Source organism: Pseudoalteromonas sp. C2R02 (assembly GCF_018860845.1).
Classification (GTDB): Bacteria; Pseudomonadota; Gammaproteobacteria; order Enterobacterales; family Alteromonadaceae; genus Pseudoalteromonas.
In genome coordinates this window covers 101,406-159,076 of sequence record NZ_JAHKQC010000037.1, presented here as the reverse complement: position 1 = coordinate 159,076, position 57,671 = coordinate 101,406, and the positions used below count along the sequence as shown (strand labels likewise).

General features: G+C 35.7%; 42 protein-coding genes and 9 tRNA genes (1 of these 51 only partly in view). 25 read left to right on the top strand and 26 right to left on the bottom strand.

Annotated features, from left to right (window positions below):
- The 15 genes from KO527_RS17145 to lolB form a co-directional block, all read right to left on the bottom strand.
- Positions 1-11, bottom strand: a tRNA-Leu gene (locus KO527_RS17145) (it extends 74 nt beyond the left edge of the window).
- A 38-nt stretch (positions 12-49) separates the two neighbouring features.
- Positions 50-124: transfer RNA gene (locus tag KO527_RS17140), tRNA-Gln, on the bottom strand.
- A gap of 43 nt (positions 125-167) precedes the next feature.
- Positions 168-252 (bottom strand) — tRNA-Leu (locus KO527_RS17135).
- A gap of 38 nt (positions 253-290) precedes the next feature.
- Positions 291-365: transfer RNA gene (locus KO527_RS17130), tRNA-Gln, on the bottom strand.
- A 43-nt stretch (positions 366-408) separates the two neighbouring features.
- Positions 409-493 (bottom strand) — tRNA-Leu (locus tag KO527_RS17125).
- Positions 494-550: 57 nt separating this feature from the next.
- Positions 551-627 (bottom strand) — tRNA-Met (locus KO527_RS17120).
- 40 nt (positions 628-667) lie between these two features.
- Positions 668-742: transfer RNA gene (locus KO527_RS17115), tRNA-Gln, on the bottom strand.
- 22 nt (positions 743-764) lie between these two features.
- Positions 765-849 (bottom strand) — tRNA-Leu (locus KO527_RS17110).
- A gap of 52 nt (positions 850-901) precedes the next feature.
- Positions 902-978: transfer RNA gene (locus tag KO527_RS17105), tRNA-Met, on the bottom strand.
- Positions 979-1,620: 642 nt separating this feature from the next.
- A complete protein-coding gene (gene ychF, locus KO527_RS17100; RefSeq protein ID WP_216041499.1) occupies positions 1,621-2,712 on the bottom strand; it encodes a redox-regulated ATPase YchF in 1,092 nt (363 codons plus the stop codon).
- A 39-nt stretch (positions 2,713-2,751) separates the two neighbouring features.
- Positions 2,752-3,336: an aminoacyl-tRNA hydrolase gene (gene pth / locus KO527_RS17095; RefSeq protein ID WP_354668631.1), complete on the bottom strand. Its 585-nt coding sequence runs from the start codon at positions 3,334-3,336 to the stop codon at positions 2,752-2,754.
- A 19-nt stretch (positions 3,337-3,355) separates the two neighbouring features.
- Entirely contained in the window at positions 3,356-3,964 is a 609-nt protein-coding gene (locus KO527_RS17090) for a 50S ribosomal protein L25/general stress protein Ctc (RefSeq protein WP_216041498.1), read from the bottom strand.
- Between the two features lie 209 nt (positions 3,965-4,173).
- The gene (locus KO527_RS17085; RefSeq protein ID WP_042148709.1) at positions 4,174-5,121 is read right to left on the bottom strand and encodes a ribose-phosphate pyrophosphokinase; all 948 of its coding nucleotides are present in this window, start codon (positions 5,119-5,121) and stop codon (positions 4,174-4,176) included.
- A gap of 95 nt (positions 5,122-5,216) precedes the next feature.
- Positions 5,217-6,071 carry a 4-(cytidine 5'-diphospho)-2-C-methyl-D-erythritol kinase gene (ispE, locus tag KO527_RS17080; RefSeq protein WP_216041538.1) on the bottom strand — a complete coding sequence of 285 codons (855 nt, stop codon included), beginning with the start codon at positions 6,069-6,071 and terminating at the stop codon, positions 5,217-5,219.
- The gene (gene lolB / locus KO527_RS17075; RefSeq protein WP_216041497.1) at positions 6,062-6,643 is read right to left on the bottom strand and encodes a lipoprotein insertase outer membrane protein LolB; all 582 of its coding nucleotides are present in this window, start codon (positions 6,641-6,643) and stop codon (positions 6,062-6,064) included. Before lolB ends, ispE begins: the two co-directional genes overlap by 10 nt.
- 144 nt (positions 6,644-6,787) lie before the next feature.
- On the opposite strand from lolB, the gene hemA reads away from it, so the two are divergent.
- The 8 genes from hemA (at position 6,788) to kdsA (ending at position 15,189) form a co-directional block, all read left to right on the top strand.
- Positions 6,788-8,041 carry a glutamyl-tRNA reductase gene (gene hemA, locus KO527_RS17070; RefSeq protein WP_216041496.1) on the top strand — a complete coding sequence of 418 codons (1,254 nt, stop codon included), beginning with the start codon at positions 6,788-6,790 and terminating at the stop codon, positions 8,039-8,041.
- A gap of 31 nt (positions 8,042-8,072) precedes the next feature.
- Positions 8,073-9,158 (top strand): peptide chain release factor 1, encoded by a 1,086-nt coding sequence (prfA, locus tag KO527_RS17065; protein WP_216041495.1) that lies wholly within the window; start codon positions 8,073-8,075, stop codon positions 9,156-9,158.
- Positions 9,159-9,175: 17 nt separating this feature from the next.
- Entirely contained in the window at positions 9,176-10,042 is an 867-nt protein-coding gene (gene prmC, locus KO527_RS17060) for a peptide chain release factor N(5)-glutamine methyltransferase (RefSeq protein WP_216041494.1), read from the top strand.
- A 25-nt stretch (positions 10,043-10,067) separates the two neighbouring features.
- Positions 10,068-11,618 carry a response regulator gene (locus KO527_RS17055; protein WP_216041493.1) on the top strand — a complete coding sequence of 517 codons (1,551 nt, stop codon included), beginning with the start codon at positions 10,068-10,070 and terminating at the stop codon, positions 11,616-11,618.
- A gap of 24 nt (positions 11,619-11,642) precedes the next feature.
- Positions 11,643-12,017, top strand: a complete 375-nt coding sequence (locus KO527_RS17050; RefSeq protein ID WP_216041492.1) for a SirB2 family protein — start codon at positions 11,643-11,645, stop codon at positions 12,015-12,017.
- Positions 12,018-12,207: 190 nt separating this feature from the next.
- Complete coding sequence (locus KO527_RS17045) at positions 12,208-13,011, top strand: tetratricopeptide repeat protein (protein ID WP_042148727.1); 804 nt, start codon at positions 12,208-12,210, stop codon at positions 13,009-13,011.
- 69 nt (positions 13,012-13,080) lie between these two features.
- Positions 13,081-14,334, top strand: coding sequence for a DUF819 family protein (locus tag KO527_RS17040; protein WP_216041491.1), 1,254 nt, complete (start codon positions 13,081-13,083; stop codon positions 14,332-14,334).
- Between the two features lie 9 nt (positions 14,335-14,343).
- The gene (kdsA, locus tag KO527_RS17035; protein WP_216041490.1) at positions 14,344-15,189 is read left to right on the top strand and encodes a 3-deoxy-8-phosphooctulonate synthase; all 846 of its coding nucleotides are present in this window, start codon (positions 14,344-14,346) and stop codon (positions 15,187-15,189) included.
- Positions 15,190-15,252: 63 nt separating this feature from the next.
- Here the strand turns inward: kdsA and recN are convergent, their stop codons facing one another.
- The gene (gene recN, locus KO527_RS17030; RefSeq protein ID WP_216041489.1) at positions 15,253-16,923 is read right to left on the bottom strand and encodes a DNA repair protein RecN; all 1,671 of its coding nucleotides are present in this window, start codon (positions 16,921-16,923) and stop codon (positions 15,253-15,255) included.
- Positions 16,924-17,090: 167 nt separating this feature from the next.
- Between recN and KO527_RS17025 the strand changes: the two genes are divergently transcribed.
- From KO527_RS17025 to hemH, 4 genes are all read left to right on the top strand, one after another.
- Positions 17,091-19,031: a RecQ family ATP-dependent DNA helicase gene (locus KO527_RS17025; RefSeq protein WP_216041488.1), complete on the top strand. Its 1,941-nt coding sequence runs from the start codon at positions 17,091-17,093 to the stop codon at positions 19,029-19,031.
- Positions 19,032-19,233: 202 nt separating this feature from the next.
- Positions 19,234-21,150: a molecular chaperone HtpG gene (gene htpG, locus KO527_RS17020; RefSeq protein ID WP_216041487.1), complete on the top strand. Its 1,917-nt coding sequence runs from the start codon at positions 19,234-19,236 to the stop codon at positions 21,148-21,150.
- Between the two features lie 153 nt (positions 21,151-21,303).
- Positions 21,304-21,948 carry an adenylate kinase gene (gene adk / locus KO527_RS17015; RefSeq protein ID WP_216041486.1) on the top strand — a complete coding sequence of 215 codons (645 nt, stop codon included), beginning with the start codon at positions 21,304-21,306 and terminating at the stop codon, positions 21,946-21,948.
- 145 nt (positions 21,949-22,093) lie between these two features.
- Positions 22,094-23,098 (top strand): ferrochelatase, encoded by a 1,005-nt coding sequence (gene hemH, locus KO527_RS17010; RefSeq protein ID WP_216041485.1) that lies wholly within the window; start codon positions 22,094-22,096, stop codon positions 23,096-23,098.
- A gap of 50 nt (positions 23,099-23,148) precedes the next feature.
- On the opposite strand, the gene tpx is transcribed toward hemH, so the two are convergent.
- Positions 23,149-23,730: a thiol peroxidase gene (gene tpx, locus KO527_RS17005; protein WP_216041484.1), complete on the bottom strand. Its 582-nt coding sequence runs from the start codon at positions 23,728-23,730 to the stop codon at positions 23,149-23,151.
- 238 nt (positions 23,731-23,968) lie between these two features.
- Between tpx and KO527_RS17000 the strand changes: the two genes are divergently transcribed.
- Both KO527_RS17000 and KO527_RS16995 read left to right on the top strand, forming a co-directional pair.
- The gene (locus KO527_RS17000) at positions 23,969-24,973 is read left to right on the top strand and encodes a response regulator (RefSeq protein WP_216041483.1); all 1,005 of its coding nucleotides are present in this window, start codon (positions 23,969-23,971) and stop codon (positions 24,971-24,973) included.
- A 359-nt stretch (positions 24,974-25,332) separates the two neighbouring features.
- Positions 25,333-26,313: a diguanylate cyclase gene (locus KO527_RS16995; protein ID WP_216041482.1), complete on the top strand. Its 981-nt coding sequence runs from the start codon at positions 25,333-25,335 to the stop codon at positions 26,311-26,313.
- Between the two features lie 78 nt (positions 26,314-26,391).
- Here the strand turns inward: KO527_RS16995 and KO527_RS16990 are convergent, their stop codons facing one another.
- The 4 genes from KO527_RS16990 to KO527_RS16975 form a co-directional block, all read right to left on the bottom strand.
- Positions 26,392-27,972, bottom strand: a complete 1,581-nt coding sequence (locus KO527_RS16990; RefSeq protein WP_216041481.1) for a SpoVR family protein — start codon at positions 27,970-27,972, stop codon at positions 26,392-26,394.
- 121 nt (positions 27,973-28,093) lie between these two features.
- Positions 28,094-29,368 carry a YeaH/YhbH family protein gene (locus KO527_RS16985; protein ID WP_216041480.1) on the bottom strand — a complete coding sequence of 425 codons (1,275 nt, stop codon included), beginning with the start codon at positions 29,366-29,368 and terminating at the stop codon, positions 28,094-28,096.
- Between the two features lie 24 nt (positions 29,369-29,392).
- Entirely contained in the window at positions 29,393-31,315 is a 1,923-nt protein-coding gene (locus KO527_RS16980; RefSeq protein WP_216041479.1) for a PrkA family serine protein kinase, read from the bottom strand.
- Between the two features lie 227 nt (positions 31,316-31,542).
- The gene (locus tag KO527_RS16975; RefSeq protein WP_216041478.1) at positions 31,543-32,124 is read right to left on the bottom strand and encodes a Fe-Mn family superoxide dismutase; all 582 of its coding nucleotides are present in this window, start codon (positions 32,122-32,124) and stop codon (positions 31,543-31,545) included.
- Between the two features lie 189 nt (positions 32,125-32,313).
- Here KO527_RS16975 and KO527_RS16970 point away from each other — a divergent pair, with 189 nt between their 5' ends.
- The 3 genes from KO527_RS16970 to KO527_RS16960 all read left to right on the top strand — a co-directional run bounded on the left by KO527_RS16970 (position 32,314) and on the right by KO527_RS16960 (position 39,083).
- Positions 32,314-32,658 carry a Grx4 family monothiol glutaredoxin gene (locus tag KO527_RS16970; protein ID WP_216041477.1) on the top strand — a complete coding sequence of 115 codons (345 nt, stop codon included), beginning with the start codon at positions 32,314-32,316 and terminating at the stop codon, positions 32,656-32,658.
- Between the two features lie 541 nt (positions 32,659-33,199).
- The gene (gltB, locus tag KO527_RS16965) at positions 33,200-37,657 is read left to right on the top strand and encodes a glutamate synthase large subunit (protein WP_216041476.1); all 4,458 of its coding nucleotides are present in this window, start codon (positions 33,200-33,202) and stop codon (positions 37,655-37,657) included.
- A 10-nt stretch (positions 37,658-37,667) separates the two neighbouring features.
- The gene (locus KO527_RS16960) at positions 37,668-39,083 is read left to right on the top strand and encodes an FAD-dependent oxidoreductase (RefSeq protein ID WP_216041475.1); all 1,416 of its coding nucleotides are present in this window, start codon (positions 37,668-37,670) and stop codon (positions 39,081-39,083) included.
- A gap of 90 nt (positions 39,084-39,173) precedes the next feature.
- Here the strand turns inward: KO527_RS16960 and KO527_RS16955 are convergent, their stop codons facing one another.
- Both KO527_RS16955 and nadK read right to left on the bottom strand, forming a co-directional pair.
- Positions 39,174-39,701 (bottom strand): hypothetical protein, encoded by a 528-nt coding sequence (locus KO527_RS16955; RefSeq protein ID WP_216041474.1) that lies wholly within the window; start codon positions 39,699-39,701, stop codon positions 39,174-39,176.
- A gap of 57 nt (positions 39,702-39,758) precedes the next feature.
- Positions 39,759-40,640: an NAD(+) kinase gene (gene nadK / locus KO527_RS16950; protein WP_042148775.1), complete on the bottom strand. Its 882-nt coding sequence runs from the start codon at positions 40,638-40,640 to the stop codon at positions 39,759-39,761.
- A 106-nt stretch (positions 40,641-40,746) separates the two neighbouring features.
- On the opposite strand from nadK, the gene KO527_RS16945 reads away from it, so the two are divergent.
- The gene (locus KO527_RS16945) at positions 40,747-41,697 is read left to right on the top strand and encodes an HrcA family transcriptional regulator (RefSeq protein ID WP_216041473.1); all 951 of its coding nucleotides are present in this window, start codon (positions 40,747-40,749) and stop codon (positions 41,695-41,697) included.
- Positions 41,698-41,805: 108 nt separating this feature from the next.
- A complete protein-coding gene (gene grpE / locus KO527_RS16940; RefSeq protein ID WP_216041472.1) occupies positions 41,806-42,417 on the top strand; it encodes a nucleotide exchange factor GrpE in 612 nt (203 codons plus the stop codon).
- Between the two features lie 68 nt (positions 42,418-42,485).
- Here the strand turns inward: grpE and KO527_RS16935 are convergent, their stop codons facing one another.
- Positions 42,486-43,682: a multidrug effflux MFS transporter gene (locus tag KO527_RS16935; RefSeq protein ID WP_216041471.1), complete on the bottom strand. Its 1,197-nt coding sequence runs from the start codon at positions 43,680-43,682 to the stop codon at positions 42,486-42,488.
- Positions 43,683-44,078: 396 nt separating this feature from the next.
- On the opposite strand from KO527_RS16935, the gene KO527_RS16930 reads away from it, so the two are divergent.
- Positions 44,079-44,876, top strand: a complete 798-nt coding sequence (locus tag KO527_RS16930) for a M48 family metallopeptidase (protein ID WP_216041470.1) — start codon at positions 44,079-44,081, stop codon at positions 44,874-44,876.
- 53 nt (positions 44,877-44,929) lie between these two features.
- On the opposite strand, the gene KO527_RS26020 is transcribed toward KO527_RS16930, so the two are convergent.
- Positions 44,930-45,394, bottom strand: a complete 465-nt coding sequence (locus KO527_RS26020; protein WP_252733829.1) for a hypothetical protein — start codon at positions 45,392-45,394, stop codon at positions 44,930-44,932.
- 221 nt (positions 45,395-45,615) lie between these two features.
- Here KO527_RS26020 and KO527_RS16920 point away from each other — a divergent pair, with 221 nt between their 5' ends.
- On the top strand, positions 45,616-49,974 hold the full coding sequence (locus KO527_RS16920) for a response regulator (RefSeq protein ID WP_252733827.1): 4,359 nt from the start codon (positions 45,616-45,618) through the stop codon (positions 49,972-49,974).
- Positions 49,975-50,064: 90 nt separating this feature from the next.
- Here KO527_RS16920 and KO527_RS16915 read toward each other — a convergent pair whose 3' ends face one another.
- Complete coding sequence (locus KO527_RS16915) at positions 50,065-51,381, bottom strand: Na+/H+ antiporter NhaC family protein (RefSeq protein ID WP_216041469.1); 1,317 nt, start codon at positions 51,379-51,381, stop codon at positions 50,065-50,067.
- A 280-nt stretch (positions 51,382-51,661) separates the two neighbouring features.
- Between KO527_RS16915 and dapB the strand changes: the two genes are divergently transcribed.
- From dapB to greA, 4 genes are all read left to right on the top strand, one after another.
- Entirely contained in the window at positions 51,662-52,462 is an 801-nt protein-coding gene (gene dapB / locus KO527_RS16910; protein WP_216041468.1) for a 4-hydroxy-tetrahydrodipicolinate reductase, read from the top strand.
- Positions 52,463-52,666: 204 nt separating this feature from the next.
- Complete coding sequence (carA, locus tag KO527_RS16905) at positions 52,667-53,800, top strand: glutamine-hydrolyzing carbamoyl-phosphate synthase small subunit (protein WP_216041467.1); 1,134 nt, start codon at positions 52,667-52,669, stop codon at positions 53,798-53,800.
- A gap of 32 nt (positions 53,801-53,832) precedes the next feature.
- The gene (gene carB / locus KO527_RS16900; RefSeq protein ID WP_216041466.1) at positions 53,833-57,051 is read left to right on the top strand and encodes a carbamoyl-phosphate synthase large subunit; all 3,219 of its coding nucleotides are present in this window, start codon (positions 53,833-53,835) and stop codon (positions 57,049-57,051) included.
- 107 nt (positions 57,052-57,158) lie between these two features.
- Positions 57,159-57,635, top strand: a complete 477-nt coding sequence (gene greA / locus KO527_RS16895; RefSeq protein WP_042148798.1) for a transcription elongation factor GreA — start codon at positions 57,159-57,161, stop codon at positions 57,633-57,635.
- Positions 57,636-57,671 lie beyond the last annotated feature (36 nt).

Here is a 57,671-nt window from a genome sequence, read left to right as displayed (position 1 = left end):
GCCACTTCCGCATACTTATTTTTCGTTACATTCTTACTGGTAGAAAGAATGGCTGGGATACCAGGATTTGAACCTGGGAATGCCGAGATCAAAACCCGGTGCCTTACCGCTTGGCGATATCCCAACAAATAACTTTGTTGTTGATTGTTTTAATTCAAATCAAAGAATGGTGCGGAAAGAGAGACTTGAACTCTCACATCTTGCGATACTGGAACCTAAATCCAGCGCGTCTACCAATTCCGCCACTTCCGCATACTTATTTTTCGTTGCATTCTTACTGGTAGAAAGAATGGCTGGGATACCAGGATTTGAACCTGGGAATGCCGAGATCAAAACCCGGTGCCTTACCGCTTGGCGATATCCCAACAAATAACTTTGTTGCTGATTTTTTTAATTCAAATCAAAGAATGGTGCGGAAAGAGAGACTTGAACTCTCACATCTTGCGATACTGGAACCTAAATCCAGCGCGTCTACCAATTCCGCCACTTCCGCATTCAATATCATATATTGAGGTAGTAATAGATTTTAAGTTTCTATTAAACTTTAAAATGGTGGCTACTACGGGATTTGAACCTGTGACCCCATCATTATGAGTGATGTGCTCTAACCAGCTGAGCTAAGTAGCCAAATTTTATTTTTTGATTATCGTTCACTTTAATTAAAAAGTGGCTGGGATACCAGGATTTGAACCTGGGAATGCCGAGATCAAAACCCGGTGCCTTACCGCTTGGCGATATCCCAACAATAATCTATTAAAACTAAATGGTGCGGAAAGAGAGACTTGAACTCTCACATCTTGCGATACTGGAACCTAAATCCAGCGCGTCTACCAATTCCGCCACTTCCGCGACACCAGTTTCATAAATGAAACTTATAGTTTTATGCATGCAAAGTTAGTAATGGTGGCTACTACGGGATTTGAACCTGTGACCCCATCATTATGAGTGATGTGCTCTAACCAGCTGAGCTAAGTAGCCATTGCTTAACCATCTCTGCGGTGCGGGGCGTATTATGCGGATAACCCTCAATTGCGTCAACACCTTTTTTTAAAAAAAGTACCATGATCGGATCGTTTGCAGGAAATTTAAACTAACTGATTAAAAAAGAATACATAATAGAATGATTTATGGCTATTTAGAGAAATTTAAATGTGTGTAATATTATTCTATGTTATGTTTTTTAAGATTGTTAAAGGATATAGCCTTTAAAATACCTAAAATAGAACACAAAAATATGAATTTAATATGACTATTACTTTCTGGTTCAACATTGGGTGTAAATTAACGGTATAAATAAAGCACATTTATAATAATTAATGTGTAGCAATGCGTACTTACTAGGATGTTATAAATGTAAAAAAGAACTAAAAAATCTGTATAAGGGAATTTGAACAGTCCCATTCGCTCATAATTACGCAGACGATATATTTAATATAAAGCATGAGTAATTTTATCTTGGTTAAATAGTCGGTTTGTTAATTTAATTGATTATAGAAGTGATAGTTGGTGTGAAGTTAATACAAATGAAAGTTAAACTTTTATGCGTAAACTGATATGCAGTCGATTAATATTTTAAGCATAAAAAAACCCGCATAAGCGGGCTTTTAAACGTTTGTAAAATTAAACGTTAAATAAGAAGTTTAATACATCGCCATCTTTAACAATGTAGTCTTTACCTTCTTGACGCATTTTACCTGCTTCTTTTGCTTTGTTTTCACCTTTGAATTCAATGTAATCATCAAAAGCAATGGTTTGAGCACGTATAAAGCCTTTTTCAAAGTCAGTATGAATTTTACCAGCAGCTTGTGGCGCAGTATCACCTTTTGAAATAGTCCAAGCGCGTACTTCTTTAACACCTGCAGTAAAGTAAGTTTGAAGATTTAATAAATCGTAACCACCACGGATCACACGATCTAAACCTGGCTCTTCTAAACCAAGATCAGCCATAAACTCAATACGATCTTCATCATCAAGCTCAGAAAGTTCTGATTCAATTGCTGCACATACAGCTACTACTACAGCACCTTCAGTCTCTGCAATCGCTTTTACTTTATCGAGATATGGGTTATTTTCAAAACCATCTTCACTTACGTTAGCAATATACATAGTAGGTTTGATTGTTAAGAAGTTGATGTATTCAATCGCAGCTAGCTCTTCTTTTGTAAGTTCAAGAGAACGTAAAATTAGACCTTCATCTAAATGTGCTTTAACTTTTACAAGTACAGCAGATTCAACTTTAGCATCTTTATCGCCACCTTTTGCTTTTTTAGCTATACGGAAAATAGCACGATCAGCGCTATCCATATCAGCAAGTACTAGCTCTGTATTGATAACATCAATATCGTCTTCTGGTTTTATATCACCAGCAACGTGTACAATATTGTCATCTTGGAAACAACGAACAACATGGCCAATGGCATCTGTTTCACGGATATTAGCTAAAAACTTATTACCTAAACCTTCACCTTGAGATGCGCCTTTAACTAGGCCTGCAATATCTACAAATTCCATTGTAGTTGGTAAGATTTTTTGTGGTTGAACAATTTCAGCTAATTGATCAAGACGAGAATCTGGTACAGGTACTACACCTGTATTTGGTTCAATCGTACAAAATGGAAAGTTAGCAGCTTCGATGCCAGCTTTTGTTAACGCGTTGAAGAGTGTTGATTTACCAACATTAGGCAAACCGACGATGCCACATTTAAAACCCATTTGAGGATACCTTTTATTTTGACAATCTAACCAATTTAATTATGGTTTGAATGAATGTAATCTGTTTTGTGCTTTTAGCACACCATCTTTCGCTAAAATTTCTAAACAACGTACAGCTTCATCAATAGCAGCATCCATTAACTCTTGTTCAGATTGAGGTGCTTTACCTAAAACCCAACCTGTCACTTGTTCGCGATGACCTGGGTGACCTATACCAATGCGTAGTCGCATAAAGTCTTTTTTATTCGCCATTTTGCTGATGATATCTTTTAGACCATTATGTCCGCCATGACCACCGCCTTTTTTTAATTTGGCGGTACCTGGATCTAAATCAAGCTCATCATGAGCAACTAAAATATTTTCAACGGGAATTTTAAAGAAATTTGCTAAACTACCAACTGATTTCCCACTTAAATTCATAAAAGTAGTCGGGATCAGTAGTTTAAATTCTTGGTTTTGGATTATCACTTTGCCAGTTAGGCCGTGATATTTAGGATCATGCTTTAATGTACAGTTATAACGATGTGCAATTTGCTCAATAAACCAAGCACCTGCATTGTGACGTGTTTTAGCGTATTCGGGGCCTGGATTAGCCAGGCCCACAAGCATTTGAATTGAATTCAAGGATAATTATCCTAAATTACTATTCAGCTGCTGCTTCTTCTTCAGTATCTTCAGCTTGTGCTTTAGGTACTTTGATGTTAGCTACTGCAAGGTCATGACCTTTAATTAGCTCAACAGAAGAAACGCCTTCAGGAAGTTTTACGTCAGAGATATGAAGAGTAACACCAGCTTCTAAAGCTGAAACATCAATTTCTACAAACTCTGGTAAGTCAGCTGGTAAACAGCTTACTTCGATTTCAGTTGCTTGGTGTAAAACTGTAGCACCAGTTTTTGCAATTGCTTCTTCACCGATAAAGTGAATTGGTAATTTAGTGTGGATCTTGTGGTTAGCATCAACACGTTGGAAATCTAGGTGAGTTACAACTGGCTTGAAAGGGTGACGCTGCATATCTTTTAAGATTGCTTGAACAGGTTCGCCAGCAATGTTTAAAGTAAGGATATGAGTGTAAAAACCTTCGTTTTCTTGTGCTTTGATTACAGTTTTGTGCTCAAAAGATAAAGATTGTGCTTCTTTATCAGCTCCGTAAAGGATAGCTGGTACTTTGTTTTCTTTACGTAGGCGGCGGCTCGCACTCGTACCTAGGTCAGCACGTACTTCAGCATCTAAAGTGTAGATTTCGTTAGACATTATTGTCTCCAATATATTTTAAAATTATGTTTAAACTCTTCGCGACCAAAGAGTCCACCAAAAATAGGCGCGCCATCATAACACTAGTGAAATTTAAATGTAATGTTTTTATTCAATAAGGGTTTTAAAAGTGAGAAGGGGCTTACGGGGAATAAAAAAAGCGCTGATTAATCAGCGCTTAATAAAGAATTTATTGTAATAAGACTTTATTATTGATCAAACATCGCAGAGATAGACTCTTCATTGCTAATACGACGGATCGTCTCAGCTAACATGTCTGCAAGTGTTAATACAGTGATCTTATCAATTGCTTTTAGCTCATCAGTTAAAGGAACAGAATCTGTTACGATAACTTCATCAATTACAGAGTTACGGATATTTTCCGCAGCTGCACCTGATAAGATTGGATGAGTAGCGTAAGCAAAAACACGTTTAGCGCCATGCTCTTTTAATGCTTCAGCAGCTTTACATAATGTTCCACCAGTATCGATCATATCATCAACGATAATACAATCACGACCAGCAACATCACCGATGATGTGCATTACTTGAGAAACGTTTGCTTTAGGGCGACGTTTATCAATAATAGCAAGGTCAGCATCATCTAATAACTTAGCGACTGCACGCGCACGTACAACACCACCGATATCAGGAGATACAACAACAACATCATCAAATGATTTCTGTTGCATGTTTTCTAACAGTACAGGCGTACCAAAAACATTATCAACAGGAACATCGAAGAAACCTTGGATTTGTTCAGCATGTAAATCAACCGTAAGAACACGGTCAACACCTACACTAGATAAAAAGTCGGCAACAACTTTTGCAGTGATAGGAACACGAGCAGAACGTACACGTCTGTCCTGACGAGAGTAACCAAAATATGGAATAACAGCTGTAATACGACCAGCAGATGCACGACGAAGCGCATCAACCATAACGATTAATTCCATTAGGTTATCATTAGTAGGGGTACAAGTAGACTGGATGATAAATACATCCGAACCACGTACATTTTCATTGATTTGAACTGCGATTTCACCGTCACTAAAACGACCTACTTCCGCTTGTCCCATTTCAATATATAAACGTTTGGCAACTTTTTGAGCTAACTCAGGTGTTGCATTACCGGCGAAGAGCTTCATGTCTGGCACAGTAGATTTCCTCAGGCACTGACTATTGGGTTTACCGAATATAATTTATATTAAAGTTTAAACTTTGATATAAAGCTACAAAACGGTCGGGTATGTTACATTTTTTTTGCGTTGATCTGCTTATGTAAAGGCGAAATCATTGCACTTTTGGCTATAAAACCTTGCCAACAATTGGGCAAAGCCTCCAGAACGCTTTGTGCTTGAGCTTGTGTTTCAAAGCTAGCAAAACAACATGCGCCTGTGCCTGTCATTTTCGACGGGGCGTATTTTAACAACCACTGGAGGGTTTGATCAACCTCAGGATAGTATTTTTTAACCAATTCTTCGCAATCATTGTCAATTTTAGACATTTGCCAGTCATCTTTGAGCTTTGGAGTATCACGAGGGATGTCTGGATGGTTAAATATTTTAGCTGTACTGATATGTATGTTTGGATGAACAACAACATACCATTGTTCTTTTAAATTCACAGGTTTGAGCTTTTCACCTATACCTTGTGCGATTGATGCTTCACCTTTAATAAATACAGGCACATCAGCGCCAAGTTTAATGCCTATTTCACACAGCGCGTCTATTGATAGATTTGTTTGCCATAATATATTTAAAACAACTAACGTTGTTGCTGCATCTGATGATCCGCCACCAACACCTCCGCCCATAGGTAATATTTTATCTAATGAAATATTTGCACCTAAAGTGCAGTTAGTTTTATTTTGTAATGCTTTAGCGGCTTTGATTATTAAATTATCTTCAGGTGGTACATCACATAATTCATCAATAAGTGTGATTTTTTTGTTATGAGTTACTTCAAAATTTAGATTGTCGCCATAATCTAAAAATACAAATAAAGTTTCAAGTTCATGATAGCCATCTGGGCGGCGTCCATTTATGTGTAAAAATAAATTTAATTTTGCGGGGGCGATAAAAGTCATATTTGTATCTATTTGCATTGATTGAACTGCCATGAATGAATTTGCATTTTAATTTTAAGATCGTTTCTTTCTAAATTAAGTTTAGTAGGTAACCACACACCATTATTTTTTACATAATTGTTATATGTCACTTGCCAAGTATCGCCCTGAGAATCTTCAATTGTGGCTACCATAATACGCTCGAAGTCATCATATTTAATATGTGAACTGTCTGGGCGACCTTTTAACCAATTAGGCGCATCATTAACAGGGAAAGATAAATCGGTGAGTCGATTTAACATGTTTTGAGCATTTTTATCTCTAAAAGTTTTACTATCATAGTCAAGTTGCGCATGTGAATTTGTTTGCACCAAAGACAATATTTGAGTACCAATGAAAGTAGTGAGCTTTAACTTATAATCAGGCGTGCTGCTATCTCCATTATTTTGCCAAGTGAAATTAGCTGAATGGCGTTCTTTTTTGCTAATAAAAGCCAATTTACCGTTTGCTTTCCAGCTATCTTGATTGTCTAAATGGGCTTGCCAATCAGAAAAAATGGTCTGCTTATCGGGTATTGTGCTGGCACAGCCCGAAATAAATAAAAAAAACATGAGCAAAATCAAATATAATCGCATCTATTTGTGTTCCTTCCTTTCCTTATTCGAATGATTTTCGTAAAATTCGTTTTCTATAAGTTCTATTGCGCACTTTAGAAAGTGTACAATTATAAATATCGTTTAATAGGTCTTTTTTTTATGAATCTGGTTGTACTAGGTATTAATCACAAAACAGCATCAGTAGATTTACGAGAAAAAGTAGCTTTTTCTGTAGAACAACTGGAGTGCGCTTTGAAGCAAATGCTTAATTCTTCAGAGTTTCTAGAGACTGTGATTGTTTCTACCTGCAATAGAACCGAAATCTATTGTAGCCTTGAGAGCGATAATTCCCAAATATTATTAGCTTGGTTAGCTGATTTTCACCATTTAACGGAGACAGAATTAAGCCAACATACATATTGTTATACAAATGAAAAGGCTGTTTCACATTTAATGCGTGTTGCATGTGGGTTAGATTCCTTAGTGTTAGGTGAGCCGCAAATCCTTGGCCAAATCAAGCAAGCTTATCAAAATGCAAAAAACCAATCTTGCGTGGGTGTTTTACTTGAACGTTTATTTCAAAAAACATTCTCAGTTGCAAAACAAGTCAGGACAGAAACAGATATCGGTGCCAGTGCTGTATCTGTTGCTTATGCCGCAGTAAGTCTTGCAAAGCATATTTATGGTAAATTAGATAAAATTAAGGTGTTATTAATTGGCGCAGGTGAGACAATAGAATTAGTTGCGCGGCATTTACAACAAAATGGTTGTGAAAATATGACCGTAGCTAACAGAACTATTGCACGCGCACAAACTGTTGCGGATGAATTTGGTGCTAATGTTGTTTCTTTAGCACAAGTGCCTGAACAATTGATACAATCTGATATTGTGATCAGTTCAACAGCAAGTACTTTGCCCATAATAGGTAAAGGTGTGGTAGAGCAAGCATTAAAAGCACGCCGTTATAAACCAATGCTTTTTGTAGATATTGCAGTGCCAAGAGACATTGAAAGCCAAGTAGGCGAACTAAATGATGCCTACTTATATACGGTTGATGACTTGCAAGCAATTGTAAATCAAAATGTGCAAAGCAGATTAAAAGCTGCTGAAGAAGCTGAAGAAATTATTGTTTTGAAAGTAGCTGAATTTGAAGTTTGGCTCAAATCACTTGATTCTGTTGACTTAATTCGAGAATACCGCATGCAAGTTAATGGTATCAAAAATGAATTAGTAGAGCGTGCAACAGCACAGCTTGGAGCAGGAAAACCTGCTGAAAAAGTGATATTGGAATTGGCTAATAAATTAAGTAATCGTTTAATGCACGCACCAACGCGCTCTATTAAACTGGCTGCTGAAGATGGGGAGCTAGCCCAGTTAGTCCAATTAAAAAATATTTTAGGTATAGATGATTAATCATCAACAAAAGAATAGGCAGTTAAAGTAAATGAAAGAGTCGGTTTATCATAAGTTAGAAACAATTGAAGAACGTTATGAAGAGGTTCAAGCATTATTAAGTGACCCTTCAGTGATCAGTGATCAAAATCGTTTTCGTGAACTGTCTAAAGAGTATTCTGAGTTAGAAGAAGTTGTAAAAACATTTTTAGCTTTTAAAGAAGCGCGTGAAGATATTTCAACTGCTGAAGAAATGCTGAAAGATTCTGATCCAGATATGCGTGAAATGGCGCAAGAAGAATTTAAAGCGGCTAAAGTAGAAGTTGCAAAATGTGAAGACCAATTGCAAGTATTGATGCTTCCTAAAGATCCAAGAGATAAAAATAACGTATTTTTAGAAGTAAGAGCAGGTACTGGCGGTGATGAAGCGGCTATTTTCGCAGGTGATTTATTCCGCATGTATAGCCGTTATGCAGAAACTCAAAAGTGGAAGTTAGAAGTTGTAACGACTAATGAAGGCGACCATGGCGGTTTCAAAGAAGTCATCGCACATATTACGGGTGATGATGTATACGGTAAATTGAAATTTGAATCTGGTGCGCACAGAGTACAACGTGTTCCAGAAACTGAATCACAAGGTCGCGTACATACCTCTGCATGTACTGTCGCTGTAATGGCTGAAATCCCTGAAGCAGAAGCGATTGAGATAAAATCTTCAGATTTAAAAGTTGATACATTCCGTGCATCTGGTGCCGGTGGTCAGCACGTAAATAAAACCGATTCTGCTATCCGTATCACACATATACCAACAGGCGTTATTGTTGAGTGTCAAGATCAGCGTTCACAACATAAAAATAGAGCACAGGCTATGTCTGTTCTTGGTGCACGTTTACAACAAGCTGAAGATGAAAAACGTCAAGCAGCTGAAGCAAGTGAACGTCGTAATTTAGTAGGTACAGGTGATCGTTCAGATCGTATTCGTACTTATAACTATTCTCAAGGTCGTGTAAGTGATCATAGAATCAACCTTACACTATATAAGCTACATGAAATTATGGCTGGTGATTTAGGCGCCGTAATTGATCCATTAGTACTCGAAAACCAAGCAGACCTTCTTGCTGCAATGGGTGAACAATAATCGTGATTGAAAACAACATGACGATTCAAAAGGCGTTGGCTGCTGCAGCCAACGCCTTTTTGGCTTTACCAGAAGATAAAAAATCAGATACCATTAAATTAGATGCTGAAGTTTTATTATTAGCCTGTATTGATAAAACACGCACTTATTTGTTCACTTGGCCAGAAAAACGACTAACGGACGAACAACAAAAGTGCTTTTTTGAAATGGTTGAAAGGCGTAAGTTAGGTGAACCTGTCGCACACATTGTTGGTTTTCGAGAGTTTTGGAGCCTGCCTTTAGAAGTAAATGCACAAACTTTAATCCCACGACCAGATACAGAAACATTAGTTGAGCAAGTTTTAGCACTTGAAATAGACCGTGATATTTCTTTACTTGATTTAGGTACTGGTACTGGCGCAATCGCATTGGCAATTTCGAGTGAATACCCAAATTGGCATGTGACTGGATGTGACAGAATACCTGCGGCAATTGAATTGGCTGAACGTAATCGTCAAAGGCTTAATACTGATAATCAATTTGATAAAGTACAATTTATTCAAAGTAATTGGTTTAGTGCTTTGAAAGATCAAAAGTTTGATGTGATAGTGAGTAATCCACCTTATATAGAGCCAAATGATCCGCATTTGAATCAAGGTGATGTCTGTTTTGAACCATTGAGTGCATTAGTAGCACAAGATGATGGCATGGCCGATCTAAAGCATATTATTGCACAAGCAAAGTCCCATCTAAATGAAAATGGTACGCTATTATTAGAACATGGTTATAATCAATCTAAACTAGTAAGTGATTTTTTGAGCAAAATGGCTTATAAAGGTATTAAGACCTTTACTGATTTATCTGGAAATGATCGTATTACAGTTGCACAGTTAGGCACTAAGTAGAGTTCAAGTTATAAAGGAGTATCAAATGGCAGAAGACTTTTTATTTTCTAATGAGCCTGAAGAAGAAATAGAAACCATTGACCAAGGCACATGGAAACTGATTATTGTAGATGATGAATCAGAAGTTCATGCAGTAACTAAACTTGCGTTGAGTGATTTTAAATTTCAAGGAAAGGGGCTTGAATTTTTAAGTGCTTATTCAGGAAAGGAAGCGCAGGAACTGATTGTTCAACATCCTGATGTTGCGATTGTTTTACTTGATGTTGTTATGGAAACAGATGACGCAGGTCTTAAAGTTGCTCAGTTTATTAGAGAAGAAGCCAAAAACAATCATGTCCGAATCATCCTTAGAACAGGACAACCAGGTCAGGCACCTGAGCGCCAAGTAATTGTTAACTACGATATAAACGACTACAAATCAAAAACAGAACTCACAGCACAAAAATTGTTTACTGTTGTTATGTCAAGCCTACGCTCATACCGTGATATTTTATCTATAGAGCAATCTCGTCAGGGACTTGAGAAAATAATTATTGCATCAAGAGATATTTTTTCAGCTCATTCGATGGAGAACTTTATTTATGGTGTTATTCAACAATTAACTTCAATTATTGGCACTGTTGATGAAGCTATGTATGCAACAACATTAGTTGCAAGTAATCCAATAGAAAATGGTAATGAAAATAAATTAATTGTTTTTTCAGGGCAAGGTGAATTTGAAGAATCTGAAGGAAAATTGCTTGAAGAGGTACTGACAGGTGATCAGCTAAATGCATGTAAACAATCCTTAAGAGAAAAAAGCATTGTTTATAAAGATAATTATTTATTTGCTTATTGCTCAAGCGAATGCAATCACAATTCAATGCTCTATGTTTCAGGCGTGCCAAAAACACTGACACCTTCACATAAACATTTAATAGAAATTTTTGCTCAAAATGTACAAGTCGCCTATGAAAATATTCAGTTGCAATCAGAAGTTGAAGATACGCAACGAGAAATTGTTTATAGACTCGGAGAAGCTGTTGAACAACGCTCTAGTGAAACGGGTAATCATGTTAAACGCGTTGCTCATATCTCATGTAAACTAGCTAGTTTATATGGTTTATCTGATGTCGAAAGTGAAATATTAAAACATGCCGCACCTTTACATGATGTCGGTAAAATAGGCATTCCAGATACCATAATTCATAAACCTGAAGGCCTTAATAGCGATGAATGGGATTTGATGAAATCACATTCTGAGAAAGGCCATCAAATTTTGAAAAACTCACGTCGTTCAATTATTAATGCTGGAGCAATAATTGCGCGAGATCATCATGAAAAGTGGGATGGAACAGGGTACCCACGTGGCATAGAAGGAGAGAAAATACACATCTATGGCAGGATCGTTGCCTTAGCGGATGTTTATGACTCATTAAGGCATAATAGATGTTATAAAGAAGCCTGGGATTTAGATAAAACATTGAATGAAATTCAAAAACAAAAAGGCTTACATTTTGAACCTAAACTCGTAGATTTATTAACGAGTAATATTCAATTTTTTGAAAAAATATTAGTAACAAACCAAGATAGTTAAATAACAAAGGGGCAGTTGAAGTAAATGAGTTATATGGCAATAAAACATATGCATCTAGCATTTGTTGTTTTAAGCATAATATTATTTTATGTAAGAGCAATATCGAGAATTAATAATTGGCAACTAGCAAAAAATAAAGTTTTATTTATTAGCAGTCATATTGGAGATACCGTACTTTTAATTAGCGCGTTTTCTTTGGTTTATATGGCAGGACTCAATCCTTTAGAGCACTCATGGTTATTAGAAAAAATAATCTTTGTTATTGGCTATATTGGGTTAGGTTTTATTTTATTAAAACAAGAAACTAAAAGTAAACAATTTATGTTTTTAGGCTTATGTACAGTATGCCTATGTTTAGTTGGATATTTAGCGGGTTCTAAAAACGCTTTTATTCTTTAAGTCTATACAAATAGCGATTGGGTGATTATTTCAGTCGCTAGTTTCATTTTTACATTTCAAATCCCTTCCATAAACAAATATTTCTCTACTTGTTTAATTGATGAAGTGGTTAATTACTTATTCCTAATGAAATTGCAGCCAAACATAGGTAAACTATAGTCCTTTTGAGATTTATAGAGTTGTACAGGTATTGAAGTCAGATATCTGGTTTGATGATCATGAACAAGATTATGATCAACTAGACCCAATACATGCCTGCTTAAAAGCAGAGCAAAGATGGCTTGCGATAACAAATGTTAGAAAATATTTACAGATATTGGATGACCTTGTAGTTGAAGCTAAACAAATAGTAAGCGCTTGTAGTACAAAACATGAAGCTTTAGATACTATCGTCGATCATTTTTATAGTGACTGGACCTTTAGTGGTACTAGTCAAAAAATTGAAGAAACTAAATTAAATAGCTTGTCATATTCTTTGGTTTATCGAACGGGTACTGATTTACCATTAGCACTCATATTGAAGCATGTCTTATTTAATCTTGATTTTGATGTGTGCATCGTGGTGTTTGAATCAAGTTTGATGCTTAATGTAAAAATGAGTCAAGATGAAGGTTATTTAATTGATCCAGCTTCGGGACAACAATCTTGGTACTTAAAGCCTGAGAATCTATCAGTTGAAGAAAATTCTGATTCATTTCAAATTGTGCCAGAAGATAATTTATATAAATTATTTTTAGCTCATCAAAAATGGGCATTTATTTCTGAAAATAAGCACTATCAAGCACTTAATTGCATTGAACTATTAATGACAATTACAGGAGATGATCCTTATGAAAGAAGAGATAGGGGTTATTTGTTAAGAAGCATAAATTGTTCTCAGATGGCCAGAGAAGATTTAGAGTATTTTATTAGTGAATGCCCTGATGATCCTGCAATTGAATTGATTCAAAATCAGCTTGAAGAAATGGAAAATAATATAAATACAATCCATTAAAAACTAAACCATATAAATAGGTTGTTAAAGTTAAAAATGGGATTAATCGAAATATAATTAGGAGAGAAAATGGCTGACACACACTCAGCTCTGATCACGAATGATGCTGTTGTTCTTGGTTTATTAGCAATTATTTTAGGTTTTATTTTTAAGACATCAAGTAGTCAAAATTCGTTTTGGGTGAAGTTTTACAAATATGTCCCAGCACTATTATTATGTTACTTTTTACCTTCGCTATTAAATACGTTTGGCATTGTCGATGGACACAGCTCAAATGTTTATTACGTCGCATCACGATTCTTATTACCCGCTTGTTTAATTTTATTAACTATCAGTATTGATTTAAAGGCGATTCTTAATTTAGGACCTAAAGCCTTAATCATGTTTTTAACCGGTACTTTAGGCATTGTCATAGGTGGCCCCATCGCGATATTAGTGATGAGTGCAATCAGCCCTGAAATTGTAGGCGGACATGGTCCAGATGCCGTATGGCGTGGCATGACAACCGTTGCAGGTAGCTGGATTGGTGGCGGTGCAAACCAAGCTTCAATGAAAGAAATGTTTGAAGTAGGTGGTGATATCTTTTCGGTCATGGTTACTGTTGATGTGATCGTTGCAAATATGTGGATGGCAGTTTTATTATTAATGGCTGCTAACCATAAGAAAATAGATGCAAAAACGGGTGCTGATACATCTGCGATTGAAGATTTAAAGACTCGCGTTCAAAAGTATCATGCTGAACATGCGCGTATGCCAACTTTAAATGATTATATGACAATCATTGCTATTGCTTTTGGTATTACCGGTTTTGCCCATTTTGCTGCAGATATTTTAGGCCCATACTTTGGCAATAACTTTGCTTGGGCAAGTGAATACAGTTTAAATAGCAAATTCTTTTGGCTAATCGTGATTTCTACTACCATAGGTATTAGCTTATCATTTACTAAAGTGCGACATATCGAAGCATTTGGTGCATCAAAAGTCGCTTCAAGCTTTTTATATATTTTAGTTGCTTCTATTGGCCTACATATGAATGTAACAGCGATGTTTGATAATCCTGGCTTATTTATTGTTGGCGGTATTTGGATGTTGATCCACGCAAGCTTAATGTTATTAGTCGCTAAACTAATCAAAGCACCACTGTTTTATATGGCTGTTGGCTCACAAGCAAATGTAGGCGGAGCAGCATCGGCACCCGTTGTTGCAGCGGCTTTTCACCCATCACTTGCGCCAGTAGGTGTTTTATTGGCTGTATTAGGCTATGGCGTAGGCACATATATGGCTTATATTTGTGGACTAATGATGCAAGCAGTTGCACCTTAAGGATAAACAATGAATAAAAATATTATTAATGTACAATCAGTAGAAGTCGCAAATGATAAACCATTTGTTTTATTTGGCGGCATGAATGTATTAGAGTCTCGTGATTTAGCGATGCGTATCGCTGAGCATTACGTTGAAGTGACGCAAAAATTGGGGATCCCATACGTTTTTAAAGCGTCATTTGATAAAGCAAATCGCTCTTCAATTAACTCTTACCGTGGCCCAGGCATGGAAGAAGGCTTAAAGATTTTTGAAGAAATTAAAAATACTTTTAATGTGCCTTTAATTACTGATGTTCATGAACCACACCAAGCATTACCGGTTTCAGAAGTGGTAGATGTCATTCAGTTACCTGCATTCTTGGCCCGTCAAACAGATTTAGTTGTTGCTATGGCAAAAACGGGTGCGGTTATTAACATTAAGAAACCACAGTTTTTAGCACCTCATGAAATGCGCCATATCATTAAAAAGTTTAATGAGGCTGGGAACGATAAAATTATTTTATGTGAACGTGGTTCAAGCTTTGGTTATAACAACTTGGTAGTTGATATGTTGGGTATGGATGACATGAAGCAACAAGCACCTGTTATATTTGATGCAACACACGCTTTACAACGCCCTGGTGGTCGTGCTGATTCTGCTGATGGTCGACGTGCACAAGCTACAGAACTTGCTAGAAGTGGAATTGCATTAGGAATTGCAGGATTATTTATTGAAGCCCATCCAGATCCATCACAAGCTAAGTGTGATGGACCTTGTGCATTACCTTTAGCTAAATTAGAAGCTTATTTAGCACAAATGAAAGCAGTAGATGATTTAGTTAAAAGTTTTGAGCCGCTAAATACCGCAGAATAATTTAAAAATCGTATCAATAAAAAAGAGCTTAACAGCTCTTTTTTTGTTTATAACGATACACAATTAATTGTGCGCGTTTAGTAATTCTCGCGCATTTGTTAATGTGGCTTTACTAATATTATTACCACCTAATAAACGTGCAATTTCGTCTGTACGCCCACTTTTATCTAGCGCTAGCATTTGAGTTGAAGTTTGCTGTCCATCGGTCTGCTTTGAAACAAAAAATTGCTGGTGGCCAGAACTGGCAACTTGCGGCAAATGTGTTACACATATAACTTGAGTAGACTTGCCAAGTTGTCGTAGTAACTCACCTACAGAAGCAGCAGTAGGACCAGATATACCCACATCCACTTCATCAAAAATCAGTGTCGGTGTTGTAACTTTACCTGCAATAATAACTTGAATAGCAAGGCTTATTCGAGATAGCTCACCACCAGACGCTACTTTAGCTAAAGCTTGCAAAGGTTGCCCAGGATTTGTTGATACTAAAAACTCTATGCTATCAGATCCGAATTTATTAGGTGTTAAGTCACTTTGATAGTGCAAATCTATTTTAAAACAACCATGTTCCATAGAGAGTTGATGCATGCTTGAGCTTATCAATTTATTCAGTGTTTGCGCTGCTACTGAACGACTATCACTCAGTAGTTTAGTTTGTAATTGATAATCAGCCAAAGCATCTGAAATTAAGTCTTCGAGTTCTTCAATTCTGGCATTATTAGAACTAATATTATTAAGTTTTGCCACTAAATCTTGGTGCAGTTGGTATAAGTTCTCAGGTTTAGTATGGTGTTTTCTTGCCAAATTTAAAGCTTGGCTCATACGTTCTTCTACTTCAATAAAACGACTCGGATCGCAATCAGTATTATCTTGATAATGTCTAATTTCTGTTGCAGCTTCTTCTATTTGAATACTTGCCTCTATTAATAATTCACTAATAGGTGACAATGCTTTATCAATAGAAGCAAGTTCAGAAAATTGATTTGCACTTTGTTGTACAAAAGTAAAAGCATTAGCGCCATCTTGCTCATATAGTTGTAATAATTGCTGTTGGCATGCACTAATTAGTGTTTGACTATGACTCAGTTTTTTATGCTCAGTTTCTATTTGTTCAAATTCACCTTCTTGTAAGGAAAACTCATCTAGCTCTTGAACTTGGTATTCAAGTAGTTGCAGTTGCGCTTGCTGCTGTGCGTGTTGGTCACTCAGTTGCTTAAATTCTTTCTTTAGTTTGCTGTATACACCGTAAGAAATGTTTACATTATGTTGTAAATCTAGGTGCCCGGCATATTCATCTAATAAATGTAATTGATGTTCAGATTTAGTTAAAAGTTGATGTGCATGTTGGCCATGAATTGAAATTAAGTATTGACCCATTGTTTTTAGTTGACTTGCAGTGACTGCAATACCGTTAATATACCCTTTGCTTCGGCCATTTTTGTTAACTACTCGGCGTATTAAACATTCAGTATCACTGATCAGATCATTATCTTCTAAGAATTTCTTTGCTTCAGGAAGGTTATGTATATCAAATTGCGCACTTACTTGCGCACGTTCACAACTAGGGCGTACAACTGAAGCTTCAGAGCGCTCTCCTAAGCATAATGATAAAGCATCGATGGCGATTGATTTACCAGCACCGGTTTCTCCCGTAATGGTTGTCATTCCAGGGCCCCACTCGGCATTCAGTTTATCAACGATTGCAAAATTTTCGATTTCGAGAGAAATTAACATGCTGTTTATCCATACAGTAACTATACTGGTAATTTATACAGTAAAATTAAATTTAGCAAGTGTAAGATTAAAATTTTTTAATCTTGAAAGTAAAAAACTGGTAAAAAATATAGAATATAATGACTTTTGGCTTTTAACCTGCTGATAATAAATATAGGAAATTACAAATGAACATAGATCTCAGTCAATCTCTAAAGCAGTGGTTTGGTTTTGATTCTTTTAGGCAAGGCCAGGAACAAACAATAACTCAGTTATTAAATGGTCAATCATCATTAGCTATTTTCCCTACTGGATCAGGCAAAAGTTTGTGTTATCAACTCAGTGCAATTCATTTACCACATCTAACACTTGTTGTTTCACCCTTATTAGCTTTAATGAAAGACCAATTAGAATTCTTAGCTAAGAAAGGTATTAAAGCGGCGAGCATTGATTCCACTTTAACCGCTGAGCAAAACAAGCAAGTAATGAATGATGTACGTTCAGGTTATACCAAAATTTTAATGGTTTCTGTTGAGCGTTTTAAAAATGAGCGCTTTAGGCAGTTTATCCAATCAGTTAATGTATCTATGTTAGTGGTTGATGAAGCACACTGTATTTCTGAATGGGGTCACAATTTTAGGCCTGATTATTTAAAACTGCCCGATTATAAAAAGCAACTTAATATCCCTCTAACGTTACTTTTGACTGCAACAGCAACAAAAAAAGTTAAAAAAGATATGGCTGAGCGTTTTAACATCTCACAAGAGCATGTTATTCAAACCGGTTTTTATCGTGATAATCTCGATTTATCTGTTATTCCTGTATCTACTGATAATAAAAATAAAATGTTACTTGATGTGGTTCATAGTCAATCCGGTTCAGGCATTGTTTATGTCACTTTGCAGCACAGTGCTGAGCAAGTTGCACAATTTTTAAAGTCTCATAATATCAATGCATGTGCTTATCATGCAGGCTTTGATAGTGACTTACGTCAAAGTATTCAAAATGATTTTATGGCAGATAAAATTCAAGTGGTGGTTGCGACAATTGCATTTGGTATGGGGATAGATAAGTCAAACATACGATTTGTGATCCATCATGACTTACCTAAATCAATTGAAAACTATTGCCAAGAAATAGGTAGAGCAGGGCGAGATGGGCTCAAGTCTCAGTGTTTTACACTTGCTAATTTAGATGGTCTTAATACAGTTGAGAATTTTGTATTTGGTGATACCCCAGAAAAAAATGCAATTAAATTTATAATCAACAATATGCTTGATGAGAACGATAAAGGTCAGTGGGAACTACAAACGACTGGTTTATCTAATGCAAGTAATATTAAACAACTGCCACTTAAAACATTATTAGTTCAGCTAGAGCTAATGAATGTTATTAAACCTATGTACGCTTATTTTGCAGAATTTAAATATAAGTATTTGCAAGACCAGCAACAGATCTTATCTAGATTCTCACAAGAAAGGGCGACATTTTTATCTGCAATCTTTAACCATACACAGTTTAAAAAAGTATGGGGGTCACTTAATTTTGATGCTTTATATCAAAACTATGGTAGCGATAGAGGCAGAGTGGTTGCAGCTTTAGACTATTTAGCAGAACAAGGATTGATTGAACTTGAAACTAAACGTATTACAGAAGTGTTTAATATTGATGTCGATAAGTTAAATGAAGGCGATATAGTGCAAAATCTTTATGATTATTTTGCCGATAAAGAACAAAAAGAAATCAAACGAATAGCGACACTTGTTAGATTTTTTGAACTTAATTCATGTTTAAGCCACAATTTATCTTTGTACTTTGATGATTATAATTCACCTGAACACTGCGGACACTGCAGTGTATGTAGGGGCCAGGTTGCAAAATTAGCATATTCAACAAATGTTGACTTTCCACAAGATGATTTTTTAATTAAGGCATTAACTGAATTTAAAAATCACTTAAGTGATAAAGTTGCTCATGAATTGACTATAGGAATATATAGTCGGTTTTTAGCAGGGATCAGTATTCCTCTATTTGCTAGAAATAAAGTAAAAAAGCTATCGGGCTTTGCTTGCTGTGAAAACTTAAGGTTTGAAGATATACAACAGAAAATAAGTAAGTTACATTTTTGAGAGTTTTGTAATCAATAATCTATTTGTTTTTACTTAACTTAAAAAGTCCTAAGCCTGCTTTAGGACTTTTTAACAGAAATTGAGATTTTCTCTTGAATTTAATTTTTGCTACCCCATATATATTTCATAAATGATACAAACTACACATGCCTAGCAGTAAAATTGTTTGGGTATGATTTAATATAGATATATGGAAACCTCAATGACGGCTGAATTAAATAAAGAAAACCATTCGTTTGGAACAGATGCAAAACAAATCCTAAATTTAATGATCCATTCTTTATATTCTAATAAAGAAATTTTCTTACGTGAGCTTATCTCAAATGCATCTGATGCAGCAGATAAATTACGTTTCTTAGCTCTTTCTGACGGTAATTTATATCAAGGCGACGCTGAATTAAAACTTACGATCAGCACTGATGAAAAAGCGGGCACAGTAACTATTTCAGATAACGGTATTGGTATGAACCGTGATGAAGTGATTAGCTCATTAGGTACTATCGCAAAATCAGGCACAGCTGAGTTTTTTGAAAACTTATCTGGCGACCAAGCGAAAGATTCGCAATTAATTGGTCAATTTGGTGTTGGTTTTTATTCTGCATTTATCGTTGCCGATGCAGTAACAGTGCGCACGCGCAAAGCGGGTGAAGAAAAAGCTGTTGAATGGCATTCAAAAGGCGAAGGTGAATACACGCTTGCTGAAATTGAAAAAGAAGCACGTGGTACTGAAATTACACTTCATTTAAAAGAAGAAGAAAAAGAATTTGTAGATGGCAATCGTCTACGTGGCATCGTAACTAAATATGCTGATCATATTTCTATCCCTGTACAAATGTTTAAAGATGAGGTGCCAGAGTCTGAAGGTCCTGATGGCGAAAAAATTGCTGCAGTACCAGCCGAGTGGGAAACAATAAATAAAGCAACTGCACTTTGGACTTTAGATAAATCAGAAATTGAAGAATCTGAATATAAAGAGTTTTATAAGCATGTAAGTCATGATTGGGAAGAGCCTCTAACTTGGACTCATAATAAAGTAGAAGGTAAATCTGAATATACTAGTCTACTTTACATCCCTAAAAAAGCACCATTTGATTTATGGAATCGCGACCATAAAAGTGGTTTAAAGCTATATGTTCAACGTGTATTCATTATGGATGATGCTGAACAGTTTATGCCTAGCTACCTACGTTTTGTTAAAGGTTTATTAGATTCTAACGACTTACCACTGAACGTATCTCGTGAAATATTACAAGATAACAAAACAACACAAACAATTCGTAAAGGTTGTACTTCTCGTATTCTTAAAATGCTTGAGCGTATGGGTAAAAATAAAGCTGAAGATTATCAAGTTTTCTGGAATGAGTTTGGTCAGGTGATCAAAGAAGGTCCGGCTGAAGATGCAGCAAACAAAGATGCAATTGCTAAACTATTACGCTTTGCTTCAACAGATAATAATGAATCAATTCAGAGTGTTTCTTTAGCAGATTACGTATCTCGTATGAAAGAAGGACAAGATAAGATTTATTATGTTGTAGCAGATAATTTTGCAGCAGCTAAAAGTTCTCCACACTTAGAAATCTTCCGTAAGAAAGGCATTGAAGTATTATTAATGTCAGATCGTGTTGATGAGTGGATGATGAGCCATTTAACTGAGTTCGATTCTAAGCAGCTTACTTCTATCACGCGTGGTGATTTAGATTTAGGTGATCTTGATGATGAAGAGAGCAAAAAAGAGCAAGAAAACTCAGAAAAAGAAGTTGAAGGTTTAGCTGAACGTATTAAAACAGTATTAGGTGATAAAGTTAAAGAAGTTCGCTTTACTCACAGATTAACTGATTCTCCAGCATGTGTTGTAGCTGATGAAAATGATATGAGTTCACAAATGGCCAAATTAATGGAAGCAGTAGGCCAAGGCGCACCAGAAGCGATGCCTGTTTTTGAACTAAACCCTGAACATCAATTAGTGAAACACCTAAATGATGAGCAAGATGAAGATAAATTTGCACAATGGTCTGAAGTTTTATTAGACCAAGCATTATTGGCAGAACGCGGCAGCTTAAAAGATCCAGCTGGGTTTGTTAGCCGTTTAAATAAGCTAATGTTAGATTTAAGCAAGTAAGATTGCTTAAAATTTAATGAATAAAAAAGGAAGCCTTGCTTCCTTTTTTAATTTCTACAACTTTTGGCGAATTTCCTGCAAAGTTTCTTGAGTATACTTTGCGCTTATGGAAGAATTCGCCTCGAACTTTAATTTCAAACAAAGGCAATTAATATGCGCATTATTCTTTTAGGTGCACCAGGTGCAGGTAAAGGTACTCAAGCTCAATTCTTAATGAATAAATATGGTATTCCACAGATCTCTACTGGCGATATGTTACGTGCAGCGATCAAAGAAGGCACTGAAATGGGTCTTGCAGCTAAAAAAGTAATGGATGCTGGCCAACTAGTTTCAGATGAAATCATCATAGGTTTAGTTAAAGAGCGCATTGCAAAGCCTGATTGTACAAAAGGCTTCTTATTAGATGGTTTCCCTCGTACGATCCCTCAAGCTGATGCAATGAAAGAAAATGGCGTTGACGTTGATAACGTAATCGAGTTTGATGTTGCTGATGAAGTAATTGTTGAACGTATGGGCGGACGCCGTGTACATCCAGCTTCTGGTCGTGTATACCATGTTGTATATAACCCACCTGCAGTTGAAGGTAAAGACAACGAAACTGGTGATGATTTAATTATCCGTGAAGATGATGTTGCTGAAACTGTACGTAAACGTCTTGGCATTTACCATGATCAAACAAAACCATTAGTAGAGTACTACCAAGCAGAAGCTAAATCAGGTAATACAAAATACAATAAATTTGATGGTACACAAGCAGTTGAAGCTGTTAGTGCACAACTTGCTGAGTTATTAGGTTAATATCTAGTAAGTCATCAACTTTAGATTGATCGGTATCATTGCATAATTGATTAATATCTAATAAATTAAAAACCCACATCTTTGTGGGTTTTTACTTATCCGTAGCCGTTCAAAATATGGCTATATCCAACTAAAAAGAAATATAATGAAAATATCTTTATCAAAGAATCCTTCTAAATATGGTGTTTTACTGGTAAATCTAGGTACGCCAGATGAACCGACACCAAAAGCTGTTAAAAAATATTTAAAAGCATTTTTATCAGATACACGAGTTGTGGAAATCCCTGCTTTTATTTGGTATTTCATATTAAATGGTGCCGTTTTACCTTTACGCTGTAAAAAGGTGGCAAAAGCATATGCTTCAATATGGACAGAGCAAGGTTCTCCTTTGAGGGTAATAGGTGAGCAGCAAGCTGAATCTTTATCTCATTTATTAAAAGATAAGCATGAGGTCGATTTAACGATAGAACTGGCTATGACATATGGCAATCCGTCTATCAGCGCTAAATTAGACTTGATGAAAGCAAAAGGTATAGAGAATATACTTGTATTACCTTTATACCCACAATACTCAGCCACAACAACTGCAGCCGTTTTTGATAAATTAAATCAAAGTTTAGCTAAAGTCAGAAATTTACCTGAAATTCGTTTTGTGAAAGATTACTATCAAAACCCACTTTATATAACGGCCTTGGCGCAATCAATTAAAGAATTTTGGCAACAAAAAAATAAAGCTGATAAGCTTATTTTTTCATTTCATGGACTACCAAAAGTTAACATCGAAAAGGGCGACCCTTATTTTGAACACTGTGAATATACAGCGAAAGAGACTGCAAAAACTTTAGGTTTAAGTGATAACGAATGGATGATGACTTTTCAGTCTCGTTTTGGCAAGCAAGAATGGCTCCAACCTTATACTGATAAAACGTTAGAACAGCTTCCGAAAGAAGGGGTTAAATCAGTGCAGTTAATCTGTCCTGCATTTTCTGCTGATTGTTTAGAAACCTTAGAAGAAATTTCAATTGAAAATAAAGAAATTTTTATTGAAGCGGGTGGTAGTGGTTTTGATTATATTCCAGCTTTAAATAATAGGGCCGATCACATAAATGTTTTTGAAGATATTGTAGTTAAAAACCTAACCAATTGGTAATAGCCTAAGAAGGTTGCGCAGTTGAAGTACTGCGCAACGATCTATATCCTTTAAAGTTTTTTAACTGCAGCTTGTACTGATATATAGTCAGGTTCTTGAGATAAGCTAGGAACCAGCTGCTTATAAACTATCTTATGCTGTTTATTTAATAAAAATACAGCTCTTGTCAGTAATCCCATATCTTGGATCATCAAACCGTAATTTTGTCCAAAATCATGCCAAACAGAATCAGATAATGTAATCACTTTATCTATATTCTCTGCTGTGCAAAAACGTTTTTGAGCAAACGGTAAATCAGCGCTAATGGTTAACATCACTAAATTAGGGTGTTCAATAGCAAGTTTTTCATTAAAAAATTTTGTTTGTAAACTACAAACCCCAGTATCTAAGCTTGGCACTACGCTAATTAAGATATTTTTATCTGTAAAATTATCTAATGAAATAGGGCTGAATTTGTCATCAACTACTTTGAAGTTAGGCGCTTGCTGTCCTAGAGAAACTGGGCTACCTAATAAAACAATTGGTTTATCGCCAGCAGTTACCTTACCTGCATCGAGTGTATTAATGTTTGATGTTGACCAAGTGCAAAAACTGGCAGATAAAAAGGCTAAAAATAGCAAGTTACGTAACATAATATTCCTATGAATTGATATAGAGTGTATATTTTTGCGTTGATTCTAAATTAATTTTTTAAGATATAAAATAAATTATTATATAGTTACAGAATTGTCATTAGTTAACTTATTAATTTTACAGTTTAATATTAAATCGAATTTACATTTCTGTTATGCTAAGTTTAGAATTATAAAAAATGTAACTTTAGCTGAATATCTTCTAAAATTACTATTATAAATTAAGAAGAGAATGTGTATGGCCACTCCTATTTTAATATGTGATGATTCAAGGTTAGCTCGTCGTCAGTTGGCACGTTCTTTACCTGATGATTGGGATATACAGATCGAATATGCAGAACATGGGTTACACTGTATAGAACAAATACGTGCAATAAAGCCCGAAATTTTGTTTCTTGACCTAAACATGCCGCAAATGGACGGTTATGAAGTGTTACAGGCCATTCAAGAGCAAGGGTTAGAAGTATTGACCGTTGTAGTATCTGGTGATATTCAACCGACAGCGCATGCCCGTGTAATTGAATTGGGCGCCATAGATTTTATAAAAAAACCATGTTCACCTGAAAAACTAGATGAAATAATTGAAAAGCATGGCATTAAAGATAAAGCGATTAGAGAGCGTTTAGCCCATAAACTTGGGGAGCAAATTGAACCTGAAATCAGAGATATTTATCAGGAGCTGACTAATGTTGCTATGGGGCAAGCTGGAGACTTACTAGCGCGTTTATTAAATGTTTTTGTAAAGCTTCCAATTCCTAATGTAAATGTATTAGAAGTCAGCGAACTGAACATGGCACTGCAATCTATAGATGCCAATGCAAGTACATCAGGTGTTTGTCAAGGCTTTATCGGCGGTGGGGTATCGGGTGAAGCATTAATTTTACTTAATGACTCAAGTTTTAAAGAAATTGCATCTTTGATGAATTACGAAGGTGAAGTTAACGAAAAAGTAGAACTTGAGCTATTAATGGACATTGCAAATATATTAATAGGTTCTGTTTTGTCTGGATTATCAAAACAACTCGATATGCCTTTTAGTCAAGGTCACCCAGTTGTGATGGGCCAACATTGTGATGTTGCCAAGTTAGTAAAAACAAATAAATCAAGATGGCAACGTACATTAGCAATAGAAATTAGTTATGGTATTGAAAATCATGATGTTAATTTTGATTTAATGTTATTGTTTACTGAAGATTCATTAAAAACACTAAAATATAAAGTGCAATATCTATTAGATGATTAACTATAATTAATAAGATTTGTAATATGCCTGCTGATGACTTTTGGATTAGTAAAACTCAATAGGTACGTGATGGATATGTTTTAACCTTAAACTAGAAAATTTGTAATATGCCAGCTGCTGACTTTGAGATGAATGAAATTCAGCAGATACATGATGGATATGTTTTAACCTTAAACTAGAAGATTTGTAATATGCCTGCTGATGACTTTTGGATTAGTAAAACTCAATAGGTACGTGATGGATATGTTTTAACCTTAAACTAGAAGATTTGTAATATGCCAGCTGCTGACTTTGAGATGAATGAAATTCAGCAGATACATGATGGATATGTTTTAACCTTAAACTAGAAGATTTGTAATATGCCAGCTGCTGACTTTGAAATGAATGAAATTCACTGGATGATGGATATGTTTAATACCATAGACGTTGGCTTGGTGGTATTAGATCGTAAATATAATATATGTGTATGGAATGGTTTTATGGAAAACCATTCTGGCTTGTTACCAAGCGCTGTAAAAGATAAAGATGTATTTGATTTGTTTCCCAGTATTGATGAAAAATGGTTCCGCAGTAAATCGGAAGCTGTATTTGTTTTAAAAAATCGCTCTTTTACCATATGGGAACAACAACCTTATATCTTTAAATTTAAAAACTACCGCCCGATCACAGGTAAAGCTGATCATATGTACCAAAATGCGACTTTTATTCCTTTGACAAATACCTTAGGAGAAGTGGGGCATTTATGTATTATTTTATATGATGTGACAGATGAAGCGGTTAATAAAATAGAACTAGAGCTTGCGAACCAAAAGTTAGCTGAGTTAAGTAGAATAGATAGGCTTACGAGTTTATATAATCGTGGTTTTTGGGAAGAATCTCTTCATAAAGAATTCAAACGAATTAATCGCAATAATAATGAAAGTTGCTTATTAATGTTTGATATTGATCATTTTAAACATGTTAACGATAACTTTGGTCATGCAGGCGGCGATGCTGCAATTCGTCATATTGCAGATGTTTTGAAAAAAACGCTACGTGAATCTGATGTCGCAGGTCGATATGGTGGTGAAGAGTTTGCAGTCACTTTAGTTGATACCGATATTGAAGGAGCGATGATTTTTGCTGAGCGCTTAAGAAAGATAATTGAAAGTTCGACAATTATTTATGAAGAATGTGAAATCAAAATAAAGATAAGCTTAGGTATTGCTAAGCTTGAAAGTCACTTTACTAAACATGAAGATTGGATAGTTGCAGCTGATAATGCACTATATCATTCAAAAGAGAATGGTCGTAATCAGGTAACTGTATATAAACATGAGTCTGATAAGGCGGCACAATAATATCAATTCCAATAAATAGATAAGAAATTGTAATTTTCTGATAAAAGCCCCAATTTAAAACTGGGGCTTTATTTTTTACTAAATAGCGGTTTTTTCTTCTTCAGGTGTAGGGCACTGAGCAATAGTCGTGACAGAGCCTGTGACAGAAGCTGTTTCAAGTTTAACTTTAAACCCCCACAGTTGATGTAAATGCTTAATAACTTCATCTTTAGAATCCCCTAACGGGATATCATTATGAGGGATATAACGTAATGTTAATGCTCGGTCTCCTTTTAGATTAACATCAAAAACTTGAATATTTGGTTCTAAATTACTGAGATTGTATTGTTCTGATAATGCTTGTCGAATATCAAGATAGCCTTGTTGATTATGGATAGCGCTAACATTTAAATGATTTTGCTTTTCATCATCTAAAATTGAAAATAATTTAAAATCTCTTATAAGTTTGGGTGAAAGGTATTGGCTAATAAAACTTTCGTCCTTAAAATTCTTCATCGCAAAATGAAGCGTCTCTAACCAATCACTCCCTGCAATCTCAGGAAACCACGCTTTGTCTTCTTCAGTAGGGTTTTCACATATACGTCTAATATCTACCATCATATTAAACCCAAGTGCGTAAGGGTTGATCCCAGAATAATACTGACTGTTGTAGGGAGGTTGATAAACAACATTTGTATGACTTTGTAAAATCTCTAACATAAATGCATCAGTGACTTTCCCTTCATCATACAGATGATTAGTTATAGTGTAATGCCAAAAAGTTGCCCAGCCCTCATTCATAACTTGAGTTTGTTTTTGAGGATAAAAATATTGTGATATTTTTCTAACAATTCGAATAATTTCTCTTTGCCAAGGTTGTAATAAAGGCGCATGCTTTTCAATAAAATAAAGAATATTCTCTTGTGGCTCTGAGGGGAAGTGCGCAATATCCTGTTTTTCTTCAAACTGTTGCTGCGGAATTGTTTTCCACAGTTCATTTACTTGAGACTGTAAATAAGTTTCACGTTCCTCTTGTCGTTTCTGTTCTTCAAATAAAGAGATTGATTGCGGACGTTTATAACGATCAACGCCATAATTCATTAACGCGTGGCAAGAATCAAGTAACGACTCAACTTGTACTAAACCATGTTTTAGCTCGCAATCTGCAATATAGTTTTTAGCAAATACTAAGTAATCAATGATAGAACTTGCATCTGTCCAGGTTTTAAACAAATAATTATTTTTAAAAAATGAATTATGACCATAACACGCATGGGCAATGACAAGTGCTTGCATTGGCAGCGTGTTTTCTTCCATTAAGTATGAAATGCAAGGCTCAGAATTAATCACTATTTCGTATGCCAAGCCCATTTGGCCACGCTTGTAACTTTGCTCTGTTTGAATAAACTTTTTGCCATAAGACCAGTGGCTATAACCAATGGGCATACCTATGCTTGAATAAGCATCCATCATTTGCTCTGCGGCTATCACTTCAATTTGGTTTGGGTAAGTATCTAGTCTGTAATGCGCAGCTACTCGTGCAATTTCTGTTTGATATTGTTCAAGTAGATCAAAGGTCCAATCAGGACCATCACTTAACGCATCCGTTTTTTCACAGTGCTTTTGATTTTTCTGTTTTGGCTTTTTAACTGGCTGATCAATGTTTATTTGTTGAGTCATATTGATCTCCTTTAAAACAAGCTAGTTAAATTTAATGAATGATTAAATCGAACGTATTCAAATAAAGGTCTTATATTTTTACTTTTTGTTAGCATATAGTCCTCCTTAAACGATTTATTACTTAAGCTTTTTGGCTGTTTTTCTTAAATAGTTCTCTAAAAATAGGATAAATATCTTCAACTGAACGTATATGTTGAATTGCAAAATTATCATATGCCTGTGTTATTTTTTCGTATTCACGCCATAAGCTTTGGTGTGCTCTATTGGTGATCTCTATATAAGAATAATATCTAACTTTTGGTAAAATATTATTTAATAGCAACTCTGTACAGTTAGGTGAGTCATCAGCCCAATTATCGCCATCTGATGCTTGAGCTGCATAAATGTTCCATTGAGTTGGGTCATACCTTTTTTCAACGATTTCATCCATCAATTTTAAAGCACTTGAAACTATGGTTCCGCCTGTTTCTTGGGAATAGAAAAATTCTTGTTCATCTACCTCTTTTGCTTGGGTATGATGGCGAATATAAACAACTTCAATATCTTTATAAGTGCGTGTTAAAAACATATAAAGTAGGATATAAAACCTTTTCGCCATTTCTTTGGTTGCTTGATCCATAGAACCAGATACATCCATCAAACAAAACATCACCGCTTTACTGGTTGGTTTTGGTCTTTGTTCATAATTTCTGAATCTTAAATCAAATGAATCAATAAAAGGTACTTTAGAAATTTTAGCTTTTAACTCTTCAATTTCTTTAATCAACAGTTTTATTGCGGAGTCGTCAGGTGTTTTGCTTTTTTCAAGTTCAATTAAAGCAGCTTGTGCTTCTCTCAATTGTCTTTTTTTAGCTGCAGACATTGCAATTCTGCGTGCTAAAGAACCTTGCAGAGATCTGACAATATCAATATTAGTGGGGACGCCATCAGAGCAAAAACCGGCTCTGTGGGTTTCCATCTCCATTAATTTATCTAATTGTGTTTTTTGTAAATTAGGAAGTTCTAAATCCTCAAACAATAAATCTAAATATTCATCTTTAGAAATTGAAAATACAAACTCATCTTCGCCTTCACCCTTATCACTGGCTTCACCTTCTCCTGCGCCACCACCTTGCCCACCTTGTGGGCGTTTTATTTTGTCTCCTTTGGTAAACTGATCATTGCCAGGGTGAACTGTATTTCTAACACCGCCTTTACCTTGATGGAAAGTGGGCTCTCCAATATCTTTACTTGGAATAGAAACACTTTCACCTTGATCTATATCCGTAACACTACGTTTATTAATCGCATCTGATACTGCTTTTTTAATTTGTTGTTTATAGCGGCGAATAAACCTTTGTCTATTCACCGTGCTTTTATTTTTGCCATTTAATCGGCGGTCTATAAAGTGGGCCATATATTTCCCTCTTTTAATCTAATGTTACTGCGATTTACGCACGCGTAAATACCATTCAGATAATAGTCGAACTTGCTTTTGGGTATAGCCTTTCTCAACCATACGATTGACAAAATCTTCATGTTTTTTCTGATCGTCACCTGATGTTTTGGCATTAAATGAAATAACAGGTAATAAATCTTCGGTATTTGAGAACATTTTCTTCTCAATAACTGTTCTCAGTTTCTCGTAGCTAGTCCAAGTTGGATTTTTGCCATTATTGTGTGCTTTTGCACGCAGTACAAAATTAACAATCTCATTTCTGAAATCTTTTGGATTTGAAATACCTGCGGGCTTTTCGATTTTTTCAAGCTCAGCATTTAAAGCCGCTCTGTCAAAAAGTTGCCCTGTATCAGGATCGCGATATTCTTGATCTTGAATCCAAAAATCTGCATAAGTGACATAGCGGTCAAAAATATTTTGGCCGTATTCAGAATAAGATTCTAAATAAGCTGTTTGAATTTCTTTACCGATAAACTCAACATATTTTGGAATTAAGAAGCCTTTTAGAAACTCAAGATAATGTTCTTGGATATCCTGTGCAAATTGTTCTCTTTCGATTTGTTGCTCCAGTACATAAAATAAATGTACTGGATTTGCAGCCACTTCTGTATGGTCGAAATTGAAAACGCGAGATAATATTTTAAAAGCAAAACGCGTAGATAAGCCATTCATGCCTTCATCAACACCTGCGTAATCTTTATATTCCTGATAAGACTTAGCTTTTGGATCGGTATCTTTTAGAGTTTCACCATCATAAACGCGCATTTTAGAGTAAATGCTAGAGTTTTCTGGTTCTTTTAACCGTGAAAGTACACTAAATTGAGCTAAGGTTTCTAAAGTGCCAGGTGCACATTGAGAGGTTTTTAATTCACTACTTTCTATCAATTTGTCATATATTCTGACTTCTTCGGTAACACGCAAACAATAAGGTACTTTAACAATATAAACTCGATCTAAAAAAGCTTCATTGTTTTTATTATTTCTGAAGGTTTGCCATTCAGATTCATTGGAATGCGCTAAAATAATGCCCGTAAATGGCAGAGCAGATAGACCTTCTGTACCATTATAGTTACCTTCCTGTGTTGCTGTTAATAATGGATGTAGCACTTTGATAGGTGCTTTAAACATTTCAACAAACTCCATTAAACCTTGGTTTGCTCTACATAAAGCACCTGAATAGGCATAGGCATCTGGATCATTTTGAGCAAAATGTTCTAGTTGTCTAATATCAACTTTACCAACTAATGCACTGATATCTTGATTGTTCTCATCACCTGGCTCTGTTTTTGCGATTGCAGTTTGATCTAAAATAGAAGGGTAGCGCTTAACTACTTTAAACTGGCTAATATCACCATTATATTCGTGTAGTCGTTTTGCTGCCCATGGAGAGATAATTGTTTTTAAATATCTCTGATTTATACCGTATTCTTTTTCTAATAATTCACCATCTTCTAGCGCATCAAATAAAGATAAAGGATGATCATTTACAGGCGATCCCTTAATGCAATAAATTGGCATTTTTTGCATTAAAAACTTTAACTTTTCAGCTAATGAAGACTTACCGCCACCAACGGGTCCTAATAAATACAGTACTTGTTTGCACTCTTCTAAGCCTTGTGCTGCATGCTTTAAGTAAGAGACTATTTGCTCAATGGCATCTTCCATACCATAAAATTCGCTAAAGGCAGGGTAACGCGCAACAACACGATTTGAAAAAATCCTACTTAAAGTTGGATCCTGAGATGTATCAACCATTTCTGGGTCGCCTATGGCCATTAATAATCGTTCTGAGGCACTGGCATATGCGGATTTATCATTTCGGCAAATCTCTAAAAACTCAGAGATAGTATATTCTTCTTCTTTGGCCGCTTCATATCTGGCCTGGTAGTGATCAAATATTGTCATATGGACCTCCAATCATTATTACAAAACACTTTTAAAATGAATAGCTCTACTTTAAGCGTAGTCGGTGTTATGAAATAAAGTGAAGATTTTTAAAGAATAATTTTACTATAGAACTGTAATTGTTGATGTTTTTGCAATAAAGGATGGCACTTCATTAATTGAATGATTTTTTAGCAAGCATAAAAAAAGACACTCAAAGAGTGCCTTTATATCTATAACAATTGAAATTAAGCAAAGTTTTTATTTGCGAATTCCCAATTAACTAATGCCCAAAAGCCATTTAAGTAGTTAGGGCGCACATTACGGTAATCGATGTAATAAGCATGTTCCCATAAATCTACAGTCAGGATAGGTGTTACGCCATCTTCAGTTAATGGTGTTGCAGCATTTGAAGTATTTACGATATCAAGAGAACCGTCAGCAAGTTTAACTAACCAAGTCCAGCTTGAACCAAAGTTATTTACAGCTTTATCATTTAATGCAGCTTTGAATTCTTCAAAAGAACCCCATTTAGCATTAATTGCATCAGCAATCGCACCCGTTGGTGCGCCACCTGCATTTGGAGCAAGTGAGTTCCAGTAGAAAGTATGGTTCCAGATTTGTGCTGCGTTGTTAAATACGCCGCCTTCTGAAGAACACACGATTTCTTCTAATGTTTTATTAGCGAAATCTGTACCTTCGATTAATCCGTTAAGCTTAACAACATAAGTATTATGGTGTTTGCCGTGATGGAATTCTAAAGTTTCTTGTGAAATATGCGGTGCAAGTGCATCGATTGCATATGGTAGTGACGGTAGTTCAAATGCCATTTTTTTCTCCATGGTATTTTGTTAAGTACAAATGCTTTGTGTTACAATACCTGAGTATTTTACTCAAGTTTTAATAAACAGCAATGTTAATATACTCATGATTAAGTTACTTTTTTATTAATAGTACAAATAAAGTACTATTTTAAATACATTTTATTGTAGTCAATTTTAAGCGTTTTGAGGTTGTAGATGGAAACCATAGATAAAATTAAACAACAGATTTCTGAAAATCCAATTATTCTTTATATGAAAGGCTCACCAAAATTACCAAACTGTGGCTTTTCATCTCAAGCATCACAAGCTTTAATGTCTTGCGGTGCACAGTTTGCTTATGTTGATATCTTGCTGAATCCTGATATTCGTGCTGAATTACCAGCATATGCAGATTGGCCTACATTCCCGCAGTTATGGGTTGATGGTGAATTAGTTGGTGGTTGTGACATTATAATTGAAATGTTTCAAAAAGGTGAATTACAGCCTTTAATCACAGAAACTGCTGAAAAATATAAAACAGAAGATGATTCTGCAGAATAATTAATTTTATTCATATGGAAAAGCGAGCTCAGCTCGCTTTTTTTATACCTCAGTTATATTTCCTAACCTTTCTCACAATAACTCACTCCTATAAAGCAATTTTCAATCAATCAATCTATTTCAAATTATTCGTTTTGGTATTAATGGTTATTCTGTGCATTTCAAAATGATTTTAATGTTGTATATAGCTTAAATTAACCAATTGGGTTAATTGGTATTACCATGCATAACTATTCATTTTTTATTCTCTTTACGTTTACGTAAACGTATATTGCAAATTAATCTCATTTACAAAAGTAACAATATGACACCAGTGTCATGAAAATTATAATGGTATTTTCACTGTATTTAATGAGTTTGTTAAATTTATTGTTCGATTTTACGATGTGAAAAATATTCATGGTCATGAATATATATGCACAAAATGTTTGACTATGAATGATTTTATGGTTAATTTTACTGTCTGCTAGAGTTCATTTTATTTAAAAGTGAGCACGTCGCATTTTCAAACTCTAGTAATAGCAAGGGGAGGGGGACATACATGTTATATGACTCAAGATACGAAAAAGATAACTGTGGATTTGGATTAATTGCTCATATTGACGGGCAACCAAGTCATAAATTAGTACGTACAGCCATCACTGGTTTAGATAGAATGCAACATCGTGGCGGTATTGCCGCAGATGGTAAAACGGGCGATGGTTGTGGTTTATTATTACAAAAGCCTGACAGCTTTTTTCGTGCGATAGCACAAGAAAATGATTGGCATTTAGGTAAAAATTACGCTGTAGGCATGGTTTTTTTAAATCTTGATTCACACATTGCAACTCGCACTCGCGCTATTATTGATGAAGAACTAGAAAAAGAAACTTTATCAATTGTTGGTTGGCGAGAAGTTCCCACAGATACAGCGAGTTTAGGCCCGATAGCCATAGAGCAATTACCTCGGTTTGAGCAGGTTTTTATTAGCGCCCCAGAAGGTTGGCGACCAAAAGATTTAGAGCGCCGTTTATACATCGCACGTAGAAGAATAGAAAAACGCATAGATTTCGATAAAGATTTTTATTTCGCGAGTTTATCTGGTTTAGTCACTATCTATAAAGGCTTAGTTATGCCAGCTGACTTACCTAATTTTTATTTGGATTTAGCTGATATGAGAATGCAATCAGCAATTTGTGTATTCCACCAAAGATTTTCAACCAATACACAGCCGCGTTGGCCTTTGGCACAACCTTTTAGATATTTAGCACATAACGGTGAAATTAATACGATTGAAGGGAACCGTCAGTGGGCAAGAGCAAGAGAATATAAATTCTCATCTCCTTTACTGCCAGATTTAAATACAGCAGCGCCTTTTGTTAATGAATCAGGTTCAGACTCTTCGTCACTAGATAATATGCTAGAAGTATTTTTAGCTGGTGGCATGGATATTTTCCGTGCTATGCGTATGTTAGTACCGCCTGCATGGCAAAAAAACCGTGCTATGGATGATGATTTACGTGCATTCTATGATTTTAACTCTATGCATATGGAGCCTTGGGATGGACCTGCGGGTATTGTGATGTCAGATGGCCGTTTTGCTGCGTGTAATTTAGATAGAAATGGTCTTCGTCCAGCAAGATATGTTATTACTCAAGATGGTTTTATGACATTAGCCTCAGAAGTCGGTATTTGGGATTATTCTCCTGATGAAGTTGTTGAAAAGGGCAGAGTAGGGCCTGGTGAATTACTGGTTATTGATACTTTACATGGTAAAGTATGGCAATCAGATGAAATTGATCAAGATCTTAAATCTCGTCATCCATATAAAGACTGGCTAGAAAAAAATGTAAAACGCTTAGTGCCATTTGAAAAAATGGATAATGCACTGGATAGTGCACGTAAATGGAATGATGAACAATTACATCTGTATCAAAAAATGTTTGGTTATTCTAATGAAGAATTAGATCAAGCCTTACGTATTATGGGTGAAAACGGACAAGAAGCCACAGGCTCTATGGGTGACGATACGCCATTTGCTGTACTTTCAAGTAAAGAGCGTTCTTTATTTGATTACTTCCGTCAAAAATTTGCACAAGTAACTAATCCACCGATCGACCCATTACGTGAAAACCATGTCATGTCTCTTGCGACTTGTATAGGTCGTGAACAAAATGTATTTAATGAAACAACAGGTCATGCCAAAAGGTTACAGTTTGATAGCCCTGTATTAATGTGTTCTGACATTGAGCAATTAGTAACTGAAGATCAAGCGCATTACTCCAATGCAACAATTAATCTTAATTACTTACCAAGTGAAGGCTTAAAGTCTGCGGTTGCACGCATTTGTGATGAAGCACAGCAATTAGCTAAAAATGGTACTGTTTTAATTATTTTATCAGATAGAGATATTACCAAAGACACTTTACCGATCCCTGCTGCTATGGCTGTGGGTGCCGTGCAAAGGCGCCTAGTGGATAACAGCTTACGTTGTGATACTAATATTGTTATTGAAACGGGGTCATGTCGTGATCCACACCAGTTTGCTGTTTTATTAGGGTTTGGTGCAACTGCAATTTATCCATACTTAGCTTTTGCATCTCTTGCAAAAATGGTACGTAATAAAGTTATTAATAAAGATGATGCTCAAGTATTTGTATCTTATAGAAATGCCATAAATAAAGGGCTCTATAAGATAATGTCAAAAATGGGTATAAGTACCATTGCAAGTTATCGCTGCTCGATGTTATTTGAAACAGTAGGCCTAGCAGATGAAATTGTAGATTTATGTTTTAAAGGGGTAAGCAACCGTATTCAAGGTGCTGATTTCAGTGATTTCCAACAAGATTTAATTAATTTATCTCGTAAGGCGTGGATCAAACGTAAGCCTTTAGATCATGGTGGTCTGTTAAAATATGTTCATGATGGAGAATATCATGCGTATAACCCAGATGTAGTGGGTACATTGCAAACTGCTGTGAGATCAGGCGATTATACTGATTATCTCAAATATGCTGATTTAGTTAATAACCGTCCAGCAACAACTTTTAGAGATTTATTAAAACTTAATACATCTGAAAACAGTATCTCTGTTGATGATGTAGAACCAGCAACTGAATTATATAAACGCTTCGACTCTGCCGCGATGAGTATTGGCGCATTATCACCTGAAGCCCATGAAGCACTTGCTATTGCGATGAATACCTTAGGCGGTCGTTCAAATTCAGGTGAAGGCGGTGAAGATATCAAGCGTTATGGTACGGTAAAAAATTCGCGTATCAAACAAGTAGCATCAGGGCGTTTTGGTGTAACAGCACACTACCTTCGTAATGCCGATATTATACAAATAAAAGTTGCACAAGGTGCAAAACCAGGAGAAGGCGGTCAATTACCTGGTGATAAAGTAACTCCTTATATCGCTAAATTAAGATTTTCTGTGCCGGGAGTGACATTAATTTCACCTCCACCTCATCACGACATATATTCAATTGAAGATTTAGCGCAACTTATTTTTGATTTAAAACAAGTTAATCCGCAAGCTTTGATTTCGGTTAAATTAGTATCTGAACCAGGTGTAGGTACAATCGCAACAGGTGTTGCAAAAGCTTATGCCGACCTGATCACAATTTCAGGGTATGACGGTGGCACAGGTGCAAGTCCATTAACATCAGTGAAATATGCAGGTAGTCCTTGGGAGCTTGGCCTAGCAGAAACACAGCAAGCGTTAGTTGAAAATGGTTTAAGACATAAAATACGTTTACAAACTGATGGTGGTTTAAAAACTGGTTTAGATATTATTAAAGCGGCTATTTTAGGTGCTGAAAGCTTTGGTTTTGGTACAGGGCCTATGGTAGCACTTGGTTGTAAATTTTTAAGAATTTGTCATCTAAATAACTGTGCTACTGGTGTTGCAACACAAGATGAAAAGTTACGTCAAGATCATTATCACGGTTTACCAGAGATGGCGATGAATTACTTTAAATTTATTGCACAAGAAGCTCGTGAAATTATGGCAAGCTTAGGTATAACACGTTTAGTTGATTTAATTGGCAGAACCGATTTACTTGAAGCATTAGAAGGTAAAACGTCTAAACAAAGTAAAGTTGATTTATCTGGTTTACTTGCTAAACCAAATAATAAATCTGGTGAGACTTTATATAATTCAGCTGACAATATCTCTCATTACAGTGGCCAGTTAAATGAAACATTATTAGCGAAAGCGACCGATGCAATAGATACAAAATCAGGAATAAAGCTTAAAGCTGCTATTTGTAATACTGATCGCTCAGTTGGCGCTATGTTATCGGGATATATTGCTGAAAAACACGGAAATCAAGGTCTGGCATCAGCACCAATACATATTGAATTAACCGGTACTGCAGGGCAATCGTTTGGTGTGTGGAATACCGGAGGTTTAGATATGACCTTGGTAGGTGATGCCAACGATTACGTAGGTAAGGGCATGACTGGGGGGAAATTAGTTGTACGACCTCCTGTTGGTTCTGCATTTAATTCACATGAAGCAACAATTCTTGGTAATACCTGTTTATATGGTGCAACTGGCGGTAAATTATTAGCGGCAGGCCGTGCAGGAGAGCGTTTTGGCGTGCGTAATTCAGGTGTTATTGCTGTAGTTGAAGGTTTAGGCGATAACGGTTGTGAATATATGACTGGCGGAATTGTGTGTGTACTCGGTGCGACAGGCATTAACTTTGGTGCCGGTATGACGGGTGGTTTCGCATACGTGTTAGATGAAGCAAAAGATTTTGAAAAACGCATGAACTCTGAACTCGTAGAGGTAGTTGAGATGGAAAGCTTAACTATCCACCATGAACATTTACGTGGTCTGATTGCTGAGCATTTAGATGAAACAGGTTCATGTAGAGCTGAAATGATTTTAGAAGATTTTGAGAATTACGTATCAAAATTCCGTTTAATAAAACCTAAATCTAGTGATGTAAGTAGCTTATTAGGTCATCGTGCAAGAAGTAGTGCCGAATTAAGAGTTCAGGCGCAATAGGAGAATTTTGATGCCAAATAATGTTTACCAATTTATAGATGTGCAACGAGTTGATCCGCGTAAAAAGCCGATATCAACACGAAAAAAGAAATTTGTAGAAATTTATGAACCATTTTCAAAAAAACAAGTGGATTCACAAGCCGACCGTTGTTTAGATTGCGGAAATCCTTATTGCGAATGGAAATGTCCGGTTCATAACTATATTCCACAATGGTTAAAACTTATTAAAAGCGGTCGTGTTTTAGAAGCTGCTGATTTATCTCACCGTACAAATAGTCTGCCTGAAGTATGTGGTCGTGTATGTCCACAAGACAGGTTATGTGAAGGCTCATGTACCATAGATGAAGATTTTGGCGCGGTTACCATAGGTAATATCGAAAAATATATTACTGATACTGCGCTGGAAATGGGTTGGAAGCCTGATATGTCACATGTAGTTTTTTGTGATAAAAAAGTGGCTGTCATTGGTGCTGGTCCTGCAGGCTTAGCATGTGCGGATATTTTAATTCGAAATGGTGTAAAGCCTGTTGTTTATGATCGCCACCCTGAAATTGGTGGGTTATTAACGTTCGGTATTCCATCTTTTAAACTAGAAAAAAGTGTGATGCAAAAGCGTCGAGAAATATTTGAAGAAATGGGTGTTGAGTTTCGATTAGGCGTAGAAGTTGGCCAAGACATCACCATGAGTCAATTAGAGCAAGAGCATGACGCAGTTTTCTTAGGCGTAGGTACTTATAAAAATATGCGTGCGGGTCTAGAAAATGAAGATGCGCCAGGTGTATATGATGCCCTGCCATTTTTAATCTCAAATACTAATCGTGTTATGGGATACGAAAAAACAGCCGACGAATATGTCGATATGGCAGGTAAAAAGGTCGTTGTTTTAGGTGGTGGTGATACCGCGATGGATTGTGTTAGAACATCGATTCGTCAAGAGGCAACTGAAGTGATTTGTGCTTATCGTCGTGATCAAGAGAATATGCCTGGTTCCAAGCGTGAAGTAAAAAATGCACAAGAAGAAGGTGTAAACTTTATGTTTAATCTTCAACCTTTAGGGATTGAACTCAACGCTGAAGGAAAAGTATCTGGCATTAAAATGGTTAAAACACAACTTGGTGAACCAGATGATAAAGGACGTCGTCGTGCTGAAGCTGTACCAGGTTCTGAGCACACGCTAGAAGCTGATGCTGTGATCATGGCCTTTGGTTTTCAACCACATGCAATGCCTTGGTTAGAACCATTAGGTGTAGAATTGGATCAATGGGGCAGAATAAAAGCGCCAGAAGATGCGGTATTCACGCATCAAACTACCAACCCTAAAATATTTGCTGGTGGTGATGCTGTTCGTGGTTCTGACTTAGTAGTAACAGCGATATTTGAAGGTAGAAATGCAGCTGAAGGTATCATGGACTACTTAGAAGTCTAAAACTCTAATAAAGTTGTTATCCAATAAAAAAGGTTTGATAATTATATCAAACCTTTTTTGTTTTATTAATTTAGCGCTATAAGCAAAAATTTATTCTTTATCTGCTGTTTCTTCTACTTGTTCATCATCCTCAGCAGTTTCTTCAAATGAGAGATCCGGTGTTTGCAGCGAAACAATTAAAGCCGGTAAAATTTGAGTATAAAACGTATTATTATAATCTCTTGCACTTCGTGGTAGTTCATTGATAAAAGTCAGAATGTTATTAGCAATAGTCTCTTTATCACCTGTGATGTTTGTTTTTGCAAGTTCAGTATTTAAGCTAGACGTTAGATTCTCTAAAGTGGCTTCTAATACCGTTAGGTTATCTTCATTATGCGCCTGCACAACAAAGAAGTTACTTGCTACTGCGTTTAAGTTTTGACTATGCTTAGGCCTTAAAATTTTAGCTTCAACATATTGTGAGATTTGCTCTTTAAAATGTGTATTCGCTTGATTTTGTCTATCAGTAAAAATTTGTTTTTTTAATTGCTCAGCTTTCTTTTTTGAGCTTTCAATTGATAGAAAAACACCAAGTAGTACGATAAGTAAAACAATGGTGAAAAAAACGATATAAGTCATAAAAATTCCGAATAAAAGTAATAAGAGGGAAATATCCTTCCCTATAAATTAAATACGTTAATACAAAGGGTTACCCCAATTTAGTTTTTTTCTTAGTACATTATAATAAGAATAATCTTTTGGGTGTACTAATCTCAGTGGAGAGTCTCCTTTTTTAATGACAATCTCATCACCTGGCATAACAGCAAGTACAATATGACTGTCACAACTGACTTGTAAATTATCGTCATTGTTTAAACTTAATTTTAAACGTATTTCACTTTGGGCATCTACTACTAAAGGTCTGCTTGATAGCGTATGTGGGAACATGGGCACTAACGCCATCGCATTTATGTCAGGCGTTAAAATTGGACCACCTCCTGAAAGAGAGTAGGCTGTAGAGCCTGTAGGAGTCGATATAATTAAGCCATCAGAGCGTTGTGAAAATACAAAGTCATTATTAATAAAAGCTTCAAACTCTATCATATGTGCCACTTTATCAGCATGCAACACCGCTTCGTTTACAGCCGAGTTTGAACTTTTTAATTTTTCATGTCGGTAAACTTCTACTTCTAATAAAAAACGATTTTCTTCACGATATTCGCCGCTGATAACTTGCTCTAATGCACCTTGAAAAGATTCGGGGTTTAAGTCAGTTAAAAACCCTAAGTTACCTCTATTTACACCAATCACGGCAATATCAAAGCGAGATAGTACTCTTGCTGCACCCAGCATATTACCATCACCACCCACAACTATCGCCAGATCACATAATTTACCAATCTCTACAACATCAACCAATTTTTTATCTTCGATTGGCATTTGTTGACCCGCTCTTTTTTCTATTAGTACTTCACAGCCTAAGGCTAAAAGGAAAGAATGCAGGCTTTGTAAAGTAGAATTAGCGCCATCATGGTTAGGTTTACCAATTAAGCCTATTTTTTTAAATTTTTGTTTCATAATTCATCTACAAATTATTGGGTATATAACTGAGTTTTAAGTATATAGAAACGTTAAGTTAAAAACACCTCTTGAAATCAAATGTTCTTGCCCCATATCTTTGAGTATGAAGTTAAGTGCCCGTGATCAACAAATATTTACAGCAATAATGAGTCTTTACTGTGATGGTGAAGGAACAGCGATTGCCTCATCAAGAATAGTCAAGCAAAAAGGCATGTCTATGTGTTCTGCTACAGTCAGAAACGCTATGGCGCGCTTAGAGAAGCTTGGTTATATTTATTCACCTCATACCTCTGCTGGTCGTATACCAACCAAAAAAGGGTATCAATATTGGTTTGATGAATTTTTTTCGTTATCTGAAGTTGCGACTTTTTGGCAGCCAAATCAAGAAACATTAATTGAGTTTTCTCATTTGATCAGCCAAAAATATCAAGTGTGTGTTTTTGCCGGTTTACCGCAAAAAATTTCACAAACTGTATTTCGTGTTGAAGTATTAGACTTTGATAAAACCCACTGGCTGATTTTATTAATAGATAGACAAGGTCAAAGCCAAAATATAAAAATAACAAAACCACTGGAAGCTAATGAAGAGATTAGAATTCAATTTAATTCATGGTTAAACATGGTATTTGGGCAACAAACACTCGCCGAAGGATTAAAAAGAATGCAAGCAATGGCAAATACAGCGCCTATGTTTTGTCATGGTTCTTTGGCTCAGTGGACCCGTGCATTAGCCGAGAAATTAGGGGATGAAGATTGCATTGTTGTAGGGGATAGTTATTTATTCAATCATATAAAGCAATCTGAGCAGCCTTTAATTGGCTCTCCATTATTAAATTATGTCGAAGATAAGTTAGCGTTAAAACAAGGTATATCAATTATTTGTGGGGATGACTTGCCTTATTCGGGTTTTGATGGGTTATTTTTAATCAGTATTCCTTATTTTTCACAGCAATATTATCAAAGTCGCTTTACAATTATGTGTGAAAGCTCTGCTGAAATTGAAGCAATTATAAATGAATTTGCCATATTTGATGAGATAGCTGTTAACGCTTAAAATAATTTTTAAATTATACTTGAAACTATATTTTCAATCCCCATCTTAGTATTATAAATTTTGCCAAATGCAAATTATGCACAATAGAATTACAATCGGAGAACATTAATGTCTGAGCAGTCAAACCAGACTTCACCTGAAGTAGAAAACACTGAAGAAGTAGTATTAGAACAAGTTGAAACTACTGAGCAAGAAGCTTCTTTAGAGCAAAGCCCTGAAGCAGAGATTGCAGCTTTATATGCTGAGTTAGAAGAAGCAAAGCAAACGATTGCTAATCAAACTGAAACTATCGCTAATCAAAAAGATAGCGTAGTACGTGCAGCTGCTGATGTTGATAATGCACGTCGCCGTGCAGCATTAGATATTGAAAAAGCACATAAATTTGCACTTGAAAAATTCGTAAATGAGTTATTGCCAGTAGTTGATAACTTAGACCGCGCGATTGAATTTGCAGATAAAGAAAACGAAGCATTAAAGCCATTAATCGAAGGCATTGATATGACCTCTAAAAGCTTTGTTGATGCAGTTAAAAAGTTTGGTGTTGAAGTAGTAGATCCACAAGGTGAAACATTTAACCCTGAATTCCATCAAGCAATGTCAATGCAACCAAGTGCTGATGTCGCACCAAATACCGTTATTGCAGTAATGCAAAAAGGTTATACTTTAAGCGGTCGTTTATTACGTCCAGCTATGGTTATGGTTTCTAAAGCAGCTGAATAATACTTTAGCTGTTTAAAAACTAAAAAAGGGTTTAACTTTATAAAGTTAGACCCTTTTTTAATACTTAGTTATTCTTTTGATAAATCTCGCTGCTCATTGAGCCTTATTTTAAGTTGGCATAATACAATTAATATTACAGCTGTTAACATCAAAGATGAAAATGGCAAAGTATTTTTAACCCAAAATAGTGCAAGTAAAGGCCCTGCTAAGGCACCAATTCCAAATCGCAATGTGCCAATCACGGCCGTTGCTGTGCCTGATTTCTCTTCGAATCGTAATAATACTAGCGCATCTGAATTACTTGCCATAATGCCTAAGCTCATCATCAATGGTGCAAGTACTGTAATAGTATAATAAAGGCCAGAATCTAAAATACTGGTTGTAAATAATAGGCTTGCTGATATCACCGCTAGTAATAATCCTGCATGTAACATTTTACGAGAACCCACCTTGGGCACTAGCCGAGTATTTAAGAAGTTACCAAGCATAAGTGCAAGAACATTAAAGGCAAATAAAAAACCGAAGCGACTTTCTGATACTTGAAAATAATCTAAATATATAAACGGTGCTGACGTTAAAAAACAAAAGAAAGCAAATGAAGCCAATACTGAAGTGGTAATATCTAAACGCGCTTTTTTATTACTAAATACAGCTGAGTAGCTATCAAGGAAAAGACGAATACCTTTTTTATCGGATTTAGAAATCGGAATTTCAATAAAAAATTTTGTGACTAATAATAAGATTATTAGGCTATAGAGTGCTAAAACAATAAAGATACTCGACCAATGCCAGTAACCCATTAAAACACTGCCTATTGTGGGTGCTATTAATGGGGCAATCATCATGATCATTGAGACATAAGACATGCCTTTAGCGGTATCTTTTTGATATATGTAGCGAATAACGCCAGGAACAACAACGGTTGCCGCAGCGCCGGTAAATGCTTGTATGGCTCTAAAAATAAAAAACACTTCTATTTGTCGCGTTAAGGCTAATACCAAAGAGCTAATGCAAAATCCGCTTAACCCAATCACTGCAAGTTTTCGTCTACCAAATTGATCGGCTAGCGGGCCGAAAAATAACATTCCTAAGGCATAACCCGCTAAATAAATACTTAAAGACATTTGAATATTACTGATAGGTGTATTTAAATCTTGGCTCATGATTAGCATTGCAGGTAAATACATATCAATCGCCAGTGGCGTAATTGCAACTATGCTTGCGAATAAAGGTAGTAATATTCGCTTATTAAAAACATCATTCATTTGAGCTTCTTACTGAGAAAGAAAGTTGAGATCGCGTATCATACTCTTCGATATTTAAAGATAGTAGATAAAATTAGTTTTTAATTGTATTTATAACTAAGCTACTTCAAGATGCGAGTTTCAGTTGGAATTAAAAACGATTTAGACAAGGCATTGGTTGTAGTGAATAATCGTTCCCTTATCAAAATCAATAACGCTGAATAAATCGATTTTAAACCAACCTTTTAGGCCTTTCACAGGAACTTAACTCTCTACGTTCTAACTTTTTAAAGGGAGTAACCATTTCTGCATCGTGAGGCAGTTTGGGTATATGTGTGTTTTTTCAATACAGTATATACCGAATCTTTAAACTGATTTAAAATAGCAGCAGAATTGGTTTAATGATGGAATTATTTGATGAAAAAAACAGTTATTGCGCTAGTGACATTAACAGCGCTAGCAGGATGTAAAACATCGCCGACTGGCAGAACACAAATTGCTTTATATTCAGATAGTGAAATGAATACTATGGGTGTACAAAGCTTTAATCAGTTAAAAGATCAAAAGCCTATTAACTCAGATAAAAAAGTAAACCGTTATGTGCAGTGTGTTGCTGATAATGTCATTTCTGTATTACCAAAAAAATATGCGGCTCAACAGTGGGAAGTCGTTGTATTTGAAGATGATTCCGCAAATGCATTTGCACTACCTGGTGGTAAAATAGGTGTTCATACAGGTTTATTGAAAATAGCGACAAACCAAGATCAATTAGCAACTGTATTAGGCCATGAAGTAGGGCATGTGATTGCTGAGCATTCAAATGAGCGTGCATCACAAGGTAACTTACTACAATACGGTATGCAGGCAACAAACGCTGTTTTACAAACTCAAAATGTAAAATATCAAGCTCAAATCATGTCAGCTTTAGGTGTAGGCGCACAATATGGCGTTGTTTTACCATTTAGCAGAACACATGAAACTGAAGCCGATAATGTAGGTTTAGATTTAATGGCTAAAGCGGGATTTAATCCAAAAGAGTCAGTGACTTTATGGCAAAATATGGCAAAGGCAGGAAGTGGTGCTACACCAGAATTTTTATCTACTCACCCAGCACCAACAAGTCGTATCAGTGAACTTAGAGCAAGAATGCCAGATGCAATGAAATTCAAAAATGCTGCATCACAATCAGGTTTAAAACCTGGTTGTAAAATATAAATTATTTTTATGAATAATATATGAAGGCGTATCAGATATACGCCTTTTTTTATTTAAAATGTATAATTAAGAGAAAAAATAAACACATCAGTTTGAATAGCAGTTTCTATACCAAAACTTTTGTAGTGAAAATTAATTGTTGGAGATATAAGCGGGGTTATGCCAAAAAGTTGAACGCTATTTTCTTCTTTTGTATAGCCAGTGATCCCCCCAAGTCTATAACCGACATCAATCCAATCATTATAATGCCATTGTTTATGATATGACAAAACGTAAGAGCGATTATCAAAGCTGTTTATCATAGTAGATACTTCATATCCTTTATATTTTATTCCCCAAATATAATTATCTTGATTTCTGTTTCTGCTACTTAAATGATAAGTCCAACCTGCATAAGTAATAGTTACATGGTCAGTGTCAATCTGAGTTTTTAGATCATATTCCTCTATAAGGTTAAACATCGCTACTGATGAAAACGGTACAAAAAGAAGTAAGCCACCAAAATAATATTTATTCATCTAAAACCAAATAAGTCATCTTTTATAATAGCTTTGATAATAGATAATTAGGTGTCTATAAAATGTCTCTTTAAAATGAATATTCACTCTGATTTAGTTAGCTAAATAAATATTGGACTTTGTATTTTAAAAAGTAAAAACAGCTAATAATCAATCCTTCAAGCTGTAAAAATAAACTACTCTTAATGAGTGCTTGTTTAATTTTAGATTAAAGGAAATATATGCTACTTAGTAATGCTGCCATTGGTAAAAAGCTGGGAGTGGGCTTTGGAATTTTAATTTTTATGCTTTTGGGGATCATTTTATTTGATAACTCCACGACGACCTTTACACAAAAAAGCTATCAAAATTTGATCAATAAAGATTTTGCGATCACAGATCAAGTATCCAAAATTCATATTTCATTATTAGAATTAAGGCGTAGAGAAAAAGATTTTATTTTGCGTGATGACATGTCTTATGTATCAAAACATGAAGATGAAGCGCTCAAACTTTATTATGCAATCGATTCTCTTTATAAATTAGCATGGCAAGCAGATCGCCCTGAGGTCATAAACTCAGTCGAATTATTACGGCGTAATGCTGATGGTTATATTGATAATTTTAATAAGCTGGTTACCAGCAAACAAGTAATGGGCTTAAATCAAAATTCAGGTATTCAAGGGCATTTTCATGAACAAGCATCATTATTAGCTAAAACATTAGACGGCCATAATATCGCAGAGCTTTTTCAAGAATACTTATTAATGCGCCGTTGGGAAAAGGACTTTGTAAGAACCAAAGATGAAAAATATAAACAAAGTTTATTAAGTACTATCGTTAACTATCAAAACTTGCTTTTAGTGAGTCCCGTGCAGGAGCAGTCTAAAAAAGAGCAGCAGAAGGCATTAAAGCAATATGAATTAACTTTTAAATCATATCTTGCTAGTAAAGGTAATACTGCAGTTCAAGAATATGAAAATATTCGAAAATTAGCGCATGACATGGAAGGAGCCATAAATCAGGTCTTTATTCCTAATGCTGAAGCCTTGATATTAGAGATTAGAAATAGTGAAAAAGATTATCTACTACATAGAAACCCAAATTTCATTGTAAAAACTCATGACGCAATTGTCATGCTAAAACAAAGAATAGCTGCCTCAAGTGTTCATAAACAGCATGAAATTAAATTAATACAGTACCTCAATAGTTATGAAACGGCTTTTTCTAGCTTAGTATCAGAAGAAAAAAAATCACTTGAGTATATCGCTAATTTACGTGATGCAGCCCATAAAATGGAACCTGTTTTAATAGCAATAGCAACATCGACTTTAAAGACCTCAGAGGTAACCCTTGCGAATACCTTGTTAAAAACCAAAGAAGGTCAGTATTATTCTTTATTAGCTGGTGGAATTATTTTTGTTTTGGGTTTGTTTACAGCCCTATTTGTTATTCGTTCAATTAGAACGCCAGTAATTGAAATGATGGCCGTGGTAGATAAAATAGCCAAAGGTGATCTTAATCAAAAACTCCCTTCAGATAGAACGGATGAATTAGGAAAACTTGCCATTGCATTTAACTCAATGACTGACTCATTAAATGATGCTGCAGATCAAGCTGATGCGATTGCCGATGGTGATTTTAGTGTAGAGATTATTAAGAAAAGTGACCAAGACCGTTTGGTTATTGCTTTAAATGAAATGAAGAATCAAATTTTAGAACGAAACAATACAATGATGAAGAGTGAGGCATTACTTCAGCAATCTAATCAGGACTTAAAACAACAGACCTTACTGAAATCACAAATTTCAGCTATTACAGAGCTGTCTCAGGGGGCAACGGAGTTGCAACTATTAGCAGATAATATTATCTCAAAGTTAGCTGAAATGATAAATGCAGGATTTGGTGTGTTATATATTAGTCATCTTGATGATTCGGAGCCTTATTTAGAGCTTATGGGGAGTTATGCTTTTGAAAAACGTAAAAGAGTACAATCAAAAATCACCATAGGAGAGGGCTTAGTAGGTCAATGTGCTAAAGAAAAGAAATCTATTTTATTAACACAAGCTCCAGTCAATTATATCCAAATTAATTCCGGTCTAGGTGAAGCTGAGCCGCTCAATATTTTGGTTATTCCAATGTTATTTGAAAAAAATGTGATTGGCGTGATTGAGTTGGCATCATTTCAAGAATTTACCCCTTTGAATAAAACCATGTTAGAGCAAGTTGCTAATAATACAGCTGTGATTATTAATAACATATTTAGCCAACAAAAAACGAAGCAGTTATTAGGTGAAACTCAAAGCCAGTCCGAAGAATTAAAAGTACAACAAGAAGAACTCAGAAGCTCAAATGATGATTTATTAGAACAAACTCAGCTATTAAAAAAATCTGAGGAGGAGTTAACACAACAAAGTGAAGAGTTAAGAGTATCAAACGAAGAATTACTTAATAAGCAAGCAATGTTAAAGCGTCAAAAAGAAGTGGTAGAGGCATCACAAAAAGATTTAACAATTAAAGCAAAAGAATTAGCTTTAGCCAGTAAATATAAATCAGAATTTTTAGCAAATATGAGCCATGAGTTAAGGACACCACTTAATAGCCTCTTGTTATTAGCTAAAAGTTTAGCAGAAAATAAAAATAATCATTTAGATGATTTAGAAGTTGAAGATGCAAATATAATACATCGTGGCGGTATGAATTTATTAAGTTTAATTAATGATATTTTGGATTTGTCTAAAGTAGAGGCTGGGAAGTTAACAATACACAATGAAAAATTGAGTTTGAATTCCCTTGTTTCTAATTTAAAAGTGATGTTTTTACCGATTGCAAAAGATAAAAATCTGGAGTTTATTATTAAACTAGATGATGCTATTCCTAAAATCTTCCATAGCGATGGCCAAAGGCTAGAACAAATTCTTCGTAATTTATTATCAAATGCGCTTAAGTTTACACAAACAGGTTCTGTTACTTTATCTATCTTTAAACCAGATGCGGATATTAAATTTAAAGCTTTAAACTTACAGCCGCAAACAAGTTTAGCATTTGAAATTAGTGATACAGGTATAGGTATCCCTGAAGATAAATTAAAAGATATATTTGAAGCTTTTCAACAGCAAGACGGCTCTATCACTCGAAAATACGGTGGCACAGGGCTAGGTTTAACGATTGCCCGCGAATTGGCAAAATTGTTAAAGGGTGAAATTCAACTCTCCAGTGAAGAAGAACAAGGCAGCTGTTTTACATTATTTTTACCTTTAAAATCAGAAAAATCGGAAGCACCATCGCTTGCAAAAGAACAAGTAATAAAAAATATTGATATCGAAAAAATAGAACCGCCGTTATTAAAAGGATATAAAAATGAAGAGGATTTACCGAGCTTTATTAGCGATGACCGAAAGAATATTAATGAGATTGATAAATGTTTACTGATCATTGATGACGATGCTAACTTTGCAAAAATATTGCGAGATTTTGCAAATAAAGAAGGGTTTAAATGTCTTGTAGCTGGTGATGGCCGAAGCGGAATATACCTTGCTCAACATTTTGCACCTCATGGCATTATTTTAGATATGAGATTACCAGATATTGATGGCGAGCAAGTGTTAGAGCAGTTGAAATTTAGTTTAAAAACCCGACACATCCCTGTCGAAATAATATCAGCACACCATGATAATGAGCATCAACTGTTACAACATGGTGCGATAGGATTATTAACTAAACCTGTAAATGAAATACAAATAAAGCAGATCTTTGAAAAAATCTCAGATATTAACCAAAATAAAGTAAATAATATTCTGTTCATTGGCCCAGAGAAGGACAACTTACAAGCGACACAAAAATTATTAGAGAAGACTGATATAGATATAAAGTGTATTGATTCGGGTGAAAAAGCATGTAAAGAGATTATTTCAGGAAATTATGACTGCCTCATTCTTGATTTAGTACTGCCAGATATCAATGGCCTTGAAGTGCTTAAGCGAGTCAGTGAAGTTAAAAACTTAACCTTGCCTCCCGTTATTATTTATACGGATAAAGATATTAGCAATGATGAAGAGATACAATTATTAAAGTACTCAGCTTCAGTTGTTATTAAAGGTGATGGAAGTACAGAGCGACTACTTGATGATGTTTCTTTGTTTTTACACAATATTGATTCACAATTGCAAAAAGAAGATCACAATGTTATTCAACGTCTGCATAATGAAAATGAAATGCTAAAAGATCGTAGAGTTTTATTAGTTGATGACGACATGAGAAATACCTATGCACTATCAAAAAAATTATTTGATTTGGGATTTGATGTTGAAATGGCAAATAATGGTCAAGAAGCTTTAGATTTACTCGTGCAAGAACAACCGTTTGAGCTTATTTTAATGGATACTATGATGCCTGTAATGGATGGCTTTGAAGCGACGGAAAAAATTCGTAAAATGAAACGTTACAAGCAAGTGCCTATTATTGCACTGACAGCTAAAATCATGCCTGAAGATAGGGAGAAATGCTTTAATTCAGGTGCGTCTGAATACTTAAGTAAACCAATTGATTTTGAAAAATTGATATCAATAATGCGGATCTGGCTGTTTAAGCCACATAACTAAATTCATTATTTTAAATATTAGTAAATAAAAAAAGAGCAGGTATTATGCTCTTTTTAAGTTTCAGTATGACTGCTTATTTTAAACTGTGTTTTAAGCTTTTTTGTTACTTCTAAAACAAATAACTACAATGGCAGTAATCGCTAATATAAAGCAGTAATATGCGGAAGTTGAAACCTCCCATGGCGATAATCCAAATGTAGCACCTAATAACAATGCTTGAGCACCATAAGGTAATATTCCTTGAACTACACACGCAAAAATATCAAGTAAACTGGCAGAGCGTTTCGCGCTTACGTCACCGTCTTGCGCTAGTTTTTTAGCGATAGGACCAGAAACAATAATGGCAACAGTGTTATTTGCTATACATAAATTAGAAGCAAAAACTAAAGCTGCAATACCAAATTGGTCAGCAACTTGTCGGTTATATTTAGCTATTACCTTAGTCACACCTTGAATCTTTTTGGCAATATAATCTAAACCACCATTAATGCGAATAAACTCTGATAACCCACCTATCAACATAGATAATAGAAATATTTCTTGCATGCTCGTAAAGCCTTTATAAATATCTTTTACAAAAGTGCCGGCCTCATAATCTCCTGTAAAACCAATCAGTGCAGCAAATAAAATACCGCTAATTAACACTGCAAAGACATTAAAACCCATTACAGCTAATATCAGAATAAATGCATATGGTAATACTAAGAGTAAATCATAGTCTTGAATATCAATTGCCTGAGATTGTGGACTCAGAATAAAGAGCAAAGTAATGGTTAAAATAGCCGCAGGAACAGAAATAGATAAATTTTCTTTAAATTTATCTTTCATTTCACACCCTTGTGTTTTTGTTGCCGCAATTGTTGTATCAGAAATAATTGACAGGTTATCACCAAATATAGCACCAGATATCACTGTGCCTGCTACTAAAGAAGGGTCGATACCAGTCTTAACTGATACAGCATAAGCAATTGGCCCAATTGCACCAATTGTACCCATCGAGGTACCCATAGCAGTTGCAATAATACCTGAAATTAAAAATAAACCGGGCAGTAAAAGTGCTGCAGGTATGACATCAAGTCCTGCATTAACAATAGCGTCAACCCCACCAGTTGCACCAGCAACAGTAGAAAATGCACCCGCTAATAAATAAATTAAACACATGGTAATAATATTACTGTGCCCAGCGCCTTGAACAAAAGTTTCAACAGATGAATTGATTGTTTTTTTGTTAAGAAAAAACGCAAGTAAAATAGCGGGTAAAATTGCAACAGGAGCAGGTAGTTGATAAAAAGCATAATCAACGCCATTAGCTTGTAAATAAAGTCCAGTACCTAAAAATAGACTGACAAATATTAATAAAGGAAGCAAAGATAACTTAGCTTGCGTTTTGTTGTAATCAAGTTGCATAAACAGCCTATCAATTATTATTGTTTTCCTATTGTTTACTGAATTTGTTTGAGATTTCAAGCGAAACAAAGAAAAGGAAGCACATAATATAAAATTTGGATGTGGAAATGTATAGACGTCTAGATGTTTTGTCAATCAAATCTTGTTAGACTAGCTTGAAATAATTGGCAAAAGGATATTTCAAGCATGAGATTTGTTTACCTCTAATATTAATAGACTCTAGCCGGGAAATTTATAAACGGGTAAAATATTACCCATCAAAATACAATGGAAATAATAAATGAATCAAATTGGAATTTTTGGCGCAAATGGTCGCATGGGCCAAGCTTTATTAGAAGTTGTTTCAAAAGATCAACATAGTGAGGTAACAGCTTTTTGCCGTTCGGGTTCTGAGCATATTGGCAAAGACTTAAGTGCAACTGTTTTGGGCGCTAAGGGTAATATAATACTGCAAGATGAAAATACAGCAGATGACAACCTTGATGTGCTAATAGACTTTACACTACCACAAGGCTTAAAAAAGCATTTAGCGGATGCAATAAAAAACAAAACGGCTATGGTTATTGGTACGACAGGTCTTACTCCTGACGAAATGGTTGAACTTGAACAGGCAAGTAAAGAAATTCCAATTGTTTTTTCACGTAATTATAGTGTGGGCATTAATGTTTTACTTAATTTAGTAAAAACAGCCGCGACGACTTTAGGTGAATCAGTAGATATAGAAATATTTGAAGCGCACCACAGACATAAAATTGATGCGCCATCAGGTACTGCGTTAGCGATAGGTGAGTCTATTGCAGATGCAAAAGGCTGGGATCATAATGAAGTCGCAAAATATGACAGAAGTCAGGATGAAGTTGAAAAAGGCCAAAATGAAATAGGGTATTCAGTGGTCCGAGCTGGTGACATAGTTGGTGAACATACGGCTTATTTCGCAACTATGGGCGAAAGACTTGAATTAACTCACAAAGCAAGTTCGCGCATTACCTTTGCACAAGGTGCTGTAAGGGCTGCGGCATGGTTAAAAAATCAACCAGTTGGACTTTATACTATGCAAGATGTGCTAGGTTTGACACAGTAAACTGTTTTTTATAAGGCTTTAATGCCTTTTTTTGTTCGAAACGTCTATTTTGGGTTTTTTATCATTTTTAATTAGACCTTTTGCGGTTTTTATTCTAAAATACGTCGGATTTGCCAAATTTTTGTTTTATGTGTCTTTAAATGCTTTATATGTGTTGTGAATCGTCAGTTTTCACAACGGATATTTCCCTGTTAGGAGGTTAACTTGACTAAACCCGCTTTGTTAGTTTTAGAAGACGGTACAGTATTTCGCGGTACTGCTATTGGTGCTGAAGGTATTTCAGTTGGAGAAGTAGTATTTAATACGTCTATGACGGGCTATCAGGAAATCCTGACTGATCCATCATACGCGGAACAAATTATTACTTTAACTTACCCACATATCGGTAACACAGGTACTAATAGCGAAGATGAAGAAGCGAATAAAATCTGGGCTAAAGGTTTAGTAATTCGTGATTTACCTTTATTAGCAAGTAATTTTCGTAATGAACAGTCATTAGATGAATACTTAAGACAACGCAATATTTTAGGTATTGCTGATATCGATACACGTAAACTTACACGTATTTTACGTGATAAAGGTGCGCAAAACGGCTGTATTATCGCTGGTGATATCGATGAAGAAAAAGCATTGGAAGCAGCAAAGTCATTCCCAGGTCTTAAAGGAATGGATTTAGCAAAAGTAGTAACAACAGCTGAAAATTATCAATGGACTGAGTCAAGCTGGACATTAGGTAGTGGTTTTAAAACACTTTCTGAAGAAGACACAAAATTTCACGTAGTGGCTTATGACTTCGGTGTTAAACGTAACATATTACGTATGTTAGTTGACCGTGGTTGTAAATTAACGGTTGTACCAGCACAAACATCTGCTGCTGATGTATTAGCATTAAATCCAGACGGTATCTTCTTATCAAATGGACCTGGTGATCCAGAGCCGTGTACATATGCAATTGAAGCAATTCAAAGCTTTTTAGAAACTGAAATCCCGGTATTTGGTATCTGTTTAGGTCACCAATTATTAGCTTTAGCTTCAGGTGCTAAAACAAGCAAAATGAAATTCGGTCACCACGGTGGTAACCACCCAGTTAAAGATTTAGATAAAAATGTTGTGATGATCACTGCACAAAATCATGGTTTTGCAGTTGAAGAAGAGAATCTTCCTGAAAACTTACGTGCAACACATAAATCTTTATTTGATGGCACATTGCAAGGTATTCATCGTATAGATAAGCCTGCATTTAGCTTCCAAGGACACCCAGAAGCAAGTCCTGGTCCTCATGATGCTGCGCCATTATTTAACCATTTCATCGACTTAATGCAAGCTCGTAAACAATAATTTAAGACTGATACTTTAGGAAATAGAGAATAATGCCAAAACGTTCCGACTTAAAAAGCATACTTATCTTAGGTGCAGGTCCAATTGTAATTGGTCAAGCCTGTGAGTTTGATTACTCTGGCGCACAAGCATGTAAAGCATTAAGAGAAGAAGGTTACAGAGTTATCTTAGTTAACTCTAACCCTGCAACAATAATGACAGACCCAGAAATGGCTGATGCAACATACATCGAGCCAATTCACTGGGAAGTTGTTGAAAAAATTATCGCTAAAGAAAAGCCATGTGCTGTATTACCTACTATGGGTGGTCAGACTGCGCTAAACTGTGCGCTTGATTTAGAAAAACACGGTGTACTTGAAAAGTACAACGTAGAAATGATTGGTGCGACAGCGGATGCAATTGATAAAGCTGAAAACCGTGAGCGTTTCGATGCGGCAATGAAAAATATTGGTCTTGAATGTCCAGTAGCTGAAATTGCACACTCAATGGAAGAAGCAAAAGATATCAATACGCGTATTGGTTTCCCTTGTATCATTCGTCCATCTTTCACTATGGGCGGCACCGGTGGTGGTGTTGCTTACAATATGGAAGAATTTGAAGAAATCTGTACTCGTGGTTTAGATTTATCACCAACAAGTGAATTATTGATCGATGAATCATTAATTGGTTGGAAAGAGTATGAGATGGAAGTTGTTCGTGATAAAAACGACAACTGTATCATCGTATGTGCAATTGAAAACTTTGACCCTATGGGTGTTCATACTGGTGATTCAATCACAGTAGCGCCGGCACAAACTCTGACAGATAAAGAATACCAAATTATGCGTAATGCTTCTTTAGCAGTACTACGTGAAATTGGTGTTGAAACAGGTGGTTCAAACGTACAGTTTGGTGTTAATCCTGAAGATGGCCGTATGGTTATCATCGAAATGAATCCACGTGTATCACGTTCTTCTGCACTTGCATCAAAAGCAACGGGTTTCCCAATTGCTAAAATCGCTGCTAAATTAGCAATCGGTTATACGCTTGACGAATTACAAAATGATATTACAGGTGGTAAAACACCAGCATCATTTGAGCCTTCAATCGATTACGTTGTCACTAAATTACCACGTTTCAACTTTGAGAAATTTGCAGGCGCTAACGATCGTTTAACTACGCAAATGAAATCAGTTGGTGAAGTAATGGCGATTGGCCGTAACTTCCAAGAGTCTTTACAAAAAGCACTTCGTGGTCTTGAAGTTGGCGCAAATGGTTTAACACCTATCGTTGACTTAGCTGATTCAAATGCAAAAGCTAAAATCATTCATGAACTACGTGAACCAGGCGCAGAGCGCATCTGGTACATTGCTGATGCAATGCGTTCAGGTATGAGCATCGAAGAGATTTTTGAACTAACTAAAGTTGATCTTTGGTACTTAGTTCAAATGGAAGATATCATCAAAGATGAAGCGACTATCTCTGAAACTGGCATGGCTGGTTTAAACAAGGCGTTTTTACGTAAATTAAAGCGTAAAGGTTTTGCTGATTCGCGTATCGCCCAAATCGCAGGTGTATCTGAAGCTGAAATTCGTAAAAAACGCTACCAATTAGATATTACACCTGTATACAAGCGTGTTGATACTTGTGCTGCAGAATTTAGCTCAGATACTGCTTACATGTACTCATCTTACGATGAAGAATGTGAAGCAAACCCATCAGATAAAGATAAAATAATGGTAATTGGTGGTGGTCCTAACCGTATTGGTCAAGGTATCGAATTTGATTACTGTTGTGTTCATGCTGCATTAGCAATGCGTGAAGATGGTTACGAAACTATCATGGTTAACTGTAACCCTGAAACGGTTTCTACCGATTACGATACTTCAGATCGTTTATACTTCGAACCAATTACATTAGAAGATGTACTTGAAATCGTTCGTATCGAAAAGCCTAAAGGCGTTATCGTACAATACGGTGGTCAGACGCCCCTTAAATTAGCGCGTGAACTTGAAGCGAATGGTGTGCCTATCATTGGTACTTCTCCAGATGCAATCGACCGTGCTGAAGACCGTGAACGTTTCCAACAAATGGTTGAGCGTTTAGACTTATTACAGCCTGAAAATGCGACTGTGACTTCAACTGAAGAAGCAATTGCTAAATCAGCTGAAATTGGTTTTCCACTAGTAGTACGTCCTTCGTATGTACTAGGTGGTCGTGCGATGGAAATCGTATATGATGAAGCTGATTTACGTCGTTACATGACAGAAGCTGTTTCTGCATCAAACGAAGCGCCAGTATTACTTGACCGTTTCCTTGATGATGCAATAGAAATTGATGTAGATGCAATTTGTGACGGAGAGAAAGTTGTTATTGGCGGTATTATGGAACATATCGAACAAGCGGGTGTTCACTCAGGTGACTCAGCATGTTCATTACCACCATATACTTTAAGCCCACAAATTCAAGATGTAATGCGTGATCAAGTAACACGTATGGCACTTGAGTTAGGTGTTGTTGGTTTAATGAATACACAGTTTGCTGTTAAAGATGGCGAAGTGTACTTAATTGAAGTTAATCCACGTGCGGCACGTACAGTACCGTTTGTTTCAAAAGCAACAGGCATGGAATTAGCTAAAGTAGCAGCACGTTGTATGGCTGGTCAATCTTTAGAGTCGCAAGGTATCGCAGGCGAAATCATTCCACCATATTACAGCGTAAAAGAAGTAGTACTTCCTTTCGCTAAATTCTTAGGTGTTGACCCAATCCGTGGACCAGAAATGCGTTCAACGGGTGAAGTTATGGGTGTAGGTGATAACTTTGCTGAAGCATTTGCTAAAGCACAGTTAGGCGCAAGCAACGTATTACCTCGTGGCGGTCGTGCGTTATTATCTGTACGTAATGCAGATAAAAAGCGTATTGTTGAACTAGCGCGCATCATGAAAGACTTAGGTTTTGATTTAGATGCAACTGGCGGTACAGCAAAAGCAATCGAAGCTGCAGGCATTGAAGTTCGTCATGTGAATAAAGTATTTGAGGGTCGTCCTCATATTCTTGACCGCATTAAGAATGAAGAGTATAGCTATATTGTAAATACGACTGAAGGCCGTCAGGCTATCGAAGACTCTAAAGTACTTCGTCGTGGTGCATTGCAACATAAAACAAACTATACTACGACGCTTAATGCTGCTTTTGCTAACTGTAGAGCAAATGCTGCTGATGACAGATCTGTTGTTACTTCGGTACAAGAACTGCACAAAAGAATAAAATAAGCTCCTAGAGTAAAACAAATATGCCTTTATTTTTCATTTTAAAGGCATAATTCAAATAACCTGAAAGTTGAATTTCAGGTTTTTTGTTATAAAAAATGGACAAGTTTATGCAAAAAATACCAATGACAGTTCAAGGCGAATTACTTTTACGTGAAGAGCTTGTTGAACTTAAAACTGTAAAGCGCCCAAGAATTGTAGCTGATATCGCAGAAGCGCGTGAACATGGCGATTTAAAAGAAAATGCTGAATATCACGCTGCACGTGAAGAGCAAGGTTTCTGTGAAGGTCGAATTCAAGAAATTGAAGCTAAGTTATCAAATGTTCAAGTAATTGATGTCACTAAAATGCCTAATACCGGTAAAGTGATTTTTGGTACAACAGTAACTATCGTAAATGTAGAAACTGATGATGAAGTAACCTATAAAGTAGTAGGTGATGATGAAGCTGATATTAAAAATAATTTAATTTCTGTTAATTCACCAATTGCACGTGGCCTTATCGGTAAAGAAGTTGATGATGAAGTAAACATTGCTACACCAAAAGGTAATGTTGGTTTTGAGATCATAGAAGTGCAATACGTTTAGGAATACCAATTCTAATAAATATGTGATCAATCTAAA

Excerpts from the sequence above, each read along its gene's own strand:
- lolB (WP_216041497.1), bottom strand. The coding sequence starts at position 6,643 with ATGTTTTTTTTATTTATTTCGGGCTGTGCCAGCACAATACCCGATAAG.
- KO527_RS26020 (WP_252733829.1), bottom strand. The coding sequence starts at position 45,394 with ATGAATAAATATTATTTTGGTGGCTTACTTCTTTTTGTACCGTTTTCA.
- ispE (WP_216041538.1), bottom strand. The coding sequence starts at position 6,071 with ATGCAAATAGATACAAATATGACTTTTATCGCCCCCGCAAAATTAAAT.
- KO527_RS16935 (WP_216041471.1), bottom strand. The coding sequence starts at position 43,682 with ATGAATGATGTTTTTAATAAGCGAATATTACTACCTTTATTCGCAAGC.
- KO527_RS16995 (WP_216041482.1), top strand. The coding sequence starts at position 25,333 with ATGCCAGCTGCTGACTTTGAAATGAATGAAATTCACTGGATGATGGAT.
- KO527_RS16970 (WP_216041477.1), top strand. The coding sequence starts at position 32,314 with ATGGAAACCATAGATAAAATTAAACAACAGATTTCTGAAAATCCAATT.
- KO527_RS16990 (WP_216041481.1), bottom strand. The coding sequence starts at position 27,972 with ATGACTCAACAAATAAACATTGATCAGCCAGTTAAAAAGCCAAAACAG.
- KO527_RS16985 (WP_216041480.1), bottom strand. The coding sequence starts at position 29,368 with ATGGCCCACTTTATAGACCGCCGATTAAATGGCAAAAATAAAAGCACG.
- prmC (WP_216041494.1), top strand. The coding sequence starts at position 9,176 with ATGACGATTCAAAAGGCGTTGGCTGCTGCAGCCAACGCCTTTTTGGCT.
- KO527_RS16955 (WP_216041474.1), bottom strand. The coding sequence starts at position 39,701 with ATGACTTATATCGTTTTTTTCACCATTGTTTTACTTATCGTACTACTT.
- KO527_RS16975 (WP_216041478.1), bottom strand. The coding sequence starts at position 32,124 with ATGGCATTTGAACTACCGTCACTACCATATGCAATCGATGCACTTGCA.
- ychF (WP_216041499.1), bottom strand. The coding sequence starts at position 2,712 with ATGGGTTTTAAATGTGGCATCGTCGGTTTGCCTAATGTTGGTAAATCA.
- KO527_RS16915 (WP_216041469.1), bottom strand. The coding sequence starts at position 51,381 with ATGCAACTTGATTACAACAAAACGCAAGCTAAGTTATCTTTGCTTCCT.
- prfA (WP_216041495.1), top strand. The coding sequence starts at position 8,073 with ATGAAAGAGTCGGTTTATCATAAGTTAGAAACAATTGAAGAACGTTAT.
- KO527_RS17090 (WP_216041498.1), bottom strand. The coding sequence starts at position 3,964 with ATGTCTAACGAAATCTACACTTTAGATGCTGAAGTACGTGCTGACCTA.
- KO527_RS16930 (WP_216041470.1), top strand. The coding sequence starts at position 44,079 with ATGAAAAAAACAGTTATTGCGCTAGTGACATTAACAGCGCTAGCAGGA.
- KO527_RS17025 (WP_216041488.1), top strand. The coding sequence starts at position 17,091 with ATGAACATAGATCTCAGTCAATCTCTAAAGCAGTGGTTTGGTTTTGAT.
- KO527_RS17000 (WP_216041483.1), top strand. The coding sequence starts at position 23,969 with ATGGCCACTCCTATTTTAATATGTGATGATTCAAGGTTAGCTCGTCGT.
- htpG (WP_216041487.1), top strand. The coding sequence starts at position 19,234 with ATGACGGCTGAATTAAATAAAGAAAACCATTCGTTTGGAACAGATGCA.
- nadK (WP_042148775.1), bottom strand. The coding sequence starts at position 40,640 with ATGAAACAAAAATTTAAAAAAATAGGCTTAATTGGTAAACCTAACCAT.
- grpE (WP_216041472.1), top strand. The coding sequence starts at position 41,806 with ATGTCTGAGCAGTCAAACCAGACTTCACCTGAAGTAGAAAACACTGAA.
- gltB (WP_216041476.1), top strand. The coding sequence starts at position 33,200 with ATGTTATATGACTCAAGATACGAAAAAGATAACTGTGGATTTGGATTA.
- KO527_RS16945 (WP_216041473.1), top strand. The coding sequence starts at position 40,747 with ATGAAGTTAAGTGCCCGTGATCAACAAATATTTACAGCAATAATGAGT.
- kdsA (WP_216041490.1), top strand. The coding sequence starts at position 14,344 with ATGAATAAAAATATTATTAATGTACAATCAGTAGAAGTCGCAAATGAT.
- KO527_RS16920 (WP_252733827.1), top strand. The coding sequence starts at position 45,616 with ATGCTACTTAGTAATGCTGCCATTGGTAAAAAGCTGGGAGTGGGCTTT.
- greA (WP_042148798.1), top strand. The coding sequence starts at position 57,159 with ATGCAAAAAATACCAATGACAGTTCAAGGCGAATTACTTTTACGTGAA.
- carB (WP_216041466.1), top strand. The coding sequence starts at position 53,833 with ATGCCAAAACGTTCCGACTTAAAAAGCATACTTATCTTAGGTGCAGGT.
- dapB (WP_216041468.1), top strand. The coding sequence starts at position 51,662 with ATGAATCAAATTGGAATTTTTGGCGCAAATGGTCGCATGGGCCAAGCT.
- KO527_RS16960 (WP_216041475.1), top strand. The coding sequence starts at position 37,668 with ATGCCAAATAATGTTTACCAATTTATAGATGTGCAACGAGTTGATCCG.
- adk (WP_216041486.1), top strand. The coding sequence starts at position 21,304 with ATGCGCATTATTCTTTTAGGTGCACCAGGTGCAGGTAAAGGTACTCAA.
- recN (WP_216041489.1), bottom strand. The coding sequence starts at position 16,923 with ATGTTAATTTCTCTCGAAATCGAAAATTTTGCAATCGTTGATAAACTG.
- hemH (WP_216041485.1), top strand. The coding sequence starts at position 22,094 with ATGAAAATATCTTTATCAAAGAATCCTTCTAAATATGGTGTTTTACTG.
- hemA (WP_216041496.1), top strand. The coding sequence starts at position 6,788 with ATGAATCTGGTTGTACTAGGTATTAATCACAAAACAGCATCAGTAGAT.
- tpx (WP_216041484.1), bottom strand. The coding sequence starts at position 23,730 with ATGTTACGTAACTTGCTATTTTTAGCCTTTTTATCTGCCAGTTTTTGC.
- KO527_RS17055 (WP_216041493.1), top strand. The coding sequence starts at position 10,068 with ATGGCAGAAGACTTTTTATTTTCTAATGAGCCTGAAGAAGAAATAGAA.
- KO527_RS17050 (WP_216041492.1), top strand. The coding sequence starts at position 11,643 with ATGAGTTATATGGCAATAAAACATATGCATCTAGCATTTGTTGTTTTA.
- KO527_RS16980 (WP_216041479.1), bottom strand. The coding sequence starts at position 31,315 with ATGACAATATTTGATCACTACCAGGCCAGATATGAAGCGGCCAAAGAA.
- KO527_RS17040 (WP_216041491.1), top strand. The coding sequence starts at position 13,081 with ATGGCTGACACACACTCAGCTCTGATCACGAATGATGCTGTTGTTCTT.